We start from the raw sequence: 54584 nt of genomic DNA, 5'->3' as shown, positions 1-54584 counted from the left end.
CATATCGTTGGGATCATGGCTCTTCTCTCGTCCATGCAATCCGCCGTTTGGGACGCACCGCTCCGCGAGCAGTTCGAGGTGTTCCTCGATGAGCACCGGGCCGCGTTGCACGACTGCCTGGACGGGCTGACCGAGGAGCAGGCGCGACGTCCGCTGGTCGCCTCGAAGACCACGCTGCTGGGGCTGGTCAAGCACGCGACGTTCGTCGAGAAGGTCTGGTTCGACGAGGCGATCAAGTGCAGGCCGCGCAGCGAGATCGGCATCCCGGACACGCCCGACGAGTCGTTCGATCTCGACGACGGCGACACGATCGCGTCCGTCCAGCGGGCCCATCGGGAGGCCTGCGCGGCGTCTCGGCAGGCCGCGGCGGACCTGGCCCTGGACGATCTCGTGCTCGGCAACCGGCGCGGGCCGCTGCCGCTGCGCTGGGTCTACCTTCACATGCTGCGCGAACTGGCCCAGCACTGCGGCCACGCGGACATCCTTCGCGAACAGCTGCTCCAGGCCTAGGTTCCGGACGGGAAGACCGCAAGCGGCGGGAAAGCCGCGCTCACTCAGCGCATTGCAGCAATGACCGATCGAACATTGGCCGCCTCATCACATTTCCCGTGGCGCACTGACACCGGACCTTGCCCGGCGTTGCTCCGCATAGTTCCCAGGGACTAGACGAACTGGTGCCCTGGCTTCTGTCGTAACCGCGTGCCGAAGGGCTTAGCTCATTGCCAAAGCCCCTATCGAATCCGCCCTGTCCGTGGGTTCGCGGAGATGATGGAAATGACAGCCAATCCCCCGCGCGGCGAATTCCCCGCGCGCCGGCCTCGCCGCCTGGCCGGTACCGTCCGAATCCTCACGGTGACCGCTGTCGCCTCCGGTGCCCTGATGGCCGTTCAGGCCCAGGCTCAGGCGACGCCGTTCCCCGAGACCCGGCTGGCCGACAATGCCACCCACACGTACTGCATCCGCGGCGGCGGCTGGACGACCGCACGCAGGACGTCCGTGGTCTGGGGCATGAACCGCCTGGCCAACACCACCGCCATGGGCGCCAAGTCCGAGAGCTGCACCCTCAGGACGGACGTCGTCTGGCTGACCAAGAATCTGGAAGCGGGCGTGCGCGGCCAGACGAAATGCACGCGGCTCATCGGCCCCAAGTGCGACAGCGCCACCATCTGGATGGACTTCCCCGAACTCGCCAAGGGGACCGACGACTGGTACGACTACCGCAAGACGGCCGTGCATGAGATCGGCCACACCATCGGCTTCGGCCACCACGCCAGCGGCTCGCACAAGTGCGCCATGATCAGCGGTGAGGTCCCGAGCCGCTCGATCGTCTGGCGCAGCTACACCGCCCACGACCGCAGCCACATCAGCGCGAGCTACTGAGCCGAGGGGACACCATAATGAAGACGAACATCGTCGTCATGTCCGTCGCCGCGATCGGTCTCGCGCTCACGGCGACCGCGTGCTCCGGCGGCGAATCCGACGCCGGGTCCGCCGCCGCCGGCAGTGCGGGCGACTCGGGCTCGGTGCGCACGCTGACCGGTCTGGCCGCTCAGAACCGCGACGTCGACTACGACCCGCTGACGTCGCCGGCGGACGCCAGGAAGAAGGCCGACCTCATCGTCACGGGGACGCTGACGAAGGTGGAGGACGGCATCCGGATCGCCGGCGACCCCTCCCAGGCGGAGAACGACTACGTCACCTTCGTCCTCAACGTCCACAAGGTGCTGGACGGCAAGAAGAGCGGGGTGACGGGCGGCAAGGTCTACGTCTCGGTCTTCACCGGCGGCGCGGCCCCGGCCGCCAAGCTGGCCGCGCTCAATCCGCAGGCGAAGGTCGTGGCGGTTCTCGACGACATCACCAACTGGCAGCCCTCCCCCGATGAGACCGTCGTCCGTCCGGCGAACATCCCGGCGGGCGCACGTCTGTACGCGCCCTACACCGACGGTCTGTGGCTCCAGGGCCGCAGCGACACCAGGATGTTCGGCGTCGGCGTCGAGGCCGCCGACCTGCCCACCGGCTGGCGGCATGCCAAGACCGTCGACCAGTTCTCGGCCGCCCTCGACGGCAGCTGATCTGGAAAGCGCGTCGCGGACGGGGGCCCGCCGACCGCCGGGCACCATCTGGCGGAACCGGGGCGTTCCGGCTGCGGGAGCGCCTGCCCGCCAAGGCAGGCGCAGCGGACCGCGGTAGCGCCGCCCTCCTGGCTTCCCGAGACCAGGAGGGCGGACGCCGGCGACGGCTCCTAGCCGAGGCCGCCGTCCCCCGCGTCACCCTTCACTTGATCGCCATCGCGTTGGGCGGTGATCCGACGCCGCCGACGAGGTTCAGCGGTTTGGCGGTCAGCATGAACTCGTAGGTCCGGTCGGCGTGGCAGTCCTCGGCCAGCGCCTCCAGGTTCCACAGCTCACCGAGGAACAGGCCCAGCAGGGCGATCAGCGGACGGTGCATCATCCCGTTGTGGACGACGCCGCGTTCGGGGAGCGGCTCGTCCGGGTCGACCAGGCCCGAGTGCGGGTTGACCGGGTGCGCCTCCACGCCCAGGTCGTCGGAGGCGACCATCGCGAAGCGGTGGTCCCAGAGCCACTCGATCATCTCCTGCGACTGGATGAGGCCGGGGTGCCGGATCTTGGACCGGAAGGCGTGCCGGTCCTCCTCGCCGACCTCGTTGAGCCAGTACTGGGCCCAGCCGACCCTGAGCAGGAGCACGTCCCCGGGCCGGAACTCCACGCCCTGCGCCGCGGCCGCGGAGTCCAGGTCGGCCGGAGTGATCATGTAGTTGCCGGCCGGGTCGAGCGGGGTGCCGCGGTCGGCGAAGTGCCGGGCCACGTCGAGCAGCACGCCGCGGGCGACGATGCCGCGCTGCGCGACCGTCTGGATGCCCAGGGCCGGCGTCTCCTCGGCGATCTCCTCGTCGGGCACGCCTCCGTAGAACCCGTACCGCGGGTGGCGGATGTGCCGGAGCCCGTCGATCTGGGACGTCGACTGCAGGTAGAACGAGTCGAGCCAGTCGTCCCGGTGGTTCGGGTTGTTGGCGAAGATGTGGTGCACGGTCTTCGGTCTGGTCCCGGCCGGCGGCGGGACGAAGGTGTTCAGCGGGTAGTCGAGGTTGAACACGGTGCCGCGGCGGACGAGCCCGACCGCGTCCCGCACCTGGTCCGGGCCGATGAAGTTGAGCGTGCCGAGCTGGTCGTGCTCGCCGAAGACCCCCCAGGACGAGCCCGGTGGCGCGTCCTCGCGTTCGAGCAGCTCCCGGTACGCGGGGATGCCGTCCCGTGGACTCATCCGAGCGCTCTCCTCTCCGTGTCCGATCTCGCCGGCGGCGGGTCGCCCCCGGCCTTGTCCAGTTCGGGCAGCACGGCGCTCCCGACCAGCCGCAGCGTCCGCCGGGCCGCCTCCGGCGGCGTCCCGTACGGGGCGACGCGGAGCTGGACGGACGTGACCCCGGACGCGGCGTACCGCCGGAGCGCCGCGACCACGTCGGCCGGTGACCCGACCAGTGGAAGCCGGGGGGCTTCCGGGCCGTCCAGGCCCATCCACGCGCGACGGCTCGTGTAGTAGTCGAGGACGGGCGCGAAGTACTCGGCCGCCGTCTCCCGGGCGCGGTCGGCGTCCTCGTCCACCAGGCACAACCGGGTGACCGCCACCTCGCCCGGCGCTCCGCCGCGCGCGTCCCGGTACTCGGCGGCCCGCGCGGCCAGGAGATCGTCGCCGTAGTTGGTGGCCGCGTAGTAGCCGTCGCCGATGGTCGCGGCCCTGACCGCGCCCGCGGACGTGCGCCCGCCGAGCAGGATCGGCGGGCCTCCCGGCCGCGCGGGCGGCGGCATGACCGGCGCCGGTGCTTCCGTTCCGGGTGCGGCCGACCAGGTCTCGCGCAGCGAGGCGACCAGGGCGGCGAGCCACTCCGCCGGGCGGCGGCCGTCCGTGCCGCCGCCGACCCGCTCCGCCAGATCGGCGTTGCCGAGGGCGAGGCCGAGGGTCAGCCGGCCGGAGCACAACTGGTCGAGCAGCGCCGCCTCGTAGGCGAGCCGCCGGGGCTCGTACGCGCGCGCCAGCAGCACCGCCGTGCCGAGCGGCAGGTCCGTGCGCCCGGCCAGGTGCGCGAGGACGACCAGCACGGCCGGGAGGTGGAACACCTCGGGCCGGACGTGGTAGCTCTCCCCCAGCCAGGCCGAGGTGAGCCCGTTCTCCTCGGCCGCCTCCAGCAGGCGCGCGGCGCGGTCGACCTGGGGGCGGGTCGCCTGAGCCGACCCCAGGTCGAGCGCCGCACCGAGCCTCATGCCGGTTCCATGTCAGGCCGCCTTCTTCGCGGCGGCGCGGATCTCGTCGTGGGGAAAGGCATTGATCTTCGCTATCAGGTCGTTGGTGTAGATGTCGGTGGCCGGGAACTCCTTGCCGATCAGCCCGGCGGCGGTCATGAACTTCACGGTGCCGGTGACCGAGGCGGGGTCCATCCGGCCCCAGCCGTCGCCGTCACCGGGCCCGGCCTTCTGGCCGTCCAGCCGGACCTTGAGGACCTTGACCTGCCCGGCCAGCAGCTGGTCCTCCGGGACCGAGGCCGCTCCCTTGGCCTCGGGGTGCAGCTTCCACAGGTCACCGACCGCGGCCTCCGGATCGGCCTGCGCGAAGACCACGCCCTTGGCGAACGCCCTGCCGAACCGGACGAGGAGGTCCTCCTTCTTCCGCAGGTCGGGCCGCTTCACCGCGAGCCCGCCGCCGAACAGGTTCTCCGTGCCGGGCACCGGCAGCGGCTTCAGCCTCACGCCGGAGTTCTCGACGATCTGGTACTGGGTGTCCCAGAGCGCCAGCGCGTCGACCTTGCCGCTCTTGATCGCGGTGACCTGCTCGGCGCCGGCGCCGATCGGCAGCAGCTTGATCGAGTCCGGGTCGAGGCCCTGCGTCTTCATCGCCGTCCGGGCGAACGTCCCTCCGGAGCTGGCCACGGCGGTGACGCCGATCCGCTTGCCCTTCAGGTCGGCCACGGAGGCGATCGGGGAGTTCTCCGGGACCTTCAGGCTGTAGATCCAGCGCGTCCAGTACTGCGCGAAGTACGTCAGGCCGGTGTCCTTCGCGTGCCCGATCGAGACGGGCTCCGGTGTCATCAGCCCGACGTCGATCTGACCCGAGATCACCTGCTGGGCGACCTGGGTCCCGGACGGGAACAGCTGCACGTCGACGTCCAGGCCCTCCTTGGCGAAATAGCCTCTGGCCTCGGAGACGGCGAGGGTGGCGTATCCGGCGTTCCAGCTCGGTGAGCCGATGCCCAGCCTGATCCGGTCACGCCCGTCGGACGACTTCCCGCCGGACGAGCCGCCGCACCCGGCCAGCGCGAGCGCCGCGACGGCCAGCGCCACCACCGGCGCGAGCCGGCCGTGTCGGTTGAGTTTCACTAGGTCCCCCTAGCTGTGGGGTGGGGTGGGGTGGAGGGAGGCGGGGGGACTGCACAACGTTCACTGGGCGGACTTCGCCGCACGGTTCACTTCGCGGCCTTCGCCGCGCGGTTCACTTCGCGGCCTTCGCCGCGCCGCGGACCTCGGTGAAGGAGAACTTGTTGATCTCGGGGATCAGGTCGTTGGTGAAGATCTCGGTCGCCGGGAACGTCTTCTTGATCAGCCCGGCCTGCCGCATGTAGGACACCGTGGCCGTGACGGCCTTCTCGTCCATCTCGCCCCACCGGTCCTCGCCGGGTTCCACGCCCTGGCCGTCCAGGCGGACCTTCAGGACCTTGACCTGGTCGGACAGCACGGTGTCCTCGGGTGCGGACGCCGGACCCTTGCTCTCGGGATGCAGCGTCCACAGGTCGCGGACGGCGGCGCCCGGGTTCGCCTGCGCGAAGACCATCGCCTTCGCCATGGCCCTGCCGAAGCGGGTCAGGACGTCCCGCCTCTTCTCGACGACGTCGGCCTTGACCGCGAAGCCGCCGCCGAACAGCCCGTCGGTCGAGGCGATCGGGATCGGGGTGAGGTCGATCCCGGCGTTCTTCACGAGCTGGTACTGGGTGTCCCAGAGGCCGAGCGCGTCGACCTTGCCGCTCTTGATCGCACTGATCTGCTCGGCTCCCGAGCCGATCGGGATGAACTTCACCGTGCCGGCGTCCAGCCCCTCCATCTTCATGGCGGTGCGCACGAACGTCGTGCCGGAGCTGGCCACGGCGGTGACGCCGACGCGCTTGCCGGGCAGGTCCCGGACGCTCCGCACGCTCGAACCGGCGGGGACCTGGATGTTGGAGATCCACTTCGGGTAGTACCCGGCGAAGTAGACCAGCTTGGTGCCCTTCTCCAGCCCGATGCCCACCGGCTCGGCGGTCATCAGCCCGATGTCGGACTGCCCGGCGATGACCTGCTGCGCGACCTGGGTCCCGGAGGCGAACGTGGAGACCTTCACGTCCACCTTCTCCGTGGCGAAGTACTTGCGCGCCTCGGCGACCGCCAGCGTCGCGAACCCGGCGTTCCAGCTCGGGGTCGCGATCGCCACCTTGAGCACGGTCCGGCCGTCGGCCGTGACCTCCGGGTCGGACGACCCGCAGGAGACGGCGGTGAAGGCGGCCAGGACGACCGCGGTGAGACTCCAGAGGGACTTCGGTTTCATGTCCCGTCCTTCCCGATCATGCAGGGGTGGGGTAGTCGTCGGAGTTCAGGACCAGGCCCGGCCGGGCGGAGAAGTCGGCTCGCGGCGGGCAGAAGATGTCGATCAGCTGGTTGCGGCCGGACCCGACGGACTGGGTGGTGTGCACCGCCGTCGGGGGGATCACCGCGACCGACGGGCTGCCGCAGGCTTGGTGCTCGTCGGGCAGCCACTCGCTCATCCGGCGCGTCCAGGGGGTGCGGATGTGGTGGACGAAGTCGCCCTCGACCGCGAGGGAGCACTGCTCGAAGTCGTCGTGCTGGTGCGGGGACAGGGACTCGGGGTCGCGGACGCCGATCCGCGGGTTCAGGAAGTTCACCATGAACGTGCTGCACCGGAAGATGCGTCCGAACCGCTCGGGGTCGACGGGCACCTCCGACAGGGGGTACGCGCGGATGCGGTGGCCGCCGGGAGGGTCGGGCCAGGGCTCGAAGGACGCGACCTTCGGGTTGGGCTGCTCGTAGGACTCCTGGTTGACGGCGGCCCGCGCGAGGGACTCGGCGGACGCCACGGTGAACAGCCGCACGAGGTCGCAGTCGGCGTCCGCCACGACCGAGGACCGGCCGGGCGGCATGACGATCACGGCCTGGCCCGTCACCGACCGCTCGTCGCCGGGGGTCCGCACGGTCGCCGCGCACCCCTCGTGGGGCAGGACGACGACGTACTCGTCGCTCTGGTCCTCGCGGGTGAGCTCGTCGCCCGCGACGGCGCTCGAGTAGGCGACGACGAAGTTCTGCCCGCGCGCCGTCCACGTCCGCGTTCCGGCATCGGACCGCGCGCTCGGCTCCAGGTCGGGGAACTCGACGTACTCCGCGGCGGCCCTGCTCTTGTTCGCTTGCTGCGCTTGCACTGGAGACTCCTGTCTCTGGTCGTCCGCCTGTTCAGTCGTCCAGACCGAGCAGGTGGGCCGGGTTGACGCAGGTGATCTGCCGCAGGTCCGACTCGCTCAGCCCGAGGTCCAGCAGCGCCGACCCGACCCGGATGAAGGCGTCGACGGGGAGCGGGCGGTTGGCCTGCCCGAGGTCGGAGGCGAGGACGGTGTGCTCGGGCCCGATCTTCTCGATCCAGGTGAGCAGGTCCTTGGGGTCCCACTTGCGGTACCCCTCGGGGTCGTACATCCCGACCTCGTGCTCGACGTAGGCGCCGCCGCGCACCAGTTCGAGGCACTGCTCCGGCTCGGCGCCGATGACGAAGTTCGGATGGTTGATGACCATGCGGGTGACGCCGCGGCGCCGGCCCTCGTCGAACAGCTGGGCGATCGTCTCCGGCGGAAGGTGGCCGCCGCTGAGGATCGCGCCGCTCTCGGCGATGAGGTCGAGGACCTCGTGCACCTCGGGAAGGAGGCCGCCGGCGTCGTCGTGGACGTCCACCCGGTCGGACGGGACGTCCACGGTCGCCGTGGGGAACCCGCCGCCCTCGGGATGGCATTCGATGTGCCGGCCGGAGGAGAAGGTCGGGAACCAGACGGCCTTCCCGCCCATGCGCAGGCACATGGCCACGGCGTAGGGGTTGATGCCGCCGACCTGGCTGTTGAGCGCGATGCCGCCGAACATCCGGGTGCTGCTCTTGGCGAGGCGGTCCCCCATCGCCAGCAGGTCCATCACCGTGTTGTGGTGGTGCGACTTGACGACGATCGCCCGCATCTCGATTCGCTCGCCGTCGACCGCGGCGTCCGCGTGGTCGAAGCGCCGGGGGAACGGGTTCGGCCCCGAATGGCAGTGCAGGTCGATCGTTCCGCGCAGCACGGTGGTGATCGCGCTAGGTCCGGGCATCGGCAACCTCCTAGTTGTTCGCGATGCAGACTAGATGCCCACTTCGTGAACGTCAATGCTCTACCTGCGAATCCGTGGCACGACGGCGGCAGTGAGCACTCTCTTCTTATGTCAATCGACCAGAAAGCCGCCTTCAGCGGGTCAACCTGATCAAGCCGCGAGCGATACAGCGACGGAACGGCCGACCTGCGATCTCTCTTGCGTGGCCCAGGTCACTTTGCTATCCTCGACGCTCACACGGATAGTGAACAGCAAGTTCACATGACGACCAGAGCGCCGGAGCGCCAAGCCGAGGGAGACGTGCATGACGGAGCAGGGCCAGTCCGATATCCAGGCAGTGAGCCGGATGGCCCAGATACTCGCCCTGTTCGGCCCGGACGCACCGGAGCTGTCGGTGTCGGAGGCGACGGAGCGGCTGCGCCTCAACCGGACCACGGTGCACCGGTATCTCACGTCGATGACCGCGGCCGGGCTCCTCGAGCGCGGCAGCCGGCCCGCGAGCTACATACCCGGCCGGCTGATGATCCAGCTCGGCGCCTTCGCCATCGGGCAGCGCCGCATCATCCAGCTCGCCCCCGCCCACCTCCGCGAGCTGACCGGGCGGACCGGCGTCACGTCCGTGCTGTCGCTGTGGGGGCCGTCCGGCCCGGTGGTGTCGCTGGTCGAAGAGGACTCCGCCCACGGCACGCTCGTCACGGTGCGCGTCGGTTCGCAGCTCGCGCTCGACACCGCCCAGGCCATCGCCTTCCTGGCCTACCTTCCCGACCAGCTCCAGGTCGACCGGCTGCTGGCCTCCCTGCCGCTGGCCCAGCGCACCGGCCTGGTCGAGCGCATCACCGCCGCCCGGGAGATCGGGCTGAGCATCTACCCGGCCAACCAGCGCGGCATCAGCGTCATCGCGGCGCCCGTGTTCGCCGACTCCGGCGTGTGCGCCACCATCGCGGCGATCGGCACCGACCGGATGCTGCCCACGGCCCCCGACTCGCCGACGGCCGTCGCCGTCCGGGAGACCGCCATGGCCCTGACCAAGGAGATGGGCGGAACGCGGCCGCCCGCCCCGAGCGACCCGAGCGACCAGCCGAACGATTAGGACGGAACATGCCCACCCCCTCGCACCCGCCGACCGTCACCGACGTCGCGGTCGAACTCCGCCACATCACCATGCGCTACCAGGCCAAGCGCGGCAGGACCGTGCTCGCGCTGGACGATGTCAGCCTGACCGTCCCCGAAGGGCAGTTCGTCTCGATCGTCGGCCCGAGCGGATGCGGCAAGAGCACCCTGCTCAAGATCATCCTGGGTCTCACCCGGCAGAGCGAGGGGGAGGTGGCCTTCGGCCCGGCGCGCAGCCACGAGAACCTGCTGGGCATGGTCTTCCAGCAGCCCCTGCTGCTGCCGTGGCGCACCGTCGCGAAGAACATGACGATCTCCCACGACGTGGGGCCCCGCCGCCCGCGCGCCGACCTCGACAAGCGCGTGGCCGAGCACCTGGACATGCTCGGACTCCGCGACTTCGCCGACCAGTACCCACGCGAGCTGTCCGGAGGCATGCAGCAGCGGGTCGGCATCGGCCGGGCGCTCCTCCACGACCCGCGGATCCTGCTGATGGACGAGCCGTTCGGCGCCCTTGACGCGATGACCCGCGACCAGATGGGGCTCGACCTGCTCGACATCTGGGAGCGGGACCGCAAGACCGTCCTCTTCGTCACCCACAGCATCCCCGAGGCCGTCCTCCTGTCCGACCGGGTCGTCGTCATGACGCCGCGGCCGGGCCGCATCGCCGAGGTCATCGACGTCGACCTGGCCCGCCCCCGGCGGCTGGAGGACATCAACACTCCGGAGTTCGGCGAGATCGCCTCCCGCATCCGCGTCCTCCTCAACTCCGAGCACAGCGCGCACTAGGAGCGATCATGAAGCTTGGCAACACGCGGGCGGCCGAACAGGCGCCGGACACGGCGGACGCCGGCGGGGGCGGCGCACCCGCGCTCCGACCGGCGGGAAGGTCGGCGCCCCGGCGCCAGGTCCCCGGGTTCGTGCTCAGCTGGGGGCTGTTCTTCGTCATCGTCGCCCTCTGGCAGCTGGTCGTCCGCGCCTTCGACGTGTCGATCGTGCTCGTGCCGGCGCCGTCCGACGTCGTGCGCTCGCTGGTGGACGGCCTGGGGAGCGGGTTCCTGCTGGAGCACATGTGGGTCACGCTCAAGGAGATCCTCATCGGCTTCGGCCTGGCGATCGTCCTGGCGCTGGCGTCGGCGGGCCTGATCACCCAGTTCCGCGTCGTCGACAAGGCCTTCCTGCCGATCCTCGTGCTGATCCAGACCATCCCCAAGGTCGCCATGGCGCCGCTGCTGCTGATGTGGTTCGGCATCGGGATGACGTCCAAGGTCCTGACGATCGCGCTGATCGCCTACTTCCCGCTGCTCGTCAACTCCATCCTCGGACTGCGCTCGGCCGAGCCCGAGCAGATCGAGATGCTGAGGTCGTTCGGCGCGAGCGAGTTCCAGATCATGCGCCGGTTGCGGCTTCCCTCGGCGCTGCCGCACATCTTCGCGGGGCTCGACGTGGCGGTGATCCTCTCCGTCACGGGCGCTGTCGTCGCCGAGTTCGTCGGCGCCACCGCGGGCCTCGGCTACACGATCCAGGCCACCAACTTCAACATGGACGTGGCCCGGACGTTCGCCGTGGTGGTGATGCTGTCGGTCATCGGCATGAGCCTGCACGCGGTCGTCGTCACGGCCAACCGGTGGCTGGTGTTCTGGGCGCCGTCCAGGAAGGACCACGCACGTGATCTCTGACCCCCCGGAGCTGTTCGCGGCGGACCGCGGCGTCCCGCTCGGAAGCTGGATCAAGATGACCGGTTCGGAGAGCGTCGAGATCGCCGCCTACGCCGGCTTCGACTTCGTCGTGATCGACCTTGAGCACTCCATGCTGAGCATGTCCGACGCGTACCGGCACATCGTCGTGGCGGCGGGCCATGGGCTGGTCCCGCTCGTCCGCATCCCCTCGCACGACCACGGGATCGTGCAGCGGGTGCTGGACGCCGGCGCCGGCGGCGTCCTCGTCCCCCATGTCGACACGGTCGAGCAGGCCGAGGCGGTCGTGCGCATGGTCAGGTTCCCGGGCGGCGGCACGCGCGGCTCCGGCGGGACGAGCCGCGCCGGGGGCTGGGGGCTCCGCCCCCGTCAGGACTACCTGCGCTTCGGCAACGAGAAGGCCCTGTGCGTGCCGCAACTGGAGAGCGAGGAGGCCCTGCGCAACGCGCCCGGCATCCTCGCCGTCGAGGGCGTGGACGCCGTCCTCATCGGCGCGGCCGACCTCGCCCTGTCGATGGGGGTAGGGGCCGGCGACCCCCGGCACACCGAATTGGTGCGATCCGGCCTGAACGCGGCCCGTGCCGCGGGCCGACCGTGCGGGACGGCGGTGGGAAGCGCGACCGCGGCCGCCGAGGCGATCACGCAGGGCTTCGGCTTCGTGGTAGCCGGAAACGACACCACCCTCCTGGCCACGGCGGCCACGAACCTCGTCCAGGAGGTCCGAGGACTACCCGCCTGACCAAGGCGGGACAGGCCCACAGCAACGTCCGAGTTGCCGCGCTCACGCGCATCTGACGTGTCGTTGACGTTCGTGCGTCGGCGATGAGCCGTCGGCCTGCAGGTCACGAGCGGGTTCATGGGAGTGGGGCGTAGAGGGAGTTGACGGCGGGTTGGCCGGTGTAGTTGGGGCCGGCCTGGTCGTCGGCTCCCAGGTACCGGTACGGGAGGCGTACCTCTCCGTTTCCTCGGCGGGAGATGCGGTGGCGGGCCGAGTCGTAGGCGAAGCCCTGTGCGCGTAGTGCGGCGGTGAGGCGGCGGCCGGCGGGTGTTCCGTCCGCGCGGCGGACCGAGCGGGTGTCGAAGTTGGCGACGAAGAGTCCGTCGCCGGCGAGCCAGGACGCGACACGGCTCAGGGCGTCGAGCTTGTCGCCCACGTAGTGCAGGCCGTGCACGCACGTGATCAGGTCGAAGCGGCCGTCGGGGACCCACTCGGTCACCGATCCGCTGATCAGGCGCACCATTGCGGGCAGTGGGCCCGGGACGAAGTGGTCCACGAGGTCGAGCCCGATGATCTCCACCTGTTCGGCCGGGCCGCGGCCGGTCAGGAGCCGCGCGGCCTCGACCGGTGCCCGTCCGCTGCCGCAGCAGAGGTCCAGCCACCGGACGGGCGTCGATGCCCTGGTGCGGGCGCCGATCTCGGCCATGACGTCGATGCCGAGTTCTCTGCCGTAGCCGTTGGAGCCGCTGAGCGACCGTTCGCGGTTCATCGTGCAGTTCGCCACGACCGACGATCTCGCCAGCGCGGAGTCATCGAGCAGCCGCGTCACACCGGCATTGTGGCCCATTCCCGCACGAAGAGCGGCATGGCGCCGGTCGTGGTCGGGCGCGCGTGTTCCGGCTGGGCCGTTCAGGCTCATGGCCATGCTCGTTCGGCGCGGCGCCATCGCTGCGGGGTGACGCCGTAGCGGTTGCGGAAGCGGCGGACGAGGTAGGTGGCGTCCCGCAGGCCGGTCCGGGCGGCCACGGCGTCGAGCGGCAGGTCGGTCTCGCGCAGCATGCGCCTGACTTCGATCATGCGCCGTTCGGTGATCCATTCCAGGAGCGGGCGGCCCGTGCGCCTGCGGAGCACGGTCGTGAGGTGGCCGGGCGTGTAGCCGAGTGCGCGGGCGACGTCCGCGGCGGAGACCGGTTCACGGAACGTCGCCTCGATCTCGGCGAAGACCTGCTCGACGAGCGGGTCCGGCGGGGCGGGGGCGGCGGGAGCCAGTCGCGCGGCCGCGACCAGGAGCCGGGTGAGCGTGGCGGCGATGGCCTCGCGGGCGCCGAGACGGCTCGGGTCGGCGAGTTCCCCGGCCAGGTCCGCCAGCAGCGCCGGCCAGGTCTCCCGGTCGGCTTCGGGGACCCGGCCCTGGCCCGCGCCGGGGGCGAACAGTGCGAGGAGGGGGTGGTGCGTCCACGCCAGCGGGGAGACCGAGGCCAGGGCGGGGACTGCGTCCGGGGTGAACGCGACCGCCCACGCGCGGGTGCGGGCCAGTTCGGAGAAGGCCGTGAGGCCGATGACCTGGCCGGGCGACACGGCGTGGACCTCGCCGGCGCGCAGCAGTCGTTCGGCGCCGTCGATGGTCACCGAGCCCGCGCCGTCGTCGACGTAGACCAGGACGAGGAAGTCGTGGGCGTGCCGGTGGTCCGGCGGCAGGTCGACGTGGGCGCCTCGGGCGTCGAAGCGGGTCACCGAGACGGGAGGCAGCCCGGGTCGCTGCTGGTAGCGGTAGACGGGCGTCCCGTCGACTCGTATCGTGCGCAGCCTCGACGGCGGGCCCGGTGAGGTCTCGACCGAAGGATGTCCCACGATGCCCAACGTATGTCCTGCTGTGCGACCGCGGAATGTCCAAGACTCGGGACTGACGGCACCACGGCCGTCACGGGCCCGCCGCCGGGCAGCCCGCCACCGCACTCGCGAAGGGGCGATCCATGGACGTACGCATCATCGACCAGCGAACCCCGGAGGAGCGGGAACGCCCGTTCCTGCCGGGTGCGGGCAAGACCTGGCTGCTCCCGTTCTACGACCTCTTCTCCAGGGCGGTCCGCGTCCGCGCGCTGCACGAGCGCGCGGCCGCGCTCGCCGGCGTCAAGCCCGGTCAGACGGTGGCCGATGTCGGCTGCGGCACCGGCAACATGTCGCTCGCCGTTCTCGCCGCCCAGCCGGCCGCGCGGGTGACCGGCCTCGACCCCGACGCGGACGCCCTGCGCAGGGCCGCGCGCAAGGCTCGCCGCCGCGGCGTCGATCTCACCCTCGTCCAGGGGTTCGCCGACCGGATCCTCGCCGAGGACGCCTCGCTCGACCACGTGGTCTCGTCGCTGACACTGCACCACATCGATGAGGACGGCCGCATCGCGTTCGCGCGGGACGCGATGCGCGTCCTCCGTCCGGGCGGGCGGGTCACCGTCGCCGACTTCACCGGCCCGTCGTCCGATGCCGAGGACGCCGGCCGCGCGGCGCACGGCCGGGCCCACGCCCGCCCGCATCTCCGCTTCAGGCGGTCCCGCCCGGCGCACCATGTGGTCGTGGCACGCGGCCACGGCGACGGGATCGTCAGCCTGCTCGCCGAGGCCGGGTTCGAAGACGCCGAGAGCGTCGGGGAGGCCGACATGAGCTTCGGCCGGATCACCTTCGTGCAGGCGACCCGCCCCTGATCCGTTCGCCCACCGCCCCGGCGGCCCGGGCGAGTTCGGACGCTTCCGGTGCGGCGGGCAGGTCAGGGCGGCGGGAGTCTCCAGACCCGTCAGGAATCGAGAAGCGCCGGCCGTGGAGCCGCGCCTAGCGTGACCAGCATGACTTCCATCGACTACGTCACCCTTGAGGTGGCCGACCCCACCGCCGCCAAGTCCTTCTACACCGAAGCCCTCGGGTTGGACTCGCAGGTCCGCCTGCGAGCATCGGAACCGCCGTCCACCGGGTTCCGCGGGTTCACGCTGTCGCTCACCGTGTCCCAGCCGGGCAACGTCGACCTGCTCATCAAGGCCGCCCTGGACGCCGGCGGCTCGGTGCTGAAGCCGGTCGCGAAGTCGCTCTGGGGCTACGGCGGAACCGTCCAGGCCCCGGACGGTTCGATCTGGAAGGTCGCGACGTCCAAGAAGAAGGACAAGGCCCCGGCCTCCCGGGAGTTCGACGCCATGGTGCTGCTTCTCGGAGTCGAGGACGTGGCCGCGAGCAAGCGGTTCTACCTCGACCGCGGCCTCATCGTGGGCAAGAGCTTCGGCAGCAAGTACGTCGAGTTCGACTCCGGGTCGAGGCCCATCAAGCTGGCGCTCTACAAGCGCCGTGCCCTCGCCAAGGACGCCGGCGTCCCCGAAGAGGGCACGGGCTCGCACCGCATCGTGATCGGCGGTGACGCCGGCTCCTTCACCGACCCGGACGGGTTCGTGTGGGAGACCCCGTCGCTCTGAGCCGAAGACGGCCGCGACCCGTCGCGGCCCAGGTACGCGCCGACATCGACGAAAGGAATCCCCCATGTGCTACCCGGGATGGGCGAGCGCGCGGATCGAGGCGCAGCGCCTCAGCGACCTGGCGCGGCTCCGCCGCGTTCGGGACCGGATCGACCGGGAGTACGCGCAACCGCTGGACGTCGAGGCGCTCGCGCGGGGCGTCCACATGTCTGCCGGGCACCTCAGCCGCCAGTTCCGCCGCGCGTACGGCGAGTCGCCGTACTCCTACCTGATGACGCGGCGCATCGAGCGCGCGATGGCGCTGCTGCGTCGCGGCGACCTCAACGTGACCGACGTGTGCTTCGCGGTCGGCTGCTCGTCCCTGGGCACCTTCAGCACCCGCTTCACCGAGCTGGTCGGTGTGCCGCCCAGCGTCTACCGGCGGGAGGCGGCGAACAGGGCGGAGGGGATGCCGGCGTGCGTCGCGAAAGGGGTGACGCGACCGGTCAGGAATCGAGAAGCGCGGGTCGCGGAGCCGCAACTAGCGTGATCGGCATGGACATCACCGTTCACGCGAGCTTCCTTCCGCACGACGACCCGGAGGCCTCGCTGGCCTTCTACCGCGACGATCTGGACTTCGAGGTCCGCAACGACGTCGGCAAGGGCAAGATGCGCTGGATCACCGTCGGGCCGAAGGGCCAGCCCGACACGTCCATCCTGCTTGCGCCGCCGGCCGTCGGCCCCGAGTTCACCGACGAGGAGCGGCGCCTCATCGCCGAGATGATGGCCAAGGGCACCTACGGCTTCATCCTGCTGGCCACCGGAAATCTCGACGCCACCTTCGAGAAGGTGCAGGCCGGCGGAGCCGAGGTCGTCCAGGAGCCGACCGATCAGCCGTACGGGATCCGCGACTGCGCCTTCCGCGACCCCGCGGGCAACCTGGTCCGCATCCAGCAGCGGCCCTGAGCCGTCCGGCGCACCGCGTCCGTCTGCGGCGTCCGTCTGCGGCGACCACGCCGTCCCGGTCGAGCGGCCGACGGGCCTCCGCGCGGCGGCGCGGGCGCCCGTCAAAACACCCCGGGGCCTCATGGTCCGGGGCGTTTCGACGACGCAGGAACCCCGCTGGTCCCGCGGGTTCCACGCCCTGGTGCCTGTCGGCAGGGCTAGGCGCCCACGGCCGTGAGCCCCCGCTCGTAGTCGCCGAGCCACCGCTTGATGCTGTCGCCGACGGCGAGCATGTCGAGGCGGTAGTGCTCGACCAGCACGCTGCCCTGGGCCATCAGGTCGCGGTGCGCCTGATCGTCGAGCAGCTCGAACACCTGGGTCACCTCTCCCTTGATGATGACGAAGCCGCTTTCGATCTCGGAGTCGCCGCTGCCGAGCATGAAGGGCTCGAAGTAGGTGATCTTCCCGTCCTTGACGAGGCCGCTGTAGTGCTCGACGGACCTCTGGAAGAGGGCCATCGCCTCCTTCTCGCGTCCCTGCCGCGGCGCGCCCCACCTGATCAGAATCCCGGTTTCCATGAACGTCTCCCCCCGATTCGTTCGGCTTGGCCGCGTGGAGCCGGTTGCCATGCGACCACGTCTCCTTCCACCAGAACACACCCCCGGGCCCGGGGTGCAAGGGCCGAAGGTCCCCCGCCCGCGCCCCCTCGCGGAGCCCGCTCACCGCCCGTCGGCGGACGGCTTCGGGTCCGGGCTCAGGGCGCTTCTGCGCTGAGGGTGCGCGCCACCGAGCGGCGGGCCGCCATGCGCGCGGGCAGGGCGGTCAGCGCCGCCGTGGCCACGAGCGACACGAGCGCCGCGGCGCACAGCCACCAGGCGGGCGGCGCGCTCAGCTCACCGGCCGCGAGGACACCCAGGGGGATGCCGATGACGGTGCCGGGCAGGGTCGGCAGGAGTTGCGCGGTGGACAGTCCGGCCGTGACCTGCCCCGGGGTGGCGCCGAGGGCGCGCGCGACGGCCATGGTGCGGCGGGTCTCCAGCGCGGTGGTCCAGGCGATCGTGATGATGTTCACCGCGGCGAGCACGGCAAGCGCGACGGTGACGGCGAGCAGGGCGTGGCGTCCTTGCTCGACCTTCACGTTGCCCAGCTTGGAGGACCCCAGGCCGTAGTCGTAGACGGGCTGGGCGTAGAGCATCAGCATGCCCGTCGCACCGATCATCGTGATCGCGATGCTCCAGGCGTGCAGGACGGCGCGGCCGGGACGGCGGGCGACCAGGCGCAGTCCCAGCAGCAGCGGGGTCGGCAGCAGCGCCGACACCCTGTTCAGCCGGGCCCGGCGCTCGGGCCGGCGGGCGGTGCCCGCGAGCGCGGTGACGGTCTCCGTGCGCAGGGCCCGCACGGTCGGGGCGAGAGTGGTCAGGACCGCCACGGCCAGGGCGACGACGGTCGTGAGCAGGACGGTGTCGGCGCTCGGACCGGCGGCGGCGGTGAGCAGGCTGCCCGACGGGTTGACGACGGCGGGCGCGGCCAGCCGGGCGATCGCCAGCCCCAGCGCGTCCGCGATCAGCGCCAGCGTCAGGTACTCGGCGAACAGGACGGCGGCGACCATGCCGGGGGTGGCGCCGACGGCCTTGAGCAGCCCGACCCGGCGGGTCTGCTCGGCGGCCCGCCCCGCGGCCAGCGTGGCCACGCCCGCGATGGCCAGGAGGCTGAGCAGCCAGCTGCCGACGACCAGGACCGGCTGGCTGTCCTTGAGCAGGACCCCGTCCTGCTCGGCCATGAACTGCCAGGTGAAGAAGTTGGTCGGGTACTCGTCGCTGTAGGGGCGGCGGGAGACCACGAACTCCTGGGCGGCGGCGGGGTCCCGCAGCTTCAGGTAGAGCAGGGAGGTCACCGGGAGGTCGGCGGCCGCCAGCACCCGGGCGTCGGTCCGGCTCACCCAGACCAGGCCGTTGGCGTCGCTCGGCCCGCCGCCCGGCCCGTTCATCGCCGCCCACGGGTAGACGGTGTGCGCCGAGGTCACGGCGATCCCGGCGACGGGAAGCGAGCGGCCGGCGACGGTGACGCGGTCGCCGACCCGGACGCCCATCGCGGCCGCGAAGCCGCGCTCGACCACGACGCCTCCCGGGCGGACCCAGCCGCCCGAGGTCACCAGCGGGCGATCGATCGGGCCCGGGGCCGCGTCGGCGCCCTGCGCCACCGCGCGCGACGTCAGGCCGTGCGCCGTCAGCGTCGTGTAGTACTGGCGGTACGGCCCGCTGTGGCCGGCGACCCCGGGAGCACGCTCCAGCGCCGCCATGGCCGAAGCCGCGGTCCGCCCGGTGCCGGGGGTGAGCGCCACGACGTCCGGTCCGGCCGTGGCCGCGCGGGTCTGGCGGAAGAGCGTGTCGGTCGCCTTCCCCAGCGACAGCCCCAGGGCCAGCGTGGCGGTGGCGGCGGTGATCGAGACGACGAGCATCGCGGCCTGGACGGGATGCCGGCGCACGTCGGCCGTCACGAGGCGGAACACCAGCACCATCCGGCCCATCGCGATCAGCCCCCAGCCCGGTTCAGGTCGTCGAGTCCCCCGCCGCCGCGTCCTGCCGACCCGGGAGGCGCCACCGCTAACGGTTAGCCATAGATTGTCGCGATCTTCCGAGATCGTCAATCGGGACCGTCGAACTCGCGCGCGACCGTCCGGGCGGAAGCCCGCATGGCACCGCTCCCAATTAGTTCGTTGACGAATAATTCGTCAGTGAATTACCTTGGTTCCATGCCAGAACCCCTGACCCCCCGCGAGGTCTTTCTGAAGCTCGTGCACGGCGTGTGCGAGGAGCGCTGGGAAGAGGTGCTCGACCTCTACGCCGAGCAGACGCACGTGGAGCACCCGTTCCACCCGCTCGAGGCGCCCCCGCTGCGGTCCCGCGAGGAGCTGCGCGAACACTTCGGCTTCAACGCCCCGCCCGGCGCCTACACGGGGCACACCCTGCGCCGCCGGCCGACCGGCATCACCGTCCACGAGACCGCGGATCCCGAGGTCATCGTGGCCGAGTTCCGGTACGAGGGGACCGTGGTGGAGACCGGCGAGCCGTTCGCGTTCCCGGCGATCTTCGTCCTGCGGGTCCGCGACGGGAAGATCGTCGAATCCCGCGACTACCTCGACCACCTGCGTTCCGCCCGGGCCCGTGGCCAGCTCAGCGAGGCCCTGGACGCCGTCAGGCAGCACCACACGCCTGACAGCTGAGGCCCTGCCCGGCACCGTCCTGGATGCGCACGGTCACCGCCACGCCCCGGCGGTGGAGCGGTGCGCGCTCGCCAACCGGCCCGGCGGGCGCGACCTCCTGCGACCCCTGCCCAGGCGCGGCTATGAGGACAGGGCGCCGTGCACGATCGAGTGCGCGATGCTCCGTACGAATTCCGCGCTCACGTACTCGGGGGGCGCGGTGACGAGGGCGAACAGCGCGCCGCCGTACAGCGCGATCAGAGTGGGGATCTTCTCGGGCGGGACGGCGAGGTCGAGCTCGGCGTGGTGGCCGGCGGTGAACCGCACCGACGCGTCCTGCAACCCCGCGAGGGCCGCGGCCAGGGCCGGCCGCCGTGTCGCCTCCAGCTGGAGTTCGAAGATCGCGAGATAGCGGGTGCGGTGCGCCGTGGCCGCCGCGAGCAGTGATTCCGTCAGCAGCTCGGTGATTCCGGCGCCGCTCGCCCTCTCGGGGCGGGCGGCGTCGTCCATGTCGGCGTGGTGAAGCTCGACGACGCGTTCCGCGGTGGCCACGAGGAGCGCTTCGCGGCTGGGGAAGTAGTTCGAGGCCGTTCCCTGGGGCACCCCGGCGGCCTTCTCGACCGCGCGATGGGTCACGCCATGCGCGCCGGACGCCGCGAGCAGGTCGATGGCGGCATCGGTGAGGTCTCGGCGCCGTCCGGGGTTGGTCCGCGGCACCCCGTCATCGTATGGCAGTCTTCGTACTAGTACGAGCGTAGTGGTAAGGAGCGAGTCCGTGCGCGTAGTCGTGGTGGGAGCCGGTCTGGGGGGCGTCTCGGCCGCCGTCGGCCTGTATCGGGCCGGGCACGAGGTGGTGCTGTACGAGCGCGGCCCCGAACTCCGGGAGGCGGGCACCGGCGTCGTGATCATGCCGAACGGAGTCCGCGCGCTGGACGCGCTGGGGCTGGGCGACGCCGTCCGCTCCGGCCGGGGTGAGGAGACGCCCGCCGCCACCGGCGGGCTGCGGGACTGGCGGGGGCGGCCGCTGCTGGTCGCGGACGCGGGAGAGGCCCAGCGGACGGTCGGAACGCCGGCCGTCGTGGGCCGCACGGAACTGCACCAGGCGCTGCGGGCCCCGCTGCCGCCCGACTCCGTGCGCACGGGGACCGCGATCGAGCGGCTGGACCCCGTCGAGAGCGGCGTCTCGGTGATCAGCGGCGGCGAGCGGGTGGACGCGGCGGACGCGGTGATCGCGGCCGACGGCATCGGCAGCACGCTGCGCGGCCGGCTCTTCCCCGGCCACCCCGGCCTGCGGCGGGTCGGCCGCCTGGACCTGCGCGGAACGCTGCCCGCACCCGCCGGCCTCGACGTCACCGACCTCCTGGCCGGCATCCTCGTCGACCGGCGCACCGGGTCGATGTTCGGCCTGTTCCCGCTGAGGGACGGCGGCCTGTACTGGTTCACCGACTCCGCACTGCACGGAACCCCGCCCGCCCCAGACGAGGCACGCCGGCAGATGCTGTCCCTGATGGCCGACTGGCATCCGGCGGTCCCGGCCCTGATCGAGGCCACCCCGCCCGCCGACGTCTACGTCGACGCGATCGCCTGCCTCGCCAGACCGCTCCCCACCTACGCCCTCGGCCGGATCGCCCTCCTCGGCGACGCCGCGCACGCCATGACGCCCGACCTCGGTCAGGGCGCCAGCCAGGCCTTCGAGGACGCCGCCGCGATCACCCGCCATCTGGAGGACGCCGGACCTCCGCAGGTCGCCGAGCGCCTGCGCCGCTACGACGCCGAACGCCGCCCACGCGCCAACCGCCTCATGGCGCAAGCGTCCCGGCAGTCGTGGCTGACTTCGAGGACCGGCGCCACCGCCTGGCTCCGGGACGCCGCCCTCCGCGCGATCCCCGACCGCCTCGCCACCCGCCAACTGGCCGCCCTCTGGCAGGCCTGACACGAACGCCCGTCTCCGCGTTATGCCGCCGGGTCCCGTCTTGCGAGGACGAGGGCGGCAACGGCGGCGGCCAAGCCGATCGTGACGAGCTGGGCGATGGTTCCGGTGGCGAGATGGGCGGTGCCGGACGGGTCGAACAGGTGCGTCCAGGCCTGCCAGTAGTGCACGGGGAGGACGACCGTCACGGCGTGGAGCGCGGATTGGCCGTCGAGGATGGTCGCCATGACGACGAACGCGGTGGCGGTACCGAGGGCTTCGGCGCCGCGGGGCAGGAGCAGGCCGAGCGCGAGGGCGATCGCGGCGATGCTCAGCATGCAGAGGACGGTGTAGCCGCCGGCGGTCAGGACGCGGGCGATGGCGTCGCCGGTGGTGAGGGCGGGCGCGTCGATGATGTGGAAGGGATGCCAGCCGAAGAGGGCGAGGCCGCTCAGCAGACCGGCCACCAGCACGCACGCGGTGGCGGCCACGGTGATGATCGCGACGGCGGCGAGCTTCCCGGCGAGCAGCCGTGAGCGGGTGACCGGGGCGACGTAGAGGTAGCGCAGTGTCCCCCAGTCTCGGTCGGCGGATCCGATCGCCGTGGCCAGAAGCGCGACCACGATGGGAAGTAGCAGGGGGGCGATGAACTGGAGGCTCGCCATGGCGTGGTTGAGGGCGGAGTAAGGGGCCGCACCGAACAGGCCGTCCTGGGTGCCGTTGCGGTGCCCGGCATGGGACGCGGTCGCGAGCGCGGCCATGACGGGGACGGCGGCCGGGCAGGCGAGCGCCACGAGGGTGCGGACGCGGAGCAGTTGGCTGGTCAGTTCAACGCGCAGCATGCCCGTCGCCTCCTTGGGTGATGGTGAGGAACGCCTCTTCCAGGGATCGGCTCGCCCGGTGCACGGCGGCGACGCCGATACCGGCCGTGACCAGGGCGTGGACGAGATCGCGTGAGGGGACCCCGGGGGCGGCGACGGTGACTTCGCCGCCCTGGGCCGTGACGGTGGCGACGCCCGCCATCTCGCCGAGTGCCGGTCGTCTTCGCCTGGGCACGGCGTTCCTGACCGCGGGCGCGACGGCCAACGCCACCGCCCTTCTGGGCTTCTCGCTGAACGACGGTCCCGACCCGGCGGCGACCGCGACCGGCCTCGGCCTGCTCGGCCTGCTGGCCGCCCTCGTCCTGGTCCTCCGCGACACCCACCACCTGCCCACCCCCAAGTGACCACCCTTGGCCGTGTGCACCAGGCGGGCCCGTTTTCCCCACACGCCACAGCAGGTGTCGGAGTTCGGGGCGACCGGCGGGTCGGGTGGTACGGTGACGCCGTGACCAGTTGATCTTGCCCGGCCTGCTGCTGTCGGGCGGTGGCGGGAGTGGGCCATGCGGACCAAGGGCCGGGGAGCGCCCGACGCGGAGTCGCCCTGGGACGAGATCGTCCCGTTGCTCTGGATGGGCGGGCACTACTACCGGGATCCGGCCGGTGCCCGGACGCCGGCCGTGGTCGGCCGCGAGTTCGATCTCGTGATCAGTTTGTACGTGCGCGAAGGGCACGGTCCGGACGCCGGGGTCGAGCACCGCCGTGTCGAGGTTCCGGACGGGCCGCTGACCGCCGAGCAGATCGAGGCGGTCTGCCGTGCGGCGGAGTCGGTCGCGGAGTCGGTCCGGCAAGGAAGGCGCGTGCTGGTCCGCTGCCATTCCGGCTACAACCGTTCCGGCCTTGTCATCGCCCATGCCCTCACGCTTCTGGGCTACGGCACCGACGATGCCGTCTTCCTGCTTCGGTATCGGCGGTCGAAGTGGGCGCTGAACAACTCCCTGTTCGTGGACTACCTGAACACCGGACTCGACGTGGCGCGGCTGCTCACAGGCCTCGGCTCGACGTGAGGGCGGGCTGAGGGCGCAGCACCCCTCGCAGGCCGGTCTCCTCCGACGGCGGGCGATGATTTCGGGCGGTGGCGGAGGTCTGCACTCGGGCAGGACACGCAGACCAGACCTCACACCAGGATGGCCGACATGACCGAGGTAACGCCGGAGACGGGCAAGCCGACACGCGCGGAGCTGTGGGGGCTCGTTCATGAGGAGCGGGCGGCGCTGGCGGCCGACCTCGCCGATCTGCCCGAGGCGCGGTGGGCGACGCCGTCGCTGTGCGACGGGTTGTCGGTCCGCGAGGTCCTCGCGCACCTCACCGCTGGGGCGAGCCTGGGGCCGGTGCGATGGATGGCGGGGGTGATCCGCTGCCGCTTCGACTTCGACAAGCAGGTGGCGATGCGGCTGAACGAGCAGTTGGGGGCGTCCGCCGCCGAGACCCTGGAGAGGTTCGGACGCGCCGTCACCAGCACCACCAAGCCGCCGCTGCCGGTCATGGCGATGCTCGGGGAGACGATCGTGCACGGCGAGGACATCCGGCGGCCGCTCGGCATCCGCCGGGAGCATCCGGTCACGACGCTCACCCCGCTGGCCGAGTACTACGCCGGCTCCGACCAGGTCGTCCTGGCCAAGGGCCGGATCGAGGGGCTGCGGCTCACCGCGACCGACGGGCCCTTCACCGCCGGCTCCGGCTCCCCCGTGTCCGGCTCCACGCTGGCGCTGGTCATGGCGATGACCGGACGCGCGGACTACTGCGACGAGCTCAGCGGGGACGGGGTGGCGACCCTGCGCGAACGCGGCGCCAAGGCGTGAGGACCGCGGGACGGGGCGGGACGTAGGGTTGGGGGGTGTTTTCGGAGCGAGGGCCGTCCTTGTGGGAGCTCGCGGTCCAGGCGTTGTCGTCGGTGGAGCGCGGATATGACCTGCTCGCTCCCAAGTTCGACCACACGCCCTTCCGCACGCCCGACCACGTCCTGGACGCCACCGCCGACGCGCTGCGGCCGTTCGGTCCGTTCGGTCAGGGGCTGGACGTGTGCTGCGGGACCGGCGCGGGCATGCGGGTCCTCGGGCCCCTGTGCGATGGACGACTGTGCGATGGGCGGGTCACCGGGGTCGACTTCAGCTCGGGAATGCTCGCGCAGGCGCGGCGAGCACATCCGGATGCCGGGTGGGTGCGGGCCGATGTCCGCGACCTGCCGTTCCGCGAGGCCTTCGACCTCGCGGTCACCTTCGGGGCGCTCGGGCACGTGCTCCCGAGCGAGCGGCCGGCGCTCTTCGGCGGGGTGTACCGCGCGCTGCGGCCCGGTGGGCTGTTCGCCTTCCCGGTCGGCGCGCCGCCGCCCATCGCGTCCCTCCAGTATTGGGCGCTGCTCGGGTTCGACGTGGTCATGCGTGTCCGGAACGCCGTCTGGCGTCCCCCGTTCGTCATGTACTACCGGACGTGTCCGCTGCACGCGCTCCGCAGCGACCTGGCAGCCGCCGGGTTCACCGTGACGACCGTCCCCCTGACGGCCTTGGGCACGCGCGAGGACGGCACTCCGCGAGGGCGGCTCGTCCTGGCACGTAAACCCGGCGGCTGAACCCCCCTCAGACGGGCTGGGACGGCAGGTCCCTGTGGTGGCGGAGAGGGCCCGTCAGGAGGATCAGGCCCGTGAGGGCCAGGCCGCCCGTGCTGATCCACATGGCGGGGCGGACGCCCCAGGCGGTGCCCAGGGCGCCGCCCAGGAGCGCGCCGAGCGGGATGGCGCCGTAGCTGACCAGTTGCATGGTCACCGTGATCCGGCCGAGCAGGGCGCGCGGGCTGTAGGTCTGGCGGAAGCTGCCCTTGATGACGTTGCCCGCCGCGACTCCAGCGGCGATGACGAACCCGCCGGCGACGGTCGGCAGCAGCCCGGCTCCCGGTTCGGTGAGGGGGATCAGCAGGCCGAACGGCGCCGCGCCGATCTCGGCGGCGAGCAGGGCGCGCGCCGACCCGAACCGCCGGGACGGGACGGGGGCCGCGGCGGCGCCGGCGACGGCGCCCAGGCTCGCCGCGGCGGCGAGGGCCCCCACCATGCCCGGGGTGACGCCCACCTCGCGGACCAGGAACACGACCAGGATCGACTGGTATCCGAACAGGCAGACGTTGCTGGCGGCCGAGAACAGCGTCAGCACCCGGAGATAGGGGTCGCCGGCAACGAACCGGAGGCCCTCGGCGATCTCCTCGCGCAGCGACCCGCGCCGCACGCGGGTGGGGCGGGACTCGCGGGTCCGGATGGCGAGGAGGCACAGGGCCGAGACGAGGTAGCTCGCCGCGTCGATGAGCAGCGCGTTCACCGCGCCCGCGAGCTGGGTGACCAGGCCTGCCACGCCAGGGCCGCCCACCTGGGCGGCGGCCTCGGTCGCCTGCACCTTGGCGTTGCCCTCGGCCAGTTCGTCACGCTCCAGCAGGGACGGCAGGTAGACCTGGTAGGCCGTCTGGAAGAACACGCCCGTGCACCCGGCGCCCAGCGCGACGGCCGCCAGGTGGGCGATCGTCAGCCGGTCGAGCCAGGCGGCGACCGGGACGCTGAGGAAGAGCATCAGGGCCGTCACGTCGCACGCGAGCATCACCGGCCGGCGGGGAAGGCGGTCCACCCAGGCGCCCGCCGGGAGGCCGATGAGCAGCCAGGACAGCCAGGCCGCGGCCGAGAGCAGCGCCACCTGGAAGGTGCCCGCGTCGAGGACGGCGACCGCGACCAGCGGGAGCGCCACGCCGGTGACGCTGCTGCCCAGCTTGCCGGTGGCCTGGCCGGTCCAGAGCAGCCGGAAGTCGCGGCGCCGGCGCAGGCCGCCGGGCGCCGGGGCGAGGACGGTCACGGCTCCGCCGGGACCCCGTGGGCGAACAGGAAGACGGGCTCGCGGTCCTGCCCGTCGTCGGGGACGTCCCGCCGCTCCCACCGGGCGAGCACGGCGAGGATCTCCTGCTCGAGCTCGCCCAGCTCGGCGGGGGTCAGGTGCAGCCACTTGTCGACGGAGAAGGCCGCGCCGTTCCACGCCGCCCGCTGCTCCCGGACGGCGTGCCAGGCGCGGACCAGGCTGATCTGGCGGTCGAGGCCGAGCGAGACCGCCGCGTCGGCCACCGCCTGACGGGACGGGTCGTCGTCGAAGTCGCCCGTCACCCAGCGGAGCTCGGGCGCGGCCAGCCGCCACCAGCGTTCGCGGCGGTCCCTGGCGAGTTCCGGGGCCTCCGCGATCAGGCCCGCGGCGGCGAGCACCTTCAGGTGGTGGCTGATGTTGGCCACGGCCTGGTCCGTCCGGTCGGCGAGGACGCTCGCGGTGGACGGCCCGTAGACATTGAGCACGTCCATGAGGCGGCGGCGGAGCGGATGCGACATCGCGGCCAGCACCCGGGAGTCGGTCACCTTGGGCACGTCGTGCGGATCGATCATGCACTCATCCTCACATGCACAAGACTGCTTGCACAACAGCTCTTGCACAACAAGCGCTGCACGAATCGGGCCGGTGGTGGCCTCGCGGATGGTGGGCGAGGGGGGCGAATAGGGGAAAGCTGTCAGCAGATGGTCGGATTTGGGGGATGTTATGCCGGTTCGCGTGGGCGGAATCGAGTTGTTCGCGGGTCCGACGTCGCTGGGCGGGCCCGACGATCTCGACGCGGTGGTCCGGGAGTTCATCGGCGGGGCGCGGCACACGCTGCGCATTGCGGTCCAGGAGCTGGACTCCCGGGGGATCGCGGAGGCGGTCCTGACGGCTCGGGCGGCCGGGGTGCGGGTGCAGATCATCCTGGAGGGGGACTACCTGCGGGAGGAGCGGCCCCTCGCGGACCCGTGGGCGGCGGCGGGGTCCAACGAGGAGAACCGGCTCATCTACGCGGCGCTGCTGCGGGCGGGGGTCGACCTCGTCACCGACCTGAACCCGGCGATCTTCCACCAGAAGTTCATCGTGCGGGACGAGGGGGAGGCGACGGCGGCGGTGCTGACCGGGTCGGCGAACTTCACGCTCACCGACACCGGCACCAACCCGGCGGGGGCCGGCGGCGGAGGCAAGGCGGGCAACAACCTCAACCACGTGGTGGTGCTGCGGGGGCAGCGGGCCTCCTCCCTCTACCTGGAGGAGTTCCTGCGGATGCGGTCGGGGACGTTCGGGGCGCTGCACGAGCGGGCCGAGGCGCGTCCGGCGGAGTTCCGGCTGGGCGGGGTCCGGGTGAAGCCGCTGTTCGCACCCCGGCACGGGCCCGAGATGGAGATCATGAAGCAGATGCTCAAGGCGTCGGCGAGCGTGGACTTCGCGATGTTCACCTTCGCCCGCTCGTCCGGCATCGACGACACCATGATCCGGCTCGCCCCGTCGCTGCGGATCCGCGGGGTGCTGGACCACGGGCAGGGCGTCCAGGCGTGGGCCGCGACCGAGCCGCTGAAGGCCGCCGGGGTGAAGCTGTTCGCCAACAGGCCGGGCACCGGGGTGCGGAAGGTGCACCACAAGCTGATGGTCGTGGACGAGCGGCTGGTGATCGCCGGAAGCTTCAACTACACCGCGCCCGCGACGACGCTGAACGACGAGAACATCGTCGTCCTGGGCGATCTGGAGGAGACCCGCGAGGACGCCGAGGCAGGCCAGCGGGCCATCGCCGGCTACGCGCTCAGGGAGATCGAGCGCATCGTCGCCGAGCTCGCGCAGCCCGCGTAGCGGCGTGGTCATCCACGGGCACACCCGCTCCACGTTTGCCTCAAGGGTCGTTCAAATGCGTCGGCGACCCGGTTCCCCATGATCCGACAAAGGGGACTTCACAGAACGAACTCGCAGCTCGATCAGGAGGTCCCATGACGACGAGAATGTCCCGCGGGGGTCGGGCGACCCCGAGCCGCCAGGACTACCAGATCTCCGGATGGCTCGCCTTCGCGGGGATCCTCTCCCTCGTGGTGGGCGCCTTCAACGTCATCGACGGGGTGGTGGCCCTGTTCAAGGACGACTACTACGTCGCGAACTCCGGCCAGATCCTGGTGTTCGACTTCACCGCGTGGGGAGTGTTCTGGCTCACCCTCGGCGCCCTCCAGATCCTCATCGGCTTCGGGGTCCTGGCGGGGCAGATGTGGGCGCGGGTGATCGGCATCGTCTTCGCCTTCCTCGCCGCCCTGGGGCACCTGGCGTTCCTGGCCGCGTTCCCGATCTGGTCGGTGCTGACCATCGCGCTGTGCGTCCTGATGATGTACGCGCTCATCGCCCCCGCCCCCGGCGCGAGAGCGGACTGACGCCCCGGCGGGGCCCCGGCGGCGGTACCCGAGGCCGTCGAGGCCGCGGCCCGGCCGCACATACCCGGGCCGCGTACGGGCAGTAGCGCCGGGTGGCGAAGGCGCCGGCCCGGCGGCCGTGGAGGCAGATGAGAACCGCGCTGGCGGACCGGCTGGGGGGCCGCGGCAAAGCTCACGTCGTCGTCCTGATGGCCTGCGTCATGGCGCTGAACGCGGCGGACGCCGGGGTGATCGGGGCGATCGTCCACGAACTGCGGCAGTCCCTGCACGTCACCAACACGCAGGTCGGGGTGCTGACGGCCGCGCCGGCGGCGGTGGGCGCGGTCGCGACGGTGCCGGTGGGCCAGCTCACCGACCGGGTGCGGCGGGTGCCGCTGCTGGCGGGCAGCGTGGTGCTGTGGAGCCTCGCGATGGTCGTCGGCGGGCTGGCGGACTCGTTCGAGTCGCTGCTGGCGTCGCGGGTGGCGCTGGGCGCGGTGACGGCGACGGCGGGGCCCACGGTGGCGTCCCTGATCGGGGACCTGTTCCCGCCGGAGGAACGGGCCGCGACGTACGGGCGCGTCCTCGCCGGCGAGCTGATCGGGGTCGGGTTCGGGCTCCTCGCGGGCGGCAACATCGCCGCGTTCCTGAGCTGGCGGGTGGCGTTCTGGTTCGTCGCGGCGCTGGGGTTCGTCCTCGCCGCGGTGCTGTGGTGGATGCTGGCCGAGCCGGAGCGCGGCGCGCAGGCGCCCTCCGGCGGACGCGGCGGAGAGGAACTCGCGCAGCGGCAGGTGCAGGCGGCCGGCGTGGAGCCGGACCCGAGGAACGTCCTCACCACCGACCCCGAGCGCCTGACGCTGCTCCAGGCGGCCCGGCACGTGCTCACCATCCGCACCAACGTGATCATCATCCTGGCGTCCGCGGCCGGCTACTTCTTCTTCTCCGGGCTGCGCACGTTCGGAATGGTGTTCGTGCTGGACCGGTACGCGGTCGGGCGGGGCGGCCTGTCGGCGTTCCTGCTGGCCCTCGGCGTGGCCGCGTTCGCCGGGGTGCTCGTCGGCGGACGGCTGTCCGACCGGCTCCTGCGCGGCGGCGCGCTGAACGCACGGGTCGACGTGCCGACCGTGGCGTTCGCCGTGGCGGCACTGCTCTTCCTGCCCGGCCTGCTCACCGAGCAGGCACTGATCGCGCTGCCGCTGTTCGCGCTCGGCGCCGCCGCGCTGGCCGCGGCCAACCCCCCGCTGGACGCGGTGCGGCTGGACGTCGTCCACTTCCGGCTGTGGGGGCGCGCGGAGGCCATCCGGACGATCGTGCGCATGTCCGGGGAGGCGGCGGCACCGGTGCTGTTCGGCTGGCTGTCGGGTGTGCTCGGGGACGGCGGGGAGGCGGCGGTCGGCCTGGACCGGGTGTTCCTGCTGGCGCTGCTGCCGCTGGCGGCCAACGGGCTGCTGCTGCTCTGGGCCCGGAGCGCCTATCCGCGGGACGTGGCGTCTGCGCTGGAGTCCGAACGCCGCTTCGGAGCGGGGCCCTGACCCGGCCTGCCCTGGTTCGCCCGCCTCGCCGCTACTCGTCCTTCGGCGGGTCGTTCAGGATGCGGTAGCGGTCGAGGATGCGTTCGAGCTCGCGGCGGTCGCGCTTGGTGGGGCGGCCCGCGCCGCGATCCCGGCGGCCGACCGGGATGAGCGCCTCGCGCGGCGGCGGGGGCGGGCTCTTGTCGATCAGGCACTCCTGGGCGACGGGCGCGCCGACCCGCTTGCGGACGATCTTCTGCACGACGACGATCCGCTCCCGCCCGTCATGGCGGAGCCGGACGACGTCGCCGGGCTTGACCGCGGTGGACGGCTTGGCGCGCTCGTCGTTCACGCGGACGTGCCCCGCCCGGCACGCGGTCGTCGCCATCGAGCGGGTCTTCAGCAGCCGAACGGACCAGATCCACAGATCGACCCGCACGGACCCCTCATCGCCCATGCGTCCATGATGTCACTGTGTCCATGATGGCACTGCGTCCATGATGTCACTTGGGCGCCGGGATCCGCTGCGCGCTGATCCACGCGTCGGCGCGCTCCCAGTTCTCGTAGAGCCAGCGGACGCGGGCGTCGCGGTCGCCGGGGATGTCCTCGGCGGGGACGCGCCACCAGCGGGCGCGGACGGGGCCGGTCAGCGGGACGCGCCGCCAGATGTCCCCGGCGGTGGCCATGTGGTCGAGCCCGCAGTGCGCGACGAACACCACGTCGGCGCTGGGGGCGGATTCCAGCGCGGCCAGCACGCCGCCGGGGCGCGGCGGCATGACGTTGCGCATCGCGGCGGCGCGGGTCGCCTCCTCCGCGCGCTTCATCCGGCTCAGCCGGCGGATCGCGCGGCGGCGGCGCTCCGGCGAGAAGTTGCCGCCCTCGGGGAAGATCAGCAGCGCCTCGCGTCCGGCGAGGCCCTCGGCGAGCCGGCCGACGGCGCCGGCGGCGCCGCCCGGGGTGACGAACACGTTCGGCACCCGGTTGGCGACGATGTCGATGCAGGGGTCCAGCTGGAGCATCGCCTTCATCACCACGCGGGGGCGGCGGCGGTACTCGCTCAGCAGGTGGTGGACGATCAGGAGCGCGTCGCCCGGTCCCGCGTGCCGGCTGAGCACGATCAGGGGGCGGTCGCCGCCGGAGCCGTCCCACGTGCCGTCCACCTCGACGTCCAGGCCGAGCCGCCGCTGCGCCGACGCGTAGAGGGCGCCGACATAGCGGCCGATGATGTCGTAGTTCCGGTCGTCGTGGGCGCGGCCGCGGAGCCACAGCCATCCGCACTCCAGGACGGCCGCCGTCTCCCGGGTCCCCCACGTGAAGGTGAACCACAGCAGGCGCAGGGCCCGCTTCCGCTCGCGTCCGGCCAGATACGCCACCGCGTAGGCGACCGGGAACAGCACCACGACCAGGAAGGTCAGGATGAACAGCAGCGGCGTGCACACCAGGCGGCGCACGATTCGGGGTGGCAGCATCTCACGCTCGTTCTTTCAGATACTCCAACGATGCCTGATAGGCGCGTTCGATGTGACCCCGGATTCCGGACGCGTTCCTGTAGCGGACCTGGGTGAGGTCCACTCCGGCCTTCTGCGACCTGGCCCCGGCGGGCATGACGTGGACGGTCAGGCCCTCCGGGAGGGTCGCCATCTCCTCGAAGAACCGGTGCCGGCGCGCGATCTCGAACGCGACGAGGCCGACCTCCCAGGGCCAGCGCGGGGGTGCGAGGTCGCGTTCGATCCGCCCGACGTGCAGGACGTAGATCTCGGTGGCGCCGAGCATGACGGCCCGGCTCACCGGGATGCTGTGGACGAGCCCGCCGTCGTAGTAGTGCCGCTCCCCGATCCGGACGGGCGGCAGGAGCCCCGGCGCGGCCGACGACGCGAGCACCGCCGGGACCAGCGGGCCCTCGGTGAACCAGTGCGCCATCGCGGTCTCGATCCCCGCGGCGACGCACTGGAACGGGACCTCCAGCTCCTCGAACGACGGGGCGGGGAGCAGCTCGTCCAGCATGCGGCGCAGCGGCTCGTTCGAGTGCAGGTGGGTACCGGACCGGGCCAGCCGCCACAGCCGGGAGATGAAGGGTGAGCCGAACACCTCGCGGACGGACTCGTCCGACCACAGGCTGGTGAGCCGCTCGACCGCCGCGTCCGGTCCGGCCGCGACGAGCACGCCGTTGAGCGCGCCGATGGACGTCCCGACGACGAGGTCGGGGCGCACGCCGGTCTCCCGCAGCGCCCGGAGCATGCCGACCTCGTGCGCGCCGAGCACGCCTCCGCCCCCGAGGACGAACGCCACCCGCGGCTCCCGTTCCACCCGCTCTCCCTTCGCGCTCCGCCAGTCGGGCGCTGGAAGCAGCCTCACCCGTAGGAAACGGGATAAACGGGCCGGGGAGCGCGGTGGCCGTGACCTGCGGGTCCGTGATCCGCACGGCTGCCCGAGGGGGCCGGCCGCCCTGGGGGTAAGGCGGGCGACCGGCCCCCGGCGGGACGTCCGTCAGCGGCGGACGCGGGTCTTCAGGCCGTAGCCGTAGGGGAACAGCGGCCGGTAGTCCCGGTCGCCGACGTTGATCGGCTCCTGGCCCTCCCTGGTGGGCCAGGTCACCGACAGCCTGCCGGTGAACGGGCGCTTGCCGAACAGGACGTCCGCGACGCCGGCGCCCTCGCTGCCGGGCAGCCAGGACATGACGAACGCGTCCGTCTTCGGCAGCTGGTCGGTGACGATCTGCGGGCGTCCGGCGACGTCCAGGACGACGCAGGTCCTGATCGCCGAGCAGACCTTGTCGATCGCGGCCTTGTCCGCGTCGGACAGGTTCAGCGTGTGGCCGTTGCCGACGTCGCCGACGCCCTCCGCGTAGGGCGTCTCGCCGACCACCACGATGCCGACGTCACTGCCGGCGGTGGGCGCCGAGGCGTCCTCGCTGTAGGTGACGTGGGACGAGTTCTGCTTGATGCCGTCCAGGATCGTCGTGCCCGGGATGATGTCGCCGGATGAGCCCTGCCACGTGACCGTCCAGCCGCCGGCCTGGTTGCCGATGTCGTCGGCGTTGGTCCCGGCCACGTAGATCCGCTGGTTCTTCTTCAGCGGCAGCGCGTTCCCGGAGTTCTTCAGCAGGACCTGCGACTTGGCGACGGCCTCGCGGGCGACCGCGCGGTGCTCGGGCGACCCGATCGTCTTGGCGTTGCTCCGGTCGGTGTAGGGGCGCTCGAACAGGCCGAGCTCGAACTTCGCCTTCAGGATCCGGCCGACCGCGTCGTCGATCCGCGCCATCGGCACGCGGCCCGCCTGCACCTCCGCGAGCAGCGTCTGGACGAACTGCGGCGCGCTGTAGGGCTCCATGAACATGTCCATGCCGGCGTTCACGGACGTGCGGACCTGCGTGGCGTAGTCGCCCGGGATCTGGTGGATGGCCTCCCAGTCGCTGATGAGGAAGCCGTCGAACCCGATCTTCTGCTTGAGGACGTCGGTCAGCAGCTCCTTGCTCGCGCTCATCTTGACCGGGTTGCCGACGCCGTCCTCCTTCCAGTCCACGCTGGAGAACGACGGCATGATGCTGCCGACGCCGTACTTCTTGACCGCCACGACGTAGGGGGCCAGGTCGACCGCGGCGAAGTGCTTGCGGTCGGTGACGGTGACGCCCTGGTCGATCGTGTACGTCCCGCTGGTGGACGACCCGAACACCGTGTCGCCGTCGCCCGCGTAGTGCTTGGCGGACGCCAGGACGTGCCGGTTCGTGGCCAGGTCGCTCTTGCGCCGTCCTTGGAAGCCCTCCAGGCCGGTCTCCATCTGGATGACGAGCCGCGGGTCCTCGCCGAAGCTCTCGTACGCGCGTCCCCACCGCAGGTCACGGGTGACGCAGACGCAGGGGGCGAACGCCCACTGGGGGCCGGTCGCCCTCGTCTCCATGGCCGTGATCTGCTCCTCCCGGCGGACGAGGCCGGGGTCGCGGGTCGCGCCCATCGCGATGTTGTGCGGGAAGACGGTGGCGCCGACGAGGTTGTTGTGGCCGTGCACCGAGTCGATCCCGTACAGCAGCGGGATCTTCAGGCGGGTGGCGAGCGCCTTGGACTGGTAGGCGTCGACCATGTCCGCCCAGCCCGCGGGGGTGTTGTCGGCGGGCACCGATCCGCCGCCGGACAGCACCGACCCGAGGGCCAGCTTCGTGATCTGGTCGCGGTCGCCGTCGATGGCGCCGCGCTCGGCCTGCGTCATCTGGCCGACCTTCTCCTGCAGCGTCATGCGGCCGAGCAGGTCCTGCACCCGCTGCGCGACGGGGAGCCGCGGGTTCAGGTAGGCCGCCCGCTGGGGCGCCTCGGCCAGCGCGGGCTGCGCCGCCAGGGCCGACGGCAGGGCGGCGACGGTCGCGAGCGCGACCAGTGATCGCCCGATCCGGGTGGCGATGACACGTCTGTGGGAGTGTGGCAACTCGTCCCTCCTGGGTCGCTCCGAAGGACGCCGCGCGGCCCGGCGGACCGCGCGCGGCCGGACGCCGGGGTCATGGCTCGCCCGGACGGCCATGACCCCTGCGCCGGCGACGTCATCTGGAACCTCCCCCGGCGCCCGGCCGGCTGTCAATGGATCTTCACAGCACCGGCCGCCGCCTTGTGGAAATCATGGAAGAGGGCTTGACGGGTACTAAATTCACAAGTTGAATCATGGGCCGAACTAAGCCGCTGGCACGGGTGGGCCCGCACATCCCCGCCCACCCGGCCACCGCGTCCCGAGAAGCGGACGCAGGCATCGAGAAGCGGGCGGACGCCCCTGAAGGCTCCGCCGCACCACCCCCGCTGACCACACCCGGCCACCGGCGGCCTCGCGGCACAGGCCGGGACGGGCGCCCCGTCGGCCGGCGGGTGAGAATCGGCCGGCGGGGCGCGCCGTCATCCGGGGTGGCTCAGGATCGGGTCACGCCGACGGGCCGCCGCCCTCCCCGCGCTCCTCCAGGTGCGGGCCGCGTGCGCCGTCGTCACGCGTGACCTCGATGCGCTCCTTGCGGAGCTCGCCGCGCACCGTCTGCTCGTCCTGCACCTGCTCGGTGCGGAGCCGGACGCGCTCGACCGGCACGGTCTCCTTGGTGATGACCGGGCGCTCCTCGTAAAGGATGATCTCCTGGTCGGCCTCGGAGATGGTCACCTTCGGGTCCGGGCCGCCGCCCGTGATGGGCTCCCGGTCGATCCGGATCTCCTCGTGCGAGACCGGGATCGTCTGCTCGACCATCTCGGTCTCGATCCACTTGCGCACCCGGACGCGGCCGGCCTCGTGCCGCTCGGTGCCGATGCGCATCTGCTCCTCGGACCGGGTGATCTCGGTCATCGGCGCCTCCGCGCCCTCGCGCGCCGACTGGGGCGGCATGGTCCGCCCGGGAGCCCGCTCGCCGGCCGCGCCGCGCTTGCCGCGCTCGGGGTGGACGGCCATACCCGCGGGACCGGTCGGTCCCGGGGGGTATGCGCTGCCGGCCGTGTCGGCACGGCCTTCGGGCTCCGCGGCGCCGGTTCCGGCCGTGCCCGCGGTCTCGGCGGCGCCCTTCGGCGGGGCGGTGCCCGCGGGGCGGGTGGTCTCACTCGTCTCGGTGGTGCCGGCCGTGCGCGCGCTCTCGGTCGTCTCGGACGTGCCCGTCTCCCCGCCGGTGCGGCGGCCGGCCGGGGGACGCACGCCGTAGTGCCTGTACAGGTCCACGATCTGCGCATGCGACAGGTGCTCGTCGGCATCGACGTTCGGCGCGCCCTTGATGGTCTCCTTGTCGTAGGGGACCTGCAGAGTGTCCTGCCCCTTGCGGGCCCCGGACAGCGGGACGAAGCTCTCACGCATGCCGAACCAGCCGGTGTGCACGGTCACCCACTCCGGGGACCCGGAGTCGTCGTTGAGGTAGACCTGCTTGACCGTGCCGACCTTCGTCCCATGGGTGTCGGTCACGCTCATGCCCATGAGCTCCCGCACCTGTGTCTGCGTCTGCACGTTGAGCACCTCCGCTTCCGTGAACGCTCCCGGACGGCGGGGGGCAGGGGGGAGGCGGTGCCCGCCACTCGGTAGCAGTGTTCTATTTCATCCCAAGTTGCCGCATTACCTGCTGCTTTTCCGGATAGGGTCGCTATAAACGTGTTTGCAGAGTTATGGGGGACGATTTACCAAGTTCTTGCCCCGCACGCCGGCCCCCTCGCAGCCCGCTTTCTCCGCATATATCCGCAAGCGTCCAATTTCCGAATGACGCCTTTGTCGATATGGTGATCATTTTATCCGATTGCGGTTTTTATCACCCCGCTCCGCGCGAAGACTCCGAGCAACGCTTCCACACATTCGGAGAACCGATATGCGCGACATTTCACGAGCGGTGCGGCGGCCATGGACGGGGCCCGTCGCGGTTGCGGCCGCGGCGTCCGCCGTCCTGGCGTGCACGTCGTTCACGGAGGCCGGGGCCGCGCCGGTCCGGCGCCCGCCCACCTGGTGCAGGCCCGGCGGGATGCTGACCGCCCGCACCATGCCGCAGAAGATCAAGATCGCCGACTGCGACCTGCGCGGCCGGACGGTGCGCGGCGCGAACGGGCTCGCGGCGGTCGTCCCGTCCGACGGGACGTCCCTGGTGGCGCACACGCTGCGCACCGACGGCGGCGCCGAGCTGCGCATCGAGGTGGACGACCGGGCGGGTGAGATCAGCATCGGCACGCACGCCGGGCGGGAGCCGGCGGGCAGGCCCCGCCGGTTCCGGGCGCCGTCGGACGGATGCAAGGACGACGCGTACCGTCCCGAACCCAGCAAGTGGCCGAAGGGCACCGCCGTCCGGTGGAACTACTACGCGGGCGCGGCCAGGCTGCCGAGGAAGCCCATCGCCGACGGCGTCGCCAACATGGCCGGCGCCCGGACCGACTGCACGGGCGCGGGCCGCTTCACGCCGCCGCCCGCCGTGACCGAGCGATACGCGGGGGAGACCAACCGCCGCCCGAACGTGACGGGCGGCGCCACCTGCGGGACCCGGGACGGGGTCAACACGTTCGGCTGGCTGGCCATGCCGAACGCGGACACCCCCGTCCTCGCGGCGACCTGCGCGTGGTTCAACGGCCCGACGACGGTCGAGACGGACATGGCGGTCCAGGCGCAGGGCAAGCGGTGGTGGACGGGCGGGACCTGCCCGGCGGGACACTACTCCGCCGAGGGGGTCGCGACCCACGAGGCGGGCCACGTCTTCGGCCTCGCCCACGTCGAGGGCACCGAGCACGCCGGGCTCGCGATGACGCCGTTCCTCAGGTCCTGCGACGACGGGCCCACCACCCTCGGCAAGGGCGACTACGAGGGGCTGATCGCGCTCTACGGCAGGCGCTGAGCCGAGCGGCGGCGCGCCGGCCCGGCCTCCGGCCGCGGACGGGCGCGCCGCGGAGGTCAGCGCCCTGAGTCGATCTTGCCGACGACGACGAGGCGGTGCCGGTCCGAGCCCTTCGGCGTGCAGGTGATGAGCGTGACGTACTTGCCGTGGGGCTCGCTGGCCCGCTTGAACGGCACCGCTTCCAGGGCCCGCCGGTCCCTCGGGTCGATGACGCGCTTGGCCCGCACCCTGTACACGTAGGACGCGCGGCCCACGCGCAGGACGATCCGGTCACCGCGCCGCATCCTGTCGAGCCGGTTGAACGGGTGCAGCCAGGTCGTGCGGTGGCCAAGCAGGACGGTGTTGCCCTCCTGCCCGGGCAGCGCCGTCCCCGGATAGTGGCCGACGCCGCGCCGCAGCACCGCCGCGCCGACGCCCTGCCTGACGCTCGTCTTCAGCCGCATCCGCCTGATCCGGATCTGCGCGATCACCGCGCCGGCCCGCGGCCGCGCCGCAGCGACCACCGCCGAACCGGTGACCGCCGCACGGCCGGAGCCCGCCACCGGAGCGGCATGCGCCCCGGAAACGCCGATGACAGGCACGGCGCAGCACGCGACGAAGGCCGCCGCACACAAGGCCCTTCGGTCGAGCATGATTCCCTCTCCATCAATCAAGACCGCCCCCGGCATCAGGCCCGTCCCGCCGCCAGGGCCGCGCCGCCATCGCGGTCACGCCGGCACCGCGTCGGGTCGCACCGGGGCATGTCGGCTGCCGGGGTCGTGCCGGCTGCCGGGTCGTGCCGGCTGTTGGGTCGTGCCGGCATGGGAAGGGGCGACACGTCTGCCGCCCCTTCTCCGCTGCTCGTCGGCCGCGGGTCGTCACCCAGGCCGACGCGTGCTCAGTGCGTGGGTTGAGAGCCGAGCGTGGCGGGCGCGTCCTGGCCCGCGGGCGCCGTCGATCCGGTCTGGCCGGGCTGCGCCTCCCCGCCGGGCAGCTTCACGGCTCCCGTGATCTTGTTCAGGAGCCTCTTCAGTGCGGGCAGAGGGGCCGCGCTGCGCTGGCTCGGAGCAGTGCCCGCACTGCGGTGGTTCGGAGCGGCTTCGGCGATGCGCTGGTTCGGGGCGGCGTTCGCCGTGCGGGAGCCGTCCGCGCGCAGCGTCGAGGGCAGCTTCTTGTGCTTGCCCGCCGGACGGTGCTTGTGCTTGCACGGCTTCTTCTTCGGAGCGTGGCAGCAGCGCGGGTGCCCCTTGTGCCCGTGCTCCTCGTGCCCGTGCTCCCTCACGATGCCCGCCCCGCCCTTGCACTCCGCCTCCGCGAAGCCGAACAGGGAGAGGGCGTTGCCGCACGCGTTGATCGGCATGCTGATCGGCGCGAACACCTGGTTGCCGTTCAGCAGCCCGAAGTTGCCGGCGGTGGTCATGTTCACGCTGCGGACGTCGCCGTGCCCATGGCCGTGCCCGTGCCCGTGCTTGTCGCAGTGCTTGTGCCCGTGCTCGTGGCAGTGCTTGTGCTCGTGGCAGTGCTTGTACCCGTGCTCGTGACCGTGCTTGTTGCAGTGCTTGTGCCCGTGGCCGTGCTTCTTGCAGTGCTCGTGGCATTCCTTGTGCCCGTGCTTGTGCCCGTGCTTGTGGTCGCCCTCCTTGATGAACGCGCCGCCCTTGCACTTGGCGCGGGCGATCCCCCCGATCGCGAGGGCGTTGCCGCACACGTTGATCGGCATGCTGATCGGCGCGAACACCTGGTTGCCGTTCAGCAGCCCGAAGTTGCCGGTGCTCGTCATGTTGACGCTGCGGACGTCGTGCGAGCCGCCGTGTGCGCCGCCGTACGCGCCCTCGACGGCGAGGGCCGGGACCGAGGTGGTGAAGGCGGCTCCGACGGCGAGGGCGCTCGCGGCCACCAGGGCGGCGCGGCCGGTGTTCCTGGACCAGATGCGCATGATGTATTGCTCCTGTCGGTTCGTTGCGAATCGTTGATCGGTGGTGATCGCTGCGCGGCACCGTGCGGGTGGGCGCAGCCCTGGCAGCGGCCATGCGCGGCCGTGCCTTCCGGGAAAGATCTGCGTTCCGGGAAAGATCTGCGGGTTCCGGAAAGATCCAGATGAGGGCGGGCGGCGTGCGTCGCGCACGCGGCCGCCGGAAGCCGGCCGTTCACGGCCGGGCGGGGGCGTCTAGTCGGGGACGATGGCCGGGCCGCCGGGCGCGGCCACGTCGCTCAGCGCCGTGCGGCGGAAGGTCCCCGTGTCCGCGGCGGACGGCGCCGCCGGGTACCGGTTGTTCAGCAGGTCGGCGACCGGGGCGAACGGGTGCCCGCCCGCCGAGCCGCCGCCGCGCGAACCGTCCGGACCGGACGGCAGCGCGGGGTCGGGCGACGGGGTGCGGTGGTCGCCCCCGCAGCCGGGGCAGAGGTCGGCGCGCTCTTGCGCCGGCACGCCAGCGGTCGCCGTGAGCGGGACGGGAGCGTACCGGGCGTGCGCCTTCGCGGCGTGCGCCGCCTTGTCCCGTGCCTGCTCGGCATCGGGCTGGGCAGCCTCGGGCCCCGGCTGCGCTTCGGGCGCCTGCTGGGCGTCGGGCGGGAGACCGCCGTGCAGAAGGGGCTGCCGCTCCGTCCCCGGGGGGACGATGCCCGCGAGGACGGGTTGGCCCTGAAGAAGACCGCCCACCTGCGGTACGCCCGCCTCGTCGACCACGTTCACCACATGGCGTACGGCCCGGTCCTTGCCGTCGAGCACGTCCTGCTGCCGCGCCCGGAGGTACCGGACGGGGTGGCCGCCGATCTCCCCCACACCGCCGGAGACGGCGCCGGAGACGGCACCGATCGGACTTTCGACGTTCCGGACCCGCCCGGGAGTGACGTCCGGGGCGCCATGGCCCGGGGCGCCATGGCCCGGGGCGTCGGGGCCGACGGCGGGTCGATCGGTCTGCTCGGCACGCTCGGCGGCGAACGCGGAATGGGTCAGCGCGGAGAGCGCGATCCAGCCGGCGAACGCGAAGCCCGCGATGGCCGCCAGCCGCGCCAGAAAGGGAAGGAGGGCGTGCCGCGGCCGACCCTGCGGGCGATTGACCCCGCGGTGGATCGGCACTGAATGCACAGCCGTTTCCCCTCGTCGCCGCGACCCGTTCAGGCCGGTTTTCTGGGTCCGGGCGTCCCGGACGGCATGAACGTAGCACCGCGATGGAGGCGATCAAGGAGCCATTGCTTCGGCTTCCGCCATGTCTCCCCATCATTTACTCTGGCATTGATCCGCCTTTTGTCGCGGCCGGTTTCCGGGACCCTGTCGTTCGTTTTGCCAGGCTCTTTCTTTTTGTGGGGACGCAGGCGCTCACCTCGGGGATCCGGTGCCCTGGCGGCACCGCCGGGCCCCGCCCGCTCGCCGGACGTCCGGGAGAAGCATGGTGGACGGTATCCGTGCGCTACATTCAGTGAACGGACGGTCACTCCCGCACCATCCCCACCGAGGAGCCTGCGATGATCGATCCCTCGTCCGCGATGGCGCGCCTGCTGCCCGCGCGGTCCCACCGCCCCCGCCGCGAGACCCGCCGGTTCGTCACCCGCGCCGACGCCGACCTCATCCTGCTCTCCGGCGTTCCCACCGGTCAGAGCGCGCCGCAGCGGCGCGGCCGGTCGGGCGCGTGGACGCTGTACTCGCGCCTGGAGTGGTCCGTGGCCGTCGCCAAGGCCGAACGCGCCCGCCGCCGGGCGCGCCCGCCGTGGACGTAGGGCGCCCGGCCGTTTCCGGAAGACCGAAAGCCGGCGGGCGCCCTGGGCGTGCCCGCCGGCCGGAGGAGGATTCTTCTACCGCTGGGAGGCGCCCGGCTCCAGCAGCCCTGTCGGCCGTCCCACCGGGACGCGCACGCGCGGCGTCCGCCGGACGATGTGGTGCGCGATCCGCCGCGCGGCGAAGTCGGCGCCGTGCACGAACCGCATGACCGGCCCGAAGGTGTACGCGGCGGCGAGGCCGGCGAAGTAGAGCCCGGGCGTCGAGGCCTCGAAGTCCCGGCTGAGCACCGGCGCGCCGAGCCGGGTCGCGATGCGGCCGCGCAGCTCCGGCGAGAGCAGGGCGAGCCGCTCCAGGTCGGGGACGAACCCGGTGGCGGCGATGACGTGCTCCACCTCCGTGACGAGGCGGCGCCCGTCGTGGTCGGTCGTGGTGAGGGCGATGCCGTCGTCCTGCTCGACGGCCTTGGCGAGGCGGCGGCCGGTCGAGACGCGGATGCGCTCGTCGAGCCGGTCGCGCAGCCACCAGGCGCCCGCCGGCGGGAGCGTCTCGCGGACGATCCGCTGCCGGGTCCGCTCCGGCAGGTACCGGACGAGCCCCGGCCGCTCGGCCCACACCCACGTCCGGTAGCCGGTGCCGAGCCCGGACCTCGGGCCCTCCAGCAGCCTGGAGCGCAGCGGCCGGTTCTCCTCGGGGACGGTGTTCCAGTCCAGGACGCGCCGCCGGGCGATCAGGTGCGGCCGCGCTCCCGCGTCGGCCAGCAGCACCGCCGTCTCCAGCGCGGACTGACCGGCGCCGACGACCGCGACCTCCTTGCCCGCGAACAGGCCGAGGTCGCTGTGGGCGCTGCTGTGCGAGACGAGCCAGGACGGCATCCCCGCCAGCTGGTCGGGGATGTGCGCGAACGGCCCGACGCCGACCGCCACGACCACCGCGCGCGCCGCGATCGTCTCGCCCGACGAGAGCGTGACGCGGTAGCCGCCCGCCCCCCGCTGCTCGACGTTCACGACCTGCGCGTCCTCGGTGCCCGAGACGGCCTCGGCGGCGAACCAGCGCCCGTACTCCACGAACGTCTCCAGCGGGATCGGGTGCCCGACCCGCCAGCCCGGATGGCGGTCGGTGAACCGCATGCCCGCCTGCGGCGCCCCGAGGCTGGAGGCGGCCGGCTCGGACTTGAGGTACATGCCGAGCGGCATGTTCTCGTCCCAGAACCGCATCGGCTCGCCGATGACCCGGACGCCGAGCCCGATGTTCTGCAGGTAGGCGGCGGTCGACAGGCCGTAGGGCCCGGCGCCCGCGATGACGACGTCGCTGGCCGAGTCGCTCATGTTCCATTCCCCCGTGTGTTCGTGTGTTACCTGGTGCGGAGCCGCTCGACCGCGCGGAGCGCGCTGCGCCGTCCCATGGCGAGGAAGGGCGGCAGGTCGTCACCGGCGAACCAGGCGAACTCGTCGGCCTCCCGCAGCGGCCGGAGGGCCTCCCGCAACGACCAAAGCCGCCCCCGCGCCCCGCTCCCGACAGACGCCTCCGCCCCGGCATGCGACTGCGCTCCAGAACGGGGCGGCGCTTCAGAGCTCACCGCCGTTCCAGGACTCGCCGCCGTTCCAGAACTCGCTGCAACTCCAGGACTCTCCGAAGCTCCGGGACTCGGTGGTATTCGAAGGCTCGTTGCCTCTGTGCTTGCCGGTGTTTCAAAGCTCGCCGGTGTTACGCGACCCGCTGGTTCTCCGGGGCTCGGCGGCGTTCCGGGGCTCGCCGGAGTTACATGGCCCGCCTGTCCTCCGGGGCCCGCCTGTCCTCCGGGGCTCGACGAGACTCCGGGGCTCAGCGGTGTTCCAAGGCTCGCCGGTGCCGCAGCGCCCGCCGGTGCCGCAGCGCCCGCCGGTGCTGCAGCGCTTGCCGGTGTTACATGGCCCGCCTGTCCTCCGGGGCCCGCCTGTCCTCCGGGGCTCGACGAGACTCCGGGGCTCGACGGTGTTCCAAGGCTCGCCGGTGCCGCAGCGCCCGCCGGTGCTGCAGCGCCCGCCGGTGCTGCAGCGCTTGCCGGTGTTACAAGGCTCGCCGGTGTCGCAGCGCCCGCCGGTGTCGCAGCACTCGCCGGTGTTACAGCGCTCGCCGGTGTCGCAGCACTCGCCGGTGTTACAGCGCCCGCCGGTGTTACAGCGCCCGCCGGTGTTACAGCGCCCGCCGGTGTCGCAGCGCCCGCCGGTGTCGCAGCGCCCGCCGGTGTCGCAGCGCTCGCCGGTGTCGCAGCGCTCGCCGGTGTTTCAAGGCCCCCTGGCGCTTCAGGGCCCGGCGGCACCCCAAGGCTCGGCGGGGGTTCGGGGCGTGGGCGGCGGGTCGAGTGGGCGAGGTAGTGGTTTTCGACTAGCAGGTTGCGGCCGTGTGCGGGGCGCGGAGGGGGGACGGGGCGGCCTGACTGGTGCAGGTGCATGGCGCGGGCGAGGTCGAGGCCGTCCAGGTCGGTGAACAGGCGGAACTGCGCCCCGATCCGGGGGTTGAAGTCCAGCAGGTGGTACTCGCCGGTGCGCGCGTCGAGCCGGAAGTCGAGGTCGACGAGGCCGCGGCAGCCGAGCAGCCGGACGATCCGGACCGAGAGGCGTTCGAGGTCGGGGCTCTCCACCCACTCCCCCGCGACCGTGTGCCCGGCCTGCGGAGGGTGGGCGAGGTGCTTGCGCCCGACCCCGCCGAACAGGCAGTCGCCGTTCTCGTCGAAGTAGCCCTGGAAGAACCAGTCGCCGCCGGCGGGCGGGATGCGCCGCTGCAGGATCAGCGGGCCCGCTCCGCCGTTCGGGCCCTCGGCCGCGTCCCTGCCCGGGATGCGGTCGCGGGTGGCGGCGAACAGGCGGTGCAGTTCGCCGAGGGTGGGCACCAGCGTGGTGCTGCGCATGCCGGGGCGCAGCCGCCAGGGGCGCGCCCACTTGGCGATCAGCGGCAGCCCGAACGCGGCGGCGGCCTCGTCGACGTCGGCGGCCGACTCCGGCAGCAGGCTCGGCGGGCACGGGACGCCGTGCCGCCGGCACGCCTCCAGCAGCCGTGCCTTGTCGGCGACGCCGCGAGGGGCGGCGGGATCCTGGCGGGGGAAGACGAAGTGGGCGTCCAGCCCGTCCGCGTGCTCGGCGGCGAAGATCGCCCCCGCGTCGTCCATGGGGACGAGCAGCGCGGGGCGGCCGATCCGCTCGCCGATGGCCCGCAGGTGGGCCAGCAGGTCGTCCGGCCGCTCGACGGGCGGCCCCCAGGGGTGCCCCCGGAACAGGTAGCGGGAGCGGGACGACGGGTTGGCGCGCCCCTCCAGGACGGCGTGCACGGGGACGCCGCCCCGGCCGAGGCTGCGGATCACCGCGAGCGTCCCGTGGTGGAAGAGGTTGCGGTCGGTGCGCAGCAGCAGGGCGGGAAGGCCCGGGTCGAGGCGCACGGTGTCGAGGCGCACGGTGTCGGGACGCGCGGTGCGGGGCCTGGCTGTTCGCGGCGGGGCGCCGAAGAACATTAGCTCAGCCCCATTCCCTCTTATCACAGCGCACGGCATCCCTTCCGTAAATTTTCGCGTGTTCCGCCCGACCGGCTTTTTCGCGGCGGGCTCCCGAGGGAATACGATACGCATGCGAGCAGCGGATATCCATTCAACGGGACGGCCGTTCGAGCCCCGGCGGAAAAGGCCGCCGTTCTGGTGTCCACTCCCTCCTATTCTGGCCGCATCCGTGGTTTTGTTCGCGTTGATGGTGTCGGCGCTGTCGACATGGCAGCAGCCGCGGGCGGTCCACCGATGGACGGCCCACGTGCCGCTGGGGGCGTTTCTCGGTTCGGGCCCGGAGGGAGTGGACCGGGTGGCCCGCTTCGAGCGCTGGCTCGGCTCGACGGTGACGGTCGGGCGCACGTACCTGCCGGGCCACCGGTGGGAGGACATCGAGGGACCGCAGCGGATCCTGGAGCCGTGGGCGCACTGGAAGGCCGCCGACCAGCGCCGCATGCTGGTCGTCAACGTCCCGATGATGGCCCCGAACGAGGGCTGGCTCCCGGCCGAGGCGCTGGCCGGCCTGCTGCGCGGCGGCGCGGCGGGCACGTTCGACCACCACTACCGGACGCTCGCCGAGCGGCTCGTCTCCCTGCACGCGGGAGACTCGGTCATCGTCCTCGGCTGGGAGATGAACGGCGATTCGTACTCCGGGCGGTGCGCCCCGGATCCGTCCGCGTGGAAGGAGTACTGGAGGAGGATCGTCGGCGCCATGCGCGCGGTTCCCGGCGCGCGGTTCCGCTTCGATTTCGCGCCGGCGCGGGGGCGGGACGCGATCCCGTGGACGGACTGCTATCCGGGTGACGACGTCGTCGACATCATCGGATCGGACAGTTACGACCAACCCCAAGGAAAGTCGTTCCAGGATTACGTGGACGAGCCGTACGGGCTGCGCCGGCAGGCGGAGTTCGCGGCCGCGCACGGGAAGCGGATCTCATTTCCGGAATGGGGCCTCTTTCGCAATTCTGACAACCCCGCCTTCATTCGGGGAATGCACGACTGGATCACGTCGCACGACGTCGTCTATCAGACGATCACGGACTACTGCCCGCACGGGGTCTGGTCGTGCGGCGGCAACCCGCGCTCCTCCGCCGCCTACCGGGAGCTGTTCGGCGGCGTGACCGCCCCGCCGCCCTCGGGCAGCGGGCCGTTCACCCCCACCCCGGCCACCTCCGCCCCGGCCACTTCCGCCCCGGCCGCCTCGACCGCTCCGAGCTCCGCACCGTCCGCGCCTCCGGTGCCCTCGCCCGAGGCGCCCCCCGTCAAGCCGGCCGTCGAACCGTCCGCCAAACCGCCGGCCAGGCCGCCGTCCAAGCCGCCGTCCAAGCCCTCGGTCAAGCCGCCTTCCAGGCCGTCCGCCAAGCCGGCGAAGCCGCGCAGACCGCCGTGGAAGGGGCCGCCCGCCACAGCGCGCGCGTCCACCAGGGCCGCGTCCACCAGGGCCGCGTCCACCAGGGCCTCCGCCGGGGTCTCTCCGAGCCCGGCCACGTCGCGGGTGACGGCCGCGAGGAGGGCCACCGTCCGGCCGATGTCGTAGGCGGCGGACGCGGCGGACGCCGCGCGCCCCTCCCGCTCGGCGATCTCGGGGAACAGCAGCCGCCCGGCCATCTCCTCCGCGAGCGCGGCGGGGTCGTCCGCGGGCACCAGCGCCCCCAGCCCCGGACGGACCACCTCGGTGATGCCCGGGATGTCCGTCCCGACGAGGGGCCGCCCGGTGGCGAGCGCCTCCAGCGCGGTCAGCGGCAGCCCCTCCCACCGGGACGGCAGGACGACGAGGTCGGACGCCGAGAGCCAGTCGCGCGGGTCCTCCACGGCCGGGACGAACCGGACCCCGGCCACGCGCTCGCGGCGCAGCCGCTCCAGGTCCTCGCCGTCCCCGACGACGGCGAGCCGGGCGGCCGGGCAGCGCGCGGTGACGCCGGGCCACGCCGCGACCAGGACGTCCTGCCCCTTCTGCCGGGTCAGCCGCCCGATGCAGACCGCGAGCGGCGCGGCGGGCGGCAGGCCGAGCCGGATGCGGGCGGCGAGGCGGGCGGCGCCGTCGGCGGGCCTGAACCGGCGCCGGTCGACGCCGTTGCGGACGAGCCGGTACGGGCCGCGCACGCCCGCCCGCATCCCCTCGCGCAGCTCGCCGATGCCGACGCAGACCAGGGCGTCGCTCCACCGGGCGCCGAGGCGCTCCCACAGGCGGCTGAGGGCGTCCTGCCGCCCGGTGGCGGCGAGCCACGACCAGCCGTGCGGCTGGAAGATCGTCGGCGTGCCGAGGGGGCGGCGCAGCAGCCGCCCGGCGAGGCCCGCCTTCGAGGAGTGCAGGTGGACGACGTCCGGCGCGAAGCCCTTCACCAGGCGGCGCAGGCTGAGCGCCTCCAGGACCGTGCGGGGTCCCGGGGCGCGCCCGGCGTTCCAGCTGAGCCAGGGCACCCCCGCCGCCATGCACCGCTCGGGCAGGTCGCCGCCCGGCGGGCAGGCGACCGCCACCTCCCAGCCGCGCCGGCGCTGGTCGCCCGCCGCCTGCCCGACGTAGACGGCGACCCCGCCCGCGTTCGGCTGGCTGACGTGCAGGATCCGCAGCGGGCCAGTGTCCCGCGGGCCAGTAACCCGCGGGCCAGTAACCCGCGGGCCAGCATCCCGCGGGTCAGTGTCCCGCGGGTCAGTCATGGAGGAGCCAGGGCGAGCCCTCGGCCCGGCCGCGGGTCCCGGCGCGGCCGGGGGCGCCGGCGAGGCCGCGCGCTCCCGTCCCCCCGCGCCGCCGCTCCGCCAGGTACCCGCGGGTCCGGGCAAGGCCGGCGTACGCGGCGGCCGGGGCGGACCGCCCGAGGATGATCCGCTCGTTCCGGACGGGCGTCGGCCGCCATTTCAGCTTGTACGGCTCGTCGCCGCGCAGGAGGCTGACGCCCTGCCGCCGCCGGTCCCGGGCGAGGGCGAGGTTCTCGCGCAGCATCATCAGGGAGACGTCCACGCAGGACCGCAGGTCCGGGAGCGCCCCGTACAGGTAGGCGCCGACGTGGCGATGGCCGATCAGGACGAGGTCGCTGGCGACCAGCCGGCCGTCCCACCGGTACTGCACGACGGCGGCGCGCCCGTCGCGGACCATCCCGGCGGCGGCCTCGGCGAGGTGGCGGCGGAACCGCTCGCGGGTGTGCTCGGGGTTGATCGGGCGGCCCCGCCACTGCCGGGCGTGCAGGTCGAGCAGCGCGTGGACGGCGTCCGGGACCTGGTCCGCGGGGACATGCTCGGCCGTGATGCCCCGGATGTCGATCTTGCGGAGCTTCGCGCGCATCTTCCCGGCGGTGCGGCCCGGGAGCCCGTCCAGGACGGCGTCGATACCCCCGCCGACGCCCCCGCCGGCGCCGGCCGTCGACAGTTCGAGGCAGACCGAGGACGGCGTCCGCCACGCCCGGCGCGGCCATTGCGCCGCCACCAGGTGCGCCGCCGAGCCGGGGCGGACCTCCCGCAGGTCGAGCGCGCACCATCCGCGCTCGTCCAGCAGGGCCCGGACGAGGTGCCGGACGGCGCCGTCCGCGTGGACGGGGTCGAGGAGGAAGTCGGTGAAGTCGCTCTGGTCCGCGGCGATCGGGACGAGCACCGGGAACCCGTGCCGGGCGCCCGCCGCCAGCGGTGCCGCCGCGACGAGCCGGCCGCGGTACCGGACCGTGACGAGGCGGAGCCGCCCGCGCGTCCCGTACCAGCCCCACCACGCCCTGATCCACTCGCAGGTCTGGAAGGGCGTTGCGGACGGGCTCCGGTCGTATAGGTCGCGCAGGTCGTCCGCCAGCGCGACGAGGGCCTGCTCGTGGCGGTGCACCTCGGCCGACCACTCGGTGGAGGCGCTCCAGGACGAGGCGGCGAGCCGCGAGGGCGCGGTCACGGTCACGGGCCCACCTCCACCCGGCCGGCGGGGACGGGGTCGGGGAGGGCGGCGGTGGTGGTGGCGCGGCCCTTCTCCCTGCGGCCGGGGCGTCCGCGCCGCCCGCTCATGACGGCTGCGGTGAGCCCGGCGAGCAGGACCCCCGACGCGGTTCCGACGGCGACGCCGAGCGGCAGGTTCGGCGACGACGGTTCGACGGGCGGCTCGGCGAGCGTCATCAGCGCGACGCGGACGCCGGTGTCGGTGCGGTGGGACGTCCCGTACCGGACGAGCGCGTCGGCCGCGGCGTTGGCGAACGCGGCGGCCTCGCGGGCCGTCCCGCCGACGCCCGCGAGCTTGATCAGCGGCGTGTCCGGCGAGGTGGACGCCTGGATGTGCGCGCGGGTCGACCCGCCCGCGTCCGGCAGCGGGAGCGAGGAGTAGGCGAGGGTCTCCGGGAGCGGCGCGAGCCGCCCGAACGCCTGCGCGAAGCTGACCGCGGCCGGGCCGGACTGGCCCTCCCCGTCGTCCACGACCATGACGAACGCCGTCGCGGTGTAGGTGGTGGGCGCGAACACGGCGTACCCGAGCCCGCCGAGCAACCCGGCGAGCACGAGGGCGACGGGCAGGCCGAAGCGCCGCGCCGCCGCGGCGATCCGCCCGCGCAGCCGCCGCGTGGCCGGGGTGGACCGGCCCGCCCGCCTGGTCGGCCTCGGCGGCCTCCTCCTGGCGTCACGTCGCTGCATCTTGAGCCCTTTCTCGTGTCGGTGCGGCCCCGCGGTCCAACCGCTCGGGGCGGTAGAGCCGGGCGAGCTCGGCGGCCTGCTCGGCGATGGCGTAGCGGGCGACGGCCGGCGGCACCCGCGTACGGTCGCGGGGTGCGCGCAGGACGCGCCCGAGTTCGGCGCTCCAGATCCCGGGGTCGGAGGGGAGGCGGCGGGCGTCGGGGGCGTCGGCGGGCGGGAGGGCGTCGATGGCCGGGCACGCGGTGTAGCGGACGGGCAGCCCGGCGGCCAGCCCCTCCAGGACGCCGAGCCCGAACGTCTCCTGGACGGACGGCGCGGCGAGCACGTCCATGGCGGCGAGGGCGCCCGCGACGTCCGCCGTCGCCCCGGCGAAGACGACGCGCTCGGCGATGCCGAGGTCGCGCGCCGACCGGGCGAGCTCCTCCCGCAGCGGGCCCGCGCCGACCAGCAGCAGCCGGACGCCGTCCGATCCCGCGCCGTCCATCCGAGCGCCGTCCATCCGAGCACCGTCCATCCGAGCGCCGTTCAACCTCGCGACGGCCTCGATCAGCAGGTCGAACCGCTTGCCCGGGACGAGCCGCCCGACGCCGCCGACGACGGGCTCGTCCGGGCCGATCCCGAAGCGGCGGCGCACCGCGGCGCGCCGGGCGGGGTCGAACGCGAACGCGGCGGCGTCGACGCCGTTCGGGATCACGACGATCCGGCCGGGCCGCACGCCCCAGGCGCACAGCCGGGCGGCCACGGCGGGCGACACCGCGACGGTCGCGGAGCCCAGCCGCTCGGTCGCCCGGTACAGGGCCTGGACACCGCGCGTGGTGGCCCGTCCTTCGATGCGGCCGTCGCCGAGCGAGTGCTCGGTGGCGATGATGCGGGGCGTCCCGGCCATGCTCATCCCGGCCAGGCGCGCGGCGATCCTGCCGTAGACGCACGCCCGGTAGAGATGGGTGTGGACGACGTCGTACCGTCCCCGGCGGATCAGCCGGACCAGCCGCGGCAGCGCCCCGAGGTCCCGGTTGCCGCGCATCCCGATCTCGTGGACGGGCACGCCCGAGCGGCGGATCTCCGCGCCGACGGCCCCGGCCCGGGTGAGGGTCGCGACCTCGCAGGACACCGGCAGGTGGCGCAGCAGCGCCGCGAGCTGGCGTTCCGCGCCGCCGTAATCCAGCCCGGTGATGACGTGCAGGACCCGGGTCACACGCGGCCCCTCCGCCGCAGCTCGTGGAGGACGAGCTTGGCGCGCAGCCGCAGCGGGCCGTCCCGGTCGCCGACGTAGGTGCGCGGCAGCGCGTGCCGTCCCGGCTCCTCGGGCCGGATGTCGCACGCGTAGTCGTACCCGGCGGCGCGCACGGCCTCGACCTCGCGGGCGGTGGCGTGCCCGTACGGGTAGGCGAAGCCGGTGACCGGGGCCTCGACGAGGTCCTCCAGGACCGCGCGGCTCTCCTCCAGTTCCTCGCGCAGTTCGGTGCCGTCCGCTTCGGGAAGCGAGACGTGGTGGCGGCCGTGCGAGGCGATCTCCACGCCGACGCCCGCCACGGCACGGATCTGCTCGGCCGTCATGAGCGGCTTGCGCGGACCGTCGTCCCACGCGTTGTAGGTGCCGATCCGCCCGGTCACGACGAACACCGTCGCGCCGAACCCGTACCGCACCAGCGCCGGGACGGCCCGGGTCGCGAAGTCGGCGTACCCGTCGTCGAAGGTGAGCCCGACCAGGCCGCGCGACCGGCCGGCTGCGTGCGCCTCCAGCAGTTCGCGCATGGAGACGCCGCGCAGGCCGTGCGCCCGCAGCCACGCCATCTGCCGCCCGAACCGCGCGAGCGACACCGTCACCAGGTGCGGGTCCTCATCGAAGTGGTCGACCGAGTGGTACATCAGCACCGGCGGCGCGTGCCGGACGGTCTGTCCCGTCCGCGCCGGCCTCGGCGGACGCCCCGGTCCGGCCGGACTCGGCGGCTCCGTCAGGCTCACCGGCCCGGGCGCGCTCCCCGGCTCGGGCATGCTTCCCGATTCCGTCAGGCTTCCCGTTTCCGGCAGGCTCTCCGGCTCCGTCAGGCTTCCCGGCCCCGTGAGAGAAGTCGGTTCTGTCGGCTTGCTCACTGCTCTCCCCCGATCCGATGCGACCGCGCCGAAGGCGCGCCCCGAGCGCGCCGAGCGGCCCTAAGGCGATCCGAACTCTTGAGGCGATCCGAACTCTTGAGGCGATCCGAACTCTTGAGGCGATCCGAACTCTTGAGGCGATCCGAACTCTTGAGGCGATGCGGAACTGCGAGGCGGTCCATGGGGCGACGAGGCCGGGTACCGCCAGGACGGCGAGGGCGGCGAAGGCGGCGGCCACCGCGAGCCCGCCTGCCGCCAGGTCGGCGATCGGCGGCGCGTCCACGGTCGCGGCGGCGAGCAGGCCCGCCGCGCAGGCCGCCGCGGCGGCGAGCCCGAGCCCGGCCACGTCGGCGGCGATCCGGCGCAGCGGGATCGGCGCGACCCCGCGCCGCAGCCCGGCGAGGAGCAGGACGGCGGCGAGGGTGATCCCGGTGGCGTTCGCGGCGGCCAGCGCGAGCGTGCCGGCGGACGCGGCGAACGCGGCGCCGATCGCCGCCGTGACGGCCAGTCCCGCGCCGAGCACGGCCGCCGGGCTCCAGGTCGGCCGCCTGCGCGCGAAGAACGCGCGGGCGGCGAGGCCGACCGCCGTCTGCCCCCACAGGCCGAGCGCGTACACGCGCAGGATGGCCGCGGTGCTCGCGGTGTCCGCGGACGTGAACTCGCCGCGCTCGAACAGCACCCGGATGACGGCCGGCGCGAGCGCCACGAGGAACGCGGTCGCGGCCAGCACCATCGCGCTCGCGACGGCCAGGTCCTGCCGGATGCGGCGGGCGACCTGCGCGGTGTCCCCGTCCGCCGACGCGCGCGCGAGCCTCGGGAACGTCACCGTCACGATCAGCAGCGACAGGACCATCGGCACCTGCGCGACCTTCTGCGCGTAGTTCAGGTGCGAGATCGACCCGGCGGCGAGCCCGGCCCCGAGGAAGCGCTCCACGAACACCTGCGACTGCCGCGTGACCGTGTAGACGACGATCGGGGCGATGGCCGCGAGGCCGAGCCGCACGTCCACGCTCCCCGACGGCGCCGCGTCCCGTCCCCCGGACGCTTCCCGAAGGCAGCGGACGAACGCCGGGGCCTGCACCGCGACCATCAGGACGCTGCCGCAGGCGACGCCGATCGCCGCGCTGGTGATGCCGACGGCGCCGGACAGGCCCGCGATCAGCGCGAGGATGCCGGTGTTGTAGGCGAGGTAGATGGCGGCGGGCGGCCCGAACCTGTGGTGGGCGCGCAGCGTCGCGCTCATGAAGCCCGCGAGGCCGAACGTCACGACGGTGACCGCCGTCAGCCGGACGCACCGGACGGCGGGTCCCTGCTCGGCCAGCCCGGGCGCGAGGACGTCCACCACGGCGGGCGCCGCGACGGCGAGCGCACCGGTGACCACCGACAGGCCGAGCACCATGCGGGGCAGCGTCGTGCCGACGAGAGGTCGCAGGCCGTCCCCTCGGGCGAGCAGCCGCGTGACGACCGGGACCATGAGCAGCGCCATGGCGTCCTCGATCAGCAGCGGCGAGACGGTCTCGGGGATCGTCCAGGCGACGAGGAACGCGTCGGTGCTGCCGCTGGCGCCGAACAGGTCCGCCATCACGAGGTCGCGCAGGAATCCGAGCCCCGTCCCGGCCGCGATGAGCACCCCCGACACCGCCGCGGCCCGCCCCACGGAACCCGCGACGGACTGGCCGCCTGCGGGCCGCTCAGGTTGAGGGCCGCCCTCACCGCGTCCGGTCATGGAGCCTCCCACCGGAGAGGTCGACCGTTCCGAGTGCGCAGGCCGCGGTGAAGCCGAGGATGACGCCGACGAGGGCGCATGTCGGTCCTCCGAGGTCCGCGTAGAGGAAGTTGACCAGCAGGAAGGCCATGAGCGCGACGCTCGCGAGCCAGAACGGGTCGCGGACGTCGCGGCGCGTCCACAGCCCGGCGACGATCATGGCGAGCAGCACGGCGAACCCGGCGAGCCCCACCACGCCCTGCTCGGACAGGAACAGCAGGTACTCGTTGTGCGGCGACAGGAGCGGCTGCCGGACGTAGCCGTTGACGGGGTCGTCGGTCTCGCTGCCGGACGACAGCTCGATCGTGGCGTAGGTGTCGCGGTAGGCCGGGAAGTTCTTCACGCCGACGCCGGCGACCGGGTGGTCCTCCCAGATCCGGACGGCCGCCGCCCACAGGTTGTAGCGGTCGTCCACGGACTGGTCCGGGTCGCTGACCGAGCCGACCGTCGACTTGGCGCGCTCGACGACCGCCTGCGAACCGCCGCCCCCCGCGCCGAGCAGGACGAGCATCAGAGCCCCGCAGCAGGTCAGCACCTTGACGGCCGTCCACCGGTCGAAGAGGACCAGGACCAGGACGGCGGCGGCGCCGAGCGCGATCCACGTTCCGCGGCTGAGCGCGAACGCCAGCGCGGCGGCCAGCACCGCGATCCCGGCGAGCGCGGACGGCACGGCCGCGGGACCGTGCCGGGGCGCCGTCAGCGCGAACGCGGTGAGCACCAGGAACGCGAACCCGACGACGATCGACATGGCCATCACGTCGAGCGCGCCGAAGGTGCCGACCGCGCGGATGTTCTGGCCGCCCATCGAGGCGCCGTTCCCGGTGAGCGCCTGCCAGATCCCGTACACCGCCTCCACGAGGCCGAGGCCGAGCACCGACCAGCAGACGACGCCGAGGTCGCGCCGGTCGCGGACCAGCACGACCACGGCGAGCGGCACCAGCACGAAGACCTGGAGGTCGCGGACGAACCCGACGAGGCTCGTGCCGATGTCGGCCGAGTGCACGGTGCTGATCCCGAGCGCCGCGATCAGCGGCCCGACCGCCAGCGCCGCCCGGCCGGGCAGTCGCGCCCGGCCTGTGGCCAGCATCCCCGCCGCGACGAGCACGAGCACGGCGCCGGCGACGTCCCCGAGCGTGACCTGCGCGCCGGCGCCGAACGGCTGCGCGCCGGGCGGGATCCCGACGCAGGCCACGGTCGCCGCGATCAGCAGGCTCGGGCGCCTCGGCAGCCGCCTCGCGAGATGCAGCGCGGCAGCGGCGGGCGGAGCACCGGCGGTCCGCTCCGCGCCGGCGGTGCGCGGACCGCCCGCCGTCTGCGCGGCAACCGCACCCCGTGCAGCCTCCGCGGCCTGGCCGGCACCCGCGCCCCGGCCGGCACCCGCGGCCTCCTCGGCATCCGCGCCCTGCTCGGCGCCCGCGGCCTGCACGCCCCCCGCGGCCTGCTCGACCCCCGTGGCCTGCTCGACCCCCGCGGCCTGCTCGGCACCTGCCGTCCGCTCGCCACCTACCGTCCGCTCGGCACCCGCGGCCTGCTCGGCACCCGCGGCCTGCTCGGCACCTGCCGTCCGCTCGCCACCTACCGTCCGCTCGGCACCCGCGGCCTGCTCGGCACCCGCGGCCTGCTCGGCACCTGCC

At 73.0% G+C, this 54584-nt stretch carries 55 protein-coding genes and 1 pseudogene; 24 read left to right on the top strand and 32 right to left on the bottom strand.

Annotated features, from left to right (window positions below; genetic code table 11):
- Nucleotides 1-15 precede the first annotated feature (15 nt).
- From AB0C21_RS03805 to AB0C21_RS03795, 3 genes are all read left to right on the top strand, one after another.
- On the top strand, nucleotides 16-510 hold the full coding sequence (locus tag AB0C21_RS03805) for a DinB family protein (protein ID WP_500202530.1): 495 nt from the start codon (nucleotides 16-18) through the stop codon (nucleotides 508-510).
- Between the two features lie 369 nt (nucleotides 511-879).
- Nucleotides 880-1380 (top strand): hypothetical protein, encoded by a 501-nt coding sequence (locus AB0C21_RS03800; RefSeq protein WP_500202529.1) that lies wholly within the window; start codon nucleotides 880-882, stop codon nucleotides 1378-1380.
- Between the two features lie 17 nt (nucleotides 1381-1397).
- Nucleotides 1398-2072, top strand: coding sequence for a hypothetical protein (locus tag AB0C21_RS03795; protein WP_500202528.1), 675 nt, complete (start codon nucleotides 1398-1400; stop codon nucleotides 2070-2072).
- Between the two features lie 202 nt (nucleotides 2073-2274).
- Here AB0C21_RS03795 and AB0C21_RS03790 read toward each other — a convergent pair whose 3' ends face one another.
- From AB0C21_RS03790 to AB0C21_RS03765, 6 genes are all read right to left on the bottom strand, one after another.
- Nucleotides 2275-3282 (bottom strand): cyclase family protein, encoded by a 1008-nt coding sequence (locus AB0C21_RS03790; protein WP_500202527.1) that lies wholly within the window; start codon nucleotides 3280-3282, stop codon nucleotides 2275-2277.
- Nucleotides 3279-4277: an LLM class flavin-dependent oxidoreductase gene (locus AB0C21_RS03785; RefSeq protein WP_500202526.1), complete on the bottom strand. Its 999-nt coding sequence runs from the start codon at nucleotides 4275-4277 to the stop codon at nucleotides 3279-3281. Before AB0C21_RS03785 ends, AB0C21_RS03790 begins: the two co-directional genes overlap by 4 nt.
- Nucleotides 4278-4289: 12 nt before the next feature.
- Nucleotides 4290-5387 (bottom strand): ABC transporter substrate-binding protein, encoded by a 1098-nt coding sequence (locus tag AB0C21_RS03780; RefSeq protein ID WP_500202525.1) that lies wholly within the window; start codon nucleotides 5385-5387, stop codon nucleotides 4290-4292.
- A 112-nt stretch (nucleotides 5388-5499) separates the two neighbouring features.
- Nucleotides 5500-6585, bottom strand: coding sequence for an ABC transporter substrate-binding protein (locus AB0C21_RS03775; RefSeq protein ID WP_500202524.1), 1086 nt, complete (start codon nucleotides 6583-6585; stop codon nucleotides 5500-5502).
- A gap of 16 nt (nucleotides 6586-6601) precedes the next feature.
- Nucleotides 6602-7471 carry a cupin domain-containing protein gene (locus AB0C21_RS03770; protein ID WP_500202523.1) on the bottom strand — a complete coding sequence of 290 codons (870 nt, stop codon included), beginning with the start codon at nucleotides 7469-7471 and terminating at the stop codon, nucleotides 6602-6604.
- Between the two features lie 31 nt (nucleotides 7472-7502).
- Nucleotides 7503-8393, bottom strand: coding sequence for a DUF6282 family protein (locus AB0C21_RS03765; RefSeq protein ID WP_500202522.1), 891 nt, complete (start codon nucleotides 8391-8393; stop codon nucleotides 7503-7505).
- 304 nt (nucleotides 8394-8697) lie between these two features.
- Between AB0C21_RS03765 and AB0C21_RS03760 the strand changes: the two genes are divergently transcribed.
- The 4 genes from AB0C21_RS03760 to AB0C21_RS03745 are packed head-to-tail and all read left to right on the top strand — an operon-like array spanning nucleotide 8698 to nucleotide 11939.
- Entirely contained in the window at nucleotides 8698-9483 is a 786-nt protein-coding gene (locus tag AB0C21_RS03760; protein WP_500202521.1) for an IclR family transcriptional regulator, read from the top strand.
- Nucleotides 9484-9491: 8 nt separating this feature from the next.
- Complete coding sequence (locus AB0C21_RS03755; RefSeq protein ID WP_149260218.1) at nucleotides 9492-10292, top strand: ABC transporter ATP-binding protein; 801 nt, start codon at nucleotides 9492-9494, stop codon at nucleotides 10290-10292.
- Between the two features lie 8 nt (nucleotides 10293-10300).
- Nucleotides 10301-11182 carry an ABC transporter permease gene (locus tag AB0C21_RS03750; protein ID WP_500202520.1) on the top strand — a complete coding sequence of 294 codons (882 nt, stop codon included), beginning with the start codon at nucleotides 10301-10303 and terminating at the stop codon, nucleotides 11180-11182.
- Complete coding sequence (locus AB0C21_RS03745; protein ID WP_500202519.1) at nucleotides 11172-11939, top strand: HpcH/HpaI aldolase family protein; 768 nt, start codon at nucleotides 11172-11174, stop codon at nucleotides 11937-11939. Before AB0C21_RS03750 ends, AB0C21_RS03745 begins: the two co-directional genes overlap by 11 nt.
- Nucleotides 11940-12054: 115 nt before the next feature.
- On the opposite strand, the gene AB0C21_RS03740 is transcribed toward AB0C21_RS03745, so the two are convergent.
- Together AB0C21_RS03740 and AB0C21_RS03735 are read right to left on the bottom strand one after the other, a co-directional pair.
- Entirely contained in the window at nucleotides 12055-12747 is a 693-nt protein-coding gene (locus AB0C21_RS03740; RefSeq protein ID WP_500202518.1) for a class I SAM-dependent methyltransferase, read from the bottom strand.
- An 86-nt stretch (nucleotides 12748-12833) separates the two neighbouring features.
- Nucleotides 12834-13769 (bottom strand): AraC family transcriptional regulator, encoded by a 936-nt coding sequence (locus AB0C21_RS03735; protein WP_500202517.1) that lies wholly within the window; start codon nucleotides 13767-13769, stop codon nucleotides 12834-12836.
- A 122-nt stretch (nucleotides 13770-13891) separates the two neighbouring features.
- Here AB0C21_RS03735 and AB0C21_RS03730 point away from each other — a divergent pair, with 122 nt between their 5' ends.
- The 4 genes from AB0C21_RS03730 to AB0C21_RS03715 all read left to right on the top strand — a co-directional run bounded on the left by AB0C21_RS03730 (nucleotide 13892) and on the right by AB0C21_RS03715 (nucleotide 16312).
- Nucleotides 13892-14614, top strand: a complete 723-nt coding sequence (locus AB0C21_RS03730) for a class I SAM-dependent methyltransferase (protein ID WP_500202516.1) — start codon at nucleotides 13892-13894, stop codon at nucleotides 14612-14614.
- Nucleotides 14615-14752: 138 nt separating this feature from the next.
- A complete protein-coding gene (locus AB0C21_RS03725; protein WP_500202515.1) occupies nucleotides 14753-15367 on the top strand; it encodes a glyoxalase in 615 nt (204 codons plus the stop codon).
- Between the two features lie 64 nt (nucleotides 15368-15431).
- The gene (locus tag AB0C21_RS03720; protein ID WP_500202514.1) at nucleotides 15432-15896 is read left to right on the top strand and encodes a helix-turn-helix transcriptional regulator; all 465 of its coding nucleotides are present in this window, start codon (nucleotides 15432-15434) and stop codon (nucleotides 15894-15896) included.
- A 5-nt stretch (nucleotides 15897-15901) separates the two neighbouring features.
- The gene (locus AB0C21_RS03715) at nucleotides 15902-16312 is read left to right on the top strand and encodes a VOC family protein (protein WP_500202513.1); all 411 of its coding nucleotides are present in this window, start codon (nucleotides 15902-15904) and stop codon (nucleotides 16310-16312) included.
- A 197-nt stretch (nucleotides 16313-16509) separates the two neighbouring features.
- On the opposite strand, the gene AB0C21_RS03710 is transcribed toward AB0C21_RS03715, so the two are convergent.
- Nucleotides 16510-16869, bottom strand: a complete 360-nt coding sequence (locus AB0C21_RS03710) for a hypothetical protein (RefSeq protein WP_500202512.1) — start codon at nucleotides 16867-16869, stop codon at nucleotides 16510-16512.
- A gap of 176 nt (nucleotides 16870-17045) precedes the next feature.
- Nucleotides 17046-18818 (bottom strand): ABC transporter permease, encoded by a 1773-nt coding sequence (locus AB0C21_RS03705; protein ID WP_500202511.1) that lies wholly within the window; start codon nucleotides 18816-18818, stop codon nucleotides 17046-17048.
- Between the two features lie 225 nt (nucleotides 18819-19043).
- Here AB0C21_RS03705 and AB0C21_RS03700 point away from each other — a divergent pair, with 225 nt between their 5' ends.
- On the top strand, nucleotides 19044-19514 hold the full coding sequence (locus AB0C21_RS03700) for a nuclear transport factor 2 family protein (protein WP_500202510.1): 471 nt from the start codon (nucleotides 19044-19046) through the stop codon (nucleotides 19512-19514).
- 120 nt (nucleotides 19515-19634) lie between these two features.
- Here the strand turns inward: AB0C21_RS03700 and AB0C21_RS03695 are convergent, their stop codons facing one another.
- A complete protein-coding gene (locus AB0C21_RS03695; RefSeq protein ID WP_500202509.1) occupies nucleotides 19635-20210 on the bottom strand; it encodes a TetR/AcrR family transcriptional regulator in 576 nt (191 codons plus the stop codon).
- A gap of 58 nt (nucleotides 20211-20268) precedes the next feature.
- Between AB0C21_RS03695 and AB0C21_RS03690 the strand changes: the two genes are divergently transcribed.
- Nucleotides 20269-21426: an FAD-dependent monooxygenase gene (locus tag AB0C21_RS03690; protein ID WP_500202508.1), complete on the top strand. Its 1158-nt coding sequence runs from the start codon at nucleotides 20269-20271 to the stop codon at nucleotides 21424-21426.
- A gap of 20 nt (nucleotides 21427-21446) precedes the next feature.
- Here the strand turns inward: AB0C21_RS03690 and AB0C21_RS03685 are convergent, their stop codons facing one another.
- Nucleotides 21447-22244 carry a DUF2705 family protein gene (locus AB0C21_RS03685; protein WP_500202507.1) on the bottom strand — a complete coding sequence of 266 codons (798 nt, stop codon included), beginning with the start codon at nucleotides 22242-22244 and terminating at the stop codon, nucleotides 21447-21449.
- Between the two features lie 137 nt (nucleotides 22245-22381).
- Between AB0C21_RS03685 and AB0C21_RS03680 the strand changes: the two genes are divergently transcribed.
- The 4 genes from AB0C21_RS03680 (at nucleotide 22382) to AB0C21_RS03665 (ending at nucleotide 24849) form a co-directional block, all read left to right on the top strand.
- Nucleotides 22382-22627: a hypothetical protein gene (locus tag AB0C21_RS03680; protein ID WP_500202506.1), complete on the top strand. Its 246-nt coding sequence runs from the start codon at nucleotides 22382-22384 to the stop codon at nucleotides 22625-22627.
- 156 nt (nucleotides 22628-22783) lie between these two features.
- Nucleotides 22784-23287, top strand: coding sequence for a protein-tyrosine phosphatase family protein (locus AB0C21_RS03675; protein ID WP_500202505.1), 504 nt, complete (start codon nucleotides 22784-22786; stop codon nucleotides 23285-23287).
- A gap of 129 nt (nucleotides 23288-23416) precedes the next feature.
- Complete coding sequence (locus tag AB0C21_RS03670; protein ID WP_500202504.1) at nucleotides 23417-24082, top strand: maleylpyruvate isomerase family mycothiol-dependent enzyme; 666 nt, start codon at nucleotides 23417-23419, stop codon at nucleotides 24080-24082.
- 35 nt (nucleotides 24083-24117) lie between these two features.
- Nucleotides 24118-24849, top strand: a complete 732-nt coding sequence (locus AB0C21_RS03665) for a methyltransferase domain-containing protein (protein WP_500202503.1) — start codon at nucleotides 24118-24120, stop codon at nucleotides 24847-24849.
- A gap of 7 nt (nucleotides 24850-24856) precedes the next feature.
- Here AB0C21_RS03665 and AB0C21_RS03660 read toward each other — a convergent pair whose 3' ends face one another.
- Nucleotides 24857-26107 carry an MFS transporter gene (locus tag AB0C21_RS03660; RefSeq protein WP_500202502.1) on the bottom strand — a complete coding sequence of 417 codons (1251 nt, stop codon included), beginning with the start codon at nucleotides 26105-26107 and terminating at the stop codon, nucleotides 24857-24859.
- Nucleotides 26104-26679, bottom strand: a complete 576-nt coding sequence (locus AB0C21_RS03655) for an ArsR/SmtB family transcription factor (RefSeq protein ID WP_500202501.1) — start codon at nucleotides 26677-26679, stop codon at nucleotides 26104-26106. Before AB0C21_RS03655 ends, AB0C21_RS03660 begins: the two co-directional genes overlap by 4 nt.
- A 163-nt stretch (nucleotides 26680-26842) precedes the next feature.
- Here AB0C21_RS03655 and AB0C21_RS03650 point away from each other — a divergent pair, with 163 nt between their 5' ends.
- The 3 genes from AB0C21_RS03650 (at nucleotide 26843) to AB0C21_RS03640 (ending at nucleotide 30008) form a co-directional block, all read left to right on the top strand.
- The gene (locus AB0C21_RS03650) at nucleotides 26843-27934 is read left to right on the top strand and encodes a phospholipase D-like domain-containing protein (protein WP_500202500.1); all 1092 of its coding nucleotides are present in this window, start codon (nucleotides 26843-26845) and stop codon (nucleotides 27932-27934) included.
- Nucleotides 27935-28068: 134 nt separating this feature from the next.
- Nucleotides 28069-28497 carry a DUF7144 family membrane protein gene (locus tag AB0C21_RS03645; RefSeq protein WP_500202499.1) on the top strand — a complete coding sequence of 143 codons (429 nt, stop codon included), beginning with the start codon at nucleotides 28069-28071 and terminating at the stop codon, nucleotides 28495-28497.
- Between the two features lie 128 nt (nucleotides 28498-28625).
- Nucleotides 28626-30008 carry an MFS transporter gene (locus AB0C21_RS03640; RefSeq protein WP_500202498.1) on the top strand — a complete coding sequence of 461 codons (1383 nt, stop codon included), beginning with the start codon at nucleotides 28626-28628 and terminating at the stop codon, nucleotides 30006-30008.
- Nucleotides 30009-30039: 31 nt separating this feature from the next.
- Here the strand turns inward: AB0C21_RS03640 and AB0C21_RS03635 are convergent, their stop codons facing one another.
- From AB0C21_RS03635 to AB0C21_RS03615, 5 genes are all read right to left on the bottom strand, one after another.
- The gene (locus AB0C21_RS03635; RefSeq protein ID WP_500202497.1) at nucleotides 30040-30444 is read right to left on the bottom strand and encodes an RNA-binding S4 domain-containing protein; all 405 of its coding nucleotides are present in this window, start codon (nucleotides 30442-30444) and stop codon (nucleotides 30040-30042) included.
- A gap of 46 nt (nucleotides 30445-30490) precedes the next feature.
- Entirely contained in the window at nucleotides 30491-31456 is a 966-nt protein-coding gene (locus AB0C21_RS03630) for a 1-acyl-sn-glycerol-3-phosphate acyltransferase (protein ID WP_500202496.1), read from the bottom strand.
- Nucleotide 31457: 1 nt separating this feature from the next.
- A complete protein-coding gene (locus tag AB0C21_RS03625) occupies nucleotides 31458-32294 on the bottom strand; it encodes a patatin-like phospholipase family protein (RefSeq protein WP_500202495.1) in 837 nt (278 codons plus the stop codon).
- Nucleotides 32295-32474: 180 nt separating this feature from the next.
- Entirely contained in the window at nucleotides 32475-34403 is a 1929-nt protein-coding gene (locus tag AB0C21_RS03620) for a glycoside hydrolase family 3 protein (RefSeq protein WP_500202494.1), read from the bottom strand.
- A 480-nt stretch (nucleotides 34404-34883) separates the two neighbouring features.
- Nucleotides 34884-35933 (bottom strand): DUF2382 domain-containing protein, encoded by a 1050-nt coding sequence (locus AB0C21_RS03615; RefSeq protein WP_500202493.1) that lies wholly within the window; start codon nucleotides 35931-35933, stop codon nucleotides 34884-34886.
- A 352-nt stretch (nucleotides 35934-36285) separates the two neighbouring features.
- Here AB0C21_RS03615 and AB0C21_RS03610 point away from each other — a divergent pair, with 352 nt between their 5' ends.
- Complete coding sequence (locus tag AB0C21_RS03610) at nucleotides 36286-37293, top strand: matrixin family metalloprotease (protein ID WP_500202492.1); 1008 nt, start codon at nucleotides 36286-36288, stop codon at nucleotides 37291-37293.
- 56 nt (nucleotides 37294-37349) lie between these two features.
- Here the strand turns inward: AB0C21_RS03610 and AB0C21_RS03605 are convergent, their stop codons facing one another.
- From AB0C21_RS03605 to AB0C21_RS03595, 3 genes are all read right to left on the bottom strand, one after another.
- Nucleotides 37350-37925 carry a class E sortase gene (locus tag AB0C21_RS03605; protein WP_500202491.1) on the bottom strand — a complete coding sequence of 192 codons (576 nt, stop codon included), beginning with the start codon at nucleotides 37923-37925 and terminating at the stop codon, nucleotides 37350-37352.
- A 245-nt stretch (nucleotides 37926-38170) separates the two neighbouring features.
- Nucleotides 38171-39208 (bottom strand): chaplin family protein, encoded by a 1038-nt coding sequence (locus AB0C21_RS03600; protein WP_500202490.1) that lies wholly within the window; start codon nucleotides 39206-39208, stop codon nucleotides 38171-38173.
- Nucleotides 39209-39439: 231 nt separating this feature from the next.
- Nucleotides 39440-40360 (bottom strand): hypothetical protein, encoded by a 921-nt coding sequence (locus tag AB0C21_RS03595; RefSeq protein ID WP_500202489.1) that lies wholly within the window; start codon nucleotides 40358-40360, stop codon nucleotides 39440-39442.
- Nucleotides 40361-40737: 377 nt separating this feature from the next.
- On the opposite strand from AB0C21_RS03595, the gene AB0C21_RS03590 reads away from it, so the two are divergent.
- Nucleotides 40738-40989 carry a hypothetical protein gene (locus tag AB0C21_RS03590; RefSeq protein WP_500202488.1) on the top strand — a complete coding sequence of 84 codons (252 nt, stop codon included), beginning with the start codon at nucleotides 40738-40740 and terminating at the stop codon, nucleotides 40987-40989.
- 75 nt (nucleotides 40990-41064) lie between these two features.
- Here the strand turns inward: AB0C21_RS03590 and AB0C21_RS03585 are convergent, their stop codons facing one another.
- From AB0C21_RS03585 to AB0C21_RS03575, 3 genes are all read right to left on the bottom strand, one after another.
- On the bottom strand, nucleotides 41065-42315 hold the full coding sequence (locus AB0C21_RS03585) for an NAD(P)-binding domain-containing protein (RefSeq protein WP_500202487.1): 1251 nt from the start codon (nucleotides 42313-42315) through the stop codon (nucleotides 41065-41067).
- Between the two features lie 26 nt (nucleotides 42316-42341).
- Nucleotides 42342-44474, bottom strand: coding sequence for a carboxylate--amine ligase (locus AB0C21_RS03580; protein WP_500202485.1), 2133 nt, complete (start codon nucleotides 44472-44474; stop codon nucleotides 42342-42344).
- A 585-nt stretch (nucleotides 44475-45059) separates the two neighbouring features.
- Nucleotides 45060-45212 (bottom strand): hypothetical protein, encoded by a 153-nt coding sequence (locus AB0C21_RS03575; protein WP_200842022.1) that lies wholly within the window; start codon nucleotides 45210-45212, stop codon nucleotides 45060-45062.
- Here AB0C21_RS03575 and AB0C21_RS03570 point away from each other — a divergent pair.
- Nucleotides 45211-45306, top strand: a pseudogene (locus tag AB0C21_RS03570) (hypothetical protein); the annotation flags it as partial. The gene AB0C21_RS03575 and the pseudogene AB0C21_RS03570 overlap by 2 nt on opposite strands.
- 287 nt (nucleotides 45307-45593) lie before the next feature.
- Here the strand turns inward: AB0C21_RS03570 and AB0C21_RS03565 are convergent.
- The 7 genes from AB0C21_RS03565 to AB0C21_RS03535 are packed head-to-tail and all read right to left on the bottom strand — an operon-like array spanning nucleotide 45594 to nucleotide 54142.
- Nucleotides 45594-47156, bottom strand: a complete 1563-nt coding sequence (locus AB0C21_RS03565; RefSeq protein ID WP_500202484.1) for a glycosyltransferase — start codon at nucleotides 47154-47156, stop codon at nucleotides 45594-45596.
- A complete protein-coding gene (locus AB0C21_RS03560; protein ID WP_500202483.1) occupies nucleotides 47149-48372 on the bottom strand; it encodes a GNAT family N-acetyltransferase in 1224 nt (407 codons plus the stop codon). Before AB0C21_RS03560 ends, AB0C21_RS03565 begins: the two co-directional genes overlap by 8 nt.
- Nucleotides 48369-49091, bottom strand: a complete 723-nt coding sequence (locus AB0C21_RS03555) for a hypothetical protein (RefSeq protein ID WP_500202482.1) — start codon at nucleotides 49089-49091, stop codon at nucleotides 48369-48371. The genes AB0C21_RS03560 and AB0C21_RS03555 overlap by 4 nt, the downstream gene beginning before the upstream one ends.
- Entirely contained in the window at nucleotides 49078-50286 is a 1209-nt protein-coding gene (locus tag AB0C21_RS03550; protein WP_500202481.1) for a glycosyltransferase, read from the bottom strand. Before AB0C21_RS03550 ends, AB0C21_RS03555 begins: the two co-directional genes overlap by 14 nt.
- Nucleotides 50283-50960, bottom strand: a complete 678-nt coding sequence (locus AB0C21_RS03545; protein WP_500202861.1) for a polysaccharide deacetylase family protein — start codon at nucleotides 50958-50960, stop codon at nucleotides 50283-50285. The genes AB0C21_RS03550 and AB0C21_RS03545 overlap by 4 nt, the downstream gene beginning before the upstream one ends.
- On the bottom strand, nucleotides 50932-52911 hold the full coding sequence (locus AB0C21_RS03540; RefSeq protein WP_500202480.1) for a lipid II flippase MurJ: 1980 nt from the start codon (nucleotides 52909-52911) through the stop codon (nucleotides 50932-50934). The genes AB0C21_RS03545 and AB0C21_RS03540 overlap by 29 nt, the downstream gene beginning before the upstream one ends.
- Nucleotides 52895-54142 carry an O-antigen ligase family protein gene (locus AB0C21_RS03535; RefSeq protein WP_500202479.1) on the bottom strand — a complete coding sequence of 416 codons (1248 nt, stop codon included), beginning with the start codon at nucleotides 54140-54142 and terminating at the stop codon, nucleotides 52895-52897. The genes AB0C21_RS03540 and AB0C21_RS03535 overlap by 17 nt, the downstream gene beginning before the upstream one ends.
- Nucleotides 54143-54190: 48 nt before the next feature.
- On the opposite strand from AB0C21_RS03535, the gene AB0C21_RS03530 reads away from it, so the two are divergent.
- Nucleotides 54191-54584, top strand: a 394-nt coding sequence (locus AB0C21_RS03530; protein WP_500202478.1) for a hypothetical protein, incomplete at its 3' end; no start/stop codon positions are given.

The organism is Spirillospora sp. NPDC049024 (assembly GCF_040649235.1).
Lineage (GTDB): Bacteria > Actinomycetota > Actinomycetes > Streptosporangiales > Streptosporangiaceae > Spirillospora.
Note: the sequence above shows the minus strand (reverse complement) of the source record. Positions and strands in the feature narration are given on the sequence as shown.

What these genes read in the sequence shown, in the direction of transcription:
- AB0C21_RS03655 (WP_500202501.1), bottom strand. Translation starts at nt 26,679, where the DNA reads ATGATCGATCCGCACGACGTGCCCAAGGTGACCGACTCCCGGGTGCTG.
- AB0C21_RS03765 (WP_500202522.1), bottom strand. Translation starts at nt 8,393, where the DNA reads ATGCCCGGACCTAGCGCGATCACCACCGTGCTGCGCGGAACGATCGAC.
- AB0C21_RS03630 (WP_500202496.1), bottom strand. Translation starts at nt 31,456, where the DNA reads ATGCTGCCACCCCGAATCGTGCGCCGCCTGGTGTGCACGCCGCTGCTG.
- AB0C21_RS03555 (WP_500202482.1), bottom strand. Translation starts at nt 49,091, where the DNA reads ATGCAGCGACGTGACGCCAGGAGGAGGCCGCCGAGGCCGACCAGGCGG.
- AB0C21_RS03575 (WP_200842022.1), bottom strand. Translation starts at nt 45,212, where the DNA reads ATGGCGCCGACGATCCTCCTCCAGTACTCCTTCCACGCGGACGGATCC.
- AB0C21_RS03750 (WP_500202520.1), top strand. Translation starts at nt 10,301, where the DNA reads ATGAAGCTTGGCAACACGCGGGCGGCCGAACAGGCGCCGGACACGGCG.
- AB0C21_RS03580 (WP_500202485.1), bottom strand. Translation starts at nt 44,474, where the DNA reads ATGTTCTTCGGCGCCCCGCCGCGAACAGCCAGGCCCCGCACCGCGCGT.
- AB0C21_RS03775 (WP_500202524.1), bottom strand. Translation starts at nt 6,585, where the DNA reads ATGAAACCGAAGTCCCTCTGGAGTCTCACCGCGGTCGTCCTGGCCGCC.
- AB0C21_RS03755 (WP_149260218.1), top strand. Translation starts at nt 9,492, where the DNA reads ATGCCCACCCCCTCGCACCCGCCGACCGTCACCGACGTCGCGGTCGAA.
- AB0C21_RS03710 (WP_500202512.1), bottom strand. Translation starts at nt 16,869, where the DNA reads ATGGAAACCGGGATTCTGATCAGGTGGGGCGCGCCGCGGCAGGGACGC.
- AB0C21_RS03760 (WP_500202521.1), top strand. Translation starts at nt 8,698, where the DNA reads ATGACGGAGCAGGGCCAGTCCGATATCCAGGCAGTGAGCCGGATGGCC.
- AB0C21_RS03800 (WP_500202529.1), top strand. Translation starts at nt 880, where the DNA reads ATGGCCGTTCAGGCCCAGGCTCAGGCGACGCCGTTCCCCGAGACCCGG.
- AB0C21_RS03670 (WP_500202504.1), top strand. Translation starts at nt 23,417, where the DNA reads ATGACCGAGGTAACGCCGGAGACGGGCAAGCCGACACGCGCGGAGCTG.
- AB0C21_RS03700 (WP_500202510.1), top strand. Translation starts at nt 19,044, where the DNA reads ATGCCAGAACCCCTGACCCCCCGCGAGGTCTTTCTGAAGCTCGTGCAC.
- AB0C21_RS03730 (WP_500202516.1), top strand. Translation starts at nt 13,892, where the DNA reads ATGGACGTACGCATCATCGACCAGCGAACCCCGGAGGAGCGGGAACGC.
- AB0C21_RS03720 (WP_500202514.1), top strand. Translation starts at nt 15,432, where the DNA reads ATGTGCTACCCGGGATGGGCGAGCGCGCGGATCGAGGCGCAGCGCCTC.
- AB0C21_RS03790 (WP_500202527.1), bottom strand. Translation starts at nt 3,282, where the DNA reads ATGAGTCCACGGGACGGCATCCCCGCGTACCGGGAGCTGCTCGAACGC.
- AB0C21_RS03725 (WP_500202515.1), top strand. Translation starts at nt 14,753, where the DNA reads ATGACTTCCATCGACTACGTCACCCTTGAGGTGGCCGACCCCACCGCC.
- AB0C21_RS03785 (WP_500202526.1), bottom strand. Translation starts at nt 4,277, where the DNA reads ATGAGGCTCGGTGCGGCGCTCGACCTGGGGTCGGCTCAGGCGACCCGC.
- AB0C21_RS03675 (WP_500202505.1), top strand. Translation starts at nt 22,784, where the DNA reads ATGCGGACCAAGGGCCGGGGAGCGCCCGACGCGGAGTCGCCCTGGGAC.
- AB0C21_RS03590 (WP_500202488.1), top strand. Translation starts at nt 40,738, where the DNA reads ATGATCGATCCCTCGTCCGCGATGGCGCGCCTGCTGCCCGCGCGGTCC.
- AB0C21_RS03540 (WP_500202480.1), bottom strand. Translation starts at nt 52,911, where the DNA reads ATGACCGGACGCGGTGAGGGCGGCCCTCAACCTGAGCGGCCCGCAGGC.
- AB0C21_RS03795 (WP_500202528.1), top strand. Translation starts at nt 1,398, where the DNA reads ATGAAGACGAACATCGTCGTCATGTCCGTCGCCGCGATCGGTCTCGCG.
- AB0C21_RS03635 (WP_500202497.1), bottom strand. Translation starts at nt 30,444, where the DNA reads ATGGGCGATGAGGGGTCCGTGCGGGTCGATCTGTGGATCTGGTCCGTT.
- AB0C21_RS03545 (WP_500202861.1), bottom strand. Translation starts at nt 50,960, where the DNA reads ATGTACCACTCGGTCGACCACTTCGATGAGGACCCGCACCTGGTGACG.
- AB0C21_RS03645 (WP_500202499.1), top strand. Translation starts at nt 28,069, where the DNA reads ATGACGACGAGAATGTCCCGCGGGGGTCGGGCGACCCCGAGCCGCCAG.
- AB0C21_RS03640 (WP_500202498.1), top strand. Translation starts at nt 28,626, where the DNA reads ATGAGAACCGCGCTGGCGGACCGGCTGGGGGGCCGCGGCAAAGCTCAC.
- AB0C21_RS03565 (WP_500202484.1), bottom strand. Translation starts at nt 47,156, where the DNA reads ATGACTGACCCGCGGGACACTGACCCGCGGGATGCTGGCCCGCGGGTT.
- AB0C21_RS03600 (WP_500202490.1), bottom strand. Translation starts at nt 39,208, where the DNA reads ATGCGCATCTGGTCCAGGAACACCGGCCGCGCCGCCCTGGTGGCCGCG.
- AB0C21_RS03585 (WP_500202487.1), bottom strand. Translation starts at nt 42,315, where the DNA reads ATGAGCGACTCGGCCAGCGACGTCGTCATCGCGGGCGCCGGGCCCTAC.
- AB0C21_RS03715 (WP_500202513.1), top strand. Translation starts at nt 15,902, where the DNA reads ATGGACATCACCGTTCACGCGAGCTTCCTTCCGCACGACGACCCGGAG.
- AB0C21_RS03705 (WP_500202511.1), bottom strand. Translation starts at nt 18,818, where the DNA reads ATGGGCCGGATGGTGCTGGTGTTCCGCCTCGTGACGGCCGACGTGCGC.
- AB0C21_RS03685 (WP_500202507.1), bottom strand. Translation starts at nt 22,244, where the DNA reads ATGCTGCGCGTTGAACTGACCAGCCAACTGCTCCGCGTCCGCACCCTC.
- AB0C21_RS03610 (WP_500202492.1), top strand. Translation starts at nt 36,286, where the DNA reads ATGCGCGACATTTCACGAGCGGTGCGGCGGCCATGGACGGGGCCCGTC.
- AB0C21_RS03805 (WP_500202530.1), top strand. Translation starts at nt 16, where the DNA reads ATGGCTCTTCTCTCGTCCATGCAATCCGCCGTTTGGGACGCACCGCTC.
- AB0C21_RS03605 (WP_500202491.1), bottom strand. Translation starts at nt 37,925, where the DNA reads ATGCTCGACCGAAGGGCCTTGTGTGCGGCGGCCTTCGTCGCGTGCTGC.